General features: G+C 68.4%; 53 protein-coding genes and 2 tRNA genes (1 of these 55 only partly in view). 17 read left to right on the top strand and 38 right to left on the bottom strand.

The window, feature by feature from the left end; genetic code table 11:
* Positions 1–363 carry the 3' portion of a thioesterase family protein gene (locus S2M10_RS22150; RefSeq protein ID WP_168848030.1) on the top strand. The gene continues 60 nt to the left of window position 1, outside the view, so the window shows 363 of its 423 coding nt (coding positions 61–423); its start codon lies beyond the left edge, outside the window; its stop codon occupies positions 361–363.
* On the opposite strand, the gene S2M10_RS22145 is transcribed toward S2M10_RS22150, so the two are convergent.
* Together S2M10_RS22145 and S2M10_RS22140 are read right to left on the bottom strand one after the other, a co-directional pair.
* Positions 360–662 (bottom strand): hypothetical protein, encoded by a 303-nt coding sequence (locus S2M10_RS22145; protein WP_168848029.1) that lies wholly within the window; start codon positions 660–662, stop codon positions 360–362. The two genes, S2M10_RS22150 and S2M10_RS22145, sit on opposite strands and share 4 nt — an antisense overlap.
* A 68-nt stretch (positions 663–730) precedes the next feature.
* A complete protein-coding gene (locus tag S2M10_RS22140) occupies positions 731–1,216 on the bottom strand; it encodes a helix-turn-helix domain-containing protein (protein WP_168848028.1) in 486 nt (161 codons plus the stop codon).
* Between the two features lie 135 nt (positions 1,217–1,351).
* Here S2M10_RS22140 and S2M10_RS22135 point away from each other — a divergent pair, with 135 nt between their 5' ends.
* Together S2M10_RS22135 and S2M10_RS22130 are read left to right on the top strand one after the other, a co-directional pair.
* Entirely contained in the window at positions 1,352–3,439 is a 2,088-nt protein-coding gene (locus S2M10_RS22135) for a bifunctional (p)ppGpp synthetase/guanosine-3',5'-bis(diphosphate) 3'-pyrophosphohydrolase (RefSeq protein ID WP_168848027.1), read from the top strand.
* Between the two features lie 102 nt (positions 3,440–3,541).
* The gene (locus S2M10_RS22130) at positions 3,542–5,347 is read left to right on the top strand and encodes a DUF885 family protein (RefSeq protein ID WP_168848026.1); all 1,806 of its coding nucleotides are present in this window, start codon (positions 3,542–3,544) and stop codon (positions 5,345–5,347) included.
* A 265-nt stretch (positions 5,348–5,612) separates the two neighbouring features.
* Here the strand turns inward: S2M10_RS22130 and S2M10_RS22125 are convergent, their stop codons facing one another.
* Together S2M10_RS22125 and S2M10_RS22120 are read right to left on the bottom strand one after the other, a co-directional pair.
* Positions 5,613–6,596, bottom strand: coding sequence for a DUF6607 family protein (locus S2M10_RS22125; protein ID WP_168848025.1), 984 nt, complete (start codon positions 6,594–6,596; stop codon positions 5,613–5,615).
* A gap of 17 nt (positions 6,597–6,613) precedes the next feature.
* On the bottom strand, positions 6,614–8,815 hold the full coding sequence (locus S2M10_RS22120) for a TonB-dependent hemoglobin/transferrin/lactoferrin family receptor (protein ID WP_168848024.1): 2,202 nt from the start codon (positions 8,813–8,815) through the stop codon (positions 6,614–6,616).
* Positions 8,816–8,980: 165 nt separating this feature from the next.
* On the opposite strand from S2M10_RS22120, the gene S2M10_RS22115 reads away from it, so the two are divergent.
* Together S2M10_RS22115 and S2M10_RS22110 are read left to right on the top strand one after the other, a co-directional pair.
* Positions 8,981–10,297, top strand: a complete 1,317-nt coding sequence (locus tag S2M10_RS22115; protein ID WP_168848023.1) for an Nramp family divalent metal transporter — start codon at positions 8,981–8,983, stop codon at positions 10,295–10,297.
* A 49-nt stretch (positions 10,298–10,346) separates the two neighbouring features.
* A complete protein-coding gene (locus S2M10_RS22110; protein WP_168848022.1) occupies positions 10,347–11,372 on the top strand; it encodes a glycosyltransferase family 2 protein in 1,026 nt (341 codons plus the stop codon).
* 150 nt (positions 11,373–11,522) lie between these two features.
* Here the strand turns inward: S2M10_RS22110 and S2M10_RS22105 are convergent, their stop codons facing one another.
* Positions 11,523–12,254, bottom strand: a complete 732-nt coding sequence (locus S2M10_RS22105; RefSeq protein ID WP_168848021.1) for a class I SAM-dependent methyltransferase — start codon at positions 12,252–12,254, stop codon at positions 11,523–11,525.
* Between the two features lies 1 nt (position 12,255).
* Positions 12,256–12,675, bottom strand: coding sequence for a GtrA family protein (locus tag S2M10_RS22100; protein WP_348770659.1), 420 nt, complete (start codon positions 12,673–12,675; stop codon positions 12,256–12,258).
* Positions 12,676–12,736: 61 nt separating this feature from the next.
* Here S2M10_RS22100 and S2M10_RS22095 point away from each other — a divergent pair, with 61 nt between their 5' ends.
* From S2M10_RS22095 to S2M10_RS22085, 3 genes are read left to right on the top strand one after another with little or no spacing between them, the layout of a single operon-like run.
* On the top strand, positions 12,737–14,542 hold the full coding sequence (locus tag S2M10_RS22095; RefSeq protein ID WP_168848020.1) for an AcrB/AcrD/AcrF family protein: 1,806 nt from the start codon (positions 12,737–12,739) through the stop codon (positions 14,540–14,542).
* Positions 14,543–14,591: 49 nt separating this feature from the next.
* Positions 14,592–15,332 carry a 16S rRNA (uracil(1498)-N(3))-methyltransferase gene (locus S2M10_RS22090; protein WP_168848019.1) on the top strand — a complete coding sequence of 247 codons (741 nt, stop codon included), beginning with the start codon at positions 14,592–14,594 and terminating at the stop codon, positions 15,330–15,332.
* Positions 15,333–15,389: 57 nt separating this feature from the next.
* Positions 15,390–16,766, top strand: a complete 1,377-nt coding sequence (locus S2M10_RS22085; RefSeq protein WP_168848018.1) for a glutamate--cysteine ligase — start codon at positions 15,390–15,392, stop codon at positions 16,764–16,766.
* A 227-nt stretch (positions 16,767–16,993) separates the two neighbouring features.
* On the opposite strand, the gene S2M10_RS22080 is transcribed toward S2M10_RS22085, so the two are convergent.
* The 3 genes from S2M10_RS22080 to S2M10_RS22070 form a co-directional block, all read right to left on the bottom strand.
* Positions 16,994–17,551, bottom strand: a complete 558-nt coding sequence (locus S2M10_RS22080; RefSeq protein ID WP_168848017.1) for a hypothetical protein — start codon at positions 17,549–17,551, stop codon at positions 16,994–16,996.
* Positions 17,552–17,672: 121 nt separating this feature from the next.
* Positions 17,673–19,241, bottom strand: coding sequence for an aldehyde dehydrogenase (NADP(+)) (locus S2M10_RS22075; protein WP_168848016.1), 1,569 nt, complete (start codon positions 19,239–19,241; stop codon positions 17,673–17,675).
* A 152-nt stretch (positions 19,242–19,393) separates the two neighbouring features.
* Positions 19,394–19,486: transfer RNA gene (locus S2M10_RS22070), tRNA-Ser, on the bottom strand.
* Positions 19,487–19,647: 161 nt separating this feature from the next.
* Here S2M10_RS22070 and S2M10_RS22065 point away from each other — a divergent pair.
* On the top strand, positions 19,648–20,436 hold the full coding sequence (locus S2M10_RS22065; protein WP_168848015.1) for a DUF1134 domain-containing protein: 789 nt from the start codon (positions 19,648–19,650) through the stop codon (positions 20,434–20,436).
* A gap of 43 nt (positions 20,437–20,479) precedes the next feature.
* Here S2M10_RS22065 and S2M10_RS22060 read toward each other — a convergent pair whose 3' ends face one another.
* Complete coding sequence (locus S2M10_RS22060; RefSeq protein ID WP_168848014.1) at positions 20,480–21,805, bottom strand: dihydroorotase; 1,326 nt, start codon at positions 21,803–21,805, stop codon at positions 20,480–20,482.
* Between the two features lie 45 nt (positions 21,806–21,850).
* Between S2M10_RS22060 and S2M10_RS22055 the strand changes: the two genes are divergently transcribed.
* The gene (locus S2M10_RS22055) at positions 21,851–22,585 is read left to right on the top strand and encodes a folate-binding protein YgfZ (protein WP_168848013.1); all 735 of its coding nucleotides are present in this window, start codon (positions 21,851–21,853) and stop codon (positions 22,583–22,585) included.
* Positions 22,586–22,881: 296 nt separating this feature from the next.
* Here S2M10_RS22055 and S2M10_RS22050 read toward each other — a convergent pair whose 3' ends face one another.
* The 9 genes from S2M10_RS22050 to dapF form a co-directional block, all read right to left on the bottom strand.
* Positions 22,882–23,979 (bottom strand): OmpA family protein, encoded by a 1,098-nt coding sequence (locus S2M10_RS22050; RefSeq protein ID WP_168848012.1) that lies wholly within the window; start codon positions 23,977–23,979, stop codon positions 22,882–22,884.
* Positions 23,980–24,087: 108 nt separating this feature from the next.
* Entirely contained in the window at positions 24,088–24,591 is a 504-nt protein-coding gene (locus tag S2M10_RS22045) for a DUF2793 domain-containing protein (RefSeq protein ID WP_168848011.1), read from the bottom strand.
* Positions 24,588–26,753 carry a phage tail protein gene (locus tag S2M10_RS22040; protein WP_168848010.1) on the bottom strand — a complete coding sequence of 722 codons (2,166 nt, stop codon included), beginning with the start codon at positions 26,751–26,753 and terminating at the stop codon, positions 24,588–24,590. The genes S2M10_RS22045 and S2M10_RS22040 overlap by 4 nt, the downstream gene beginning before the upstream one ends.
* Positions 26,753–27,139 carry a C40 family peptidase gene (locus S2M10_RS22035; protein ID WP_168848009.1) on the bottom strand — a complete coding sequence of 129 codons (387 nt, stop codon included), beginning with the start codon at positions 27,137–27,139 and terminating at the stop codon, positions 26,753–26,755. Before S2M10_RS22035 ends, S2M10_RS22040 begins: the two co-directional genes overlap by 1 nt.
* Entirely contained in the window at positions 27,136–27,471 is a 336-nt protein-coding gene (locus S2M10_RS23045) for a phage portal protein (protein ID WP_282098078.1), read from the bottom strand. The genes S2M10_RS22035 and S2M10_RS23045 overlap by 4 nt, the downstream gene beginning before the upstream one ends.
* A 149-nt stretch (positions 27,472–27,620) precedes the next feature.
* On the bottom strand, positions 27,621–27,911 hold the full coding sequence (locus tag S2M10_RS22025; RefSeq protein ID WP_247650965.1) for a hypothetical protein: 291 nt from the start codon (positions 27,909–27,911) through the stop codon (positions 27,621–27,623).
* Between the two features lie 16 nt (positions 27,912–27,927).
* Positions 27,928–28,866, bottom strand: coding sequence for a terminase family protein (locus tag S2M10_RS22020; protein WP_348770658.1), 939 nt, complete (start codon positions 28,864–28,866; stop codon positions 27,928–27,930).
* Positions 28,863–29,354, bottom strand: a complete 492-nt coding sequence (locus S2M10_RS22015) for a hypothetical protein (protein ID WP_168848007.1) — start codon at positions 29,352–29,354, stop codon at positions 28,863–28,865. Before S2M10_RS22015 ends, S2M10_RS22020 begins: the two co-directional genes overlap by 4 nt.
* 583 nt (positions 29,355–29,937) lie before the next feature.
* Positions 29,938–30,885 (bottom strand): diaminopimelate epimerase, encoded by a 948-nt coding sequence (gene dapF, locus S2M10_RS22010; RefSeq protein ID WP_211091226.1) that lies wholly within the window; start codon positions 30,883–30,885, stop codon positions 29,938–29,940.
* Between the two features lie 177 nt (positions 30,886–31,062).
* Here dapF and S2M10_RS22005 point away from each other — a divergent pair, with 177 nt between their 5' ends.
* Positions 31,063–33,528, top strand: a complete 2,466-nt coding sequence (locus S2M10_RS22005; RefSeq protein ID WP_168848005.1) for a DUF2339 domain-containing protein — start codon at positions 31,063–31,065, stop codon at positions 33,526–33,528.
* On the opposite strand, the gene S2M10_RS22000 is transcribed toward S2M10_RS22005, so the two are convergent.
* Complete coding sequence (locus S2M10_RS22000) at positions 33,521–33,964, bottom strand: DUF6456 domain-containing protein (RefSeq protein ID WP_168848004.1); 444 nt, start codon at positions 33,962–33,964, stop codon at positions 33,521–33,523. The two genes, S2M10_RS22005 and S2M10_RS22000, sit on opposite strands and share 8 nt — an antisense overlap.
* Positions 33,965–34,052: 88 nt before the next feature.
* On the opposite strand from S2M10_RS22000, the gene S2M10_RS21995 reads away from it, so the two are divergent.
* Together S2M10_RS21995 and S2M10_RS21990 are read left to right on the top strand one after the other, a co-directional pair.
* Positions 34,053–34,616 (top strand): helix-turn-helix transcriptional regulator, encoded by a 564-nt coding sequence (locus tag S2M10_RS21995; RefSeq protein WP_168848003.1) that lies wholly within the window; start codon positions 34,053–34,055, stop codon positions 34,614–34,616.
* 69 nt (positions 34,617–34,685) lie between these two features.
* On the top strand, positions 34,686–35,054 hold the full coding sequence (locus tag S2M10_RS21990; RefSeq protein ID WP_168848002.1) for a hypothetical protein: 369 nt from the start codon (positions 34,686–34,688) through the stop codon (positions 35,052–35,054).
* 117 nt (positions 35,055–35,171) lie between these two features.
* Here S2M10_RS21990 and S2M10_RS21985 read toward each other — a convergent pair.
* From S2M10_RS21985 to S2M10_RS21950, 8 genes are all read right to left on the bottom strand, one after another.
* Positions 35,172–35,247: transfer RNA gene (locus S2M10_RS21985), tRNA-Val, on the bottom strand.
* Positions 35,248–35,308: 61 nt separating this feature from the next.
* Positions 35,309–36,253: a hypothetical protein gene (locus tag S2M10_RS21980; RefSeq protein ID WP_168848001.1), complete on the bottom strand. Its 945-nt coding sequence runs from the start codon at positions 36,251–36,253 to the stop codon at positions 35,309–35,311.
* A 138-nt stretch (positions 36,254–36,391) separates the two neighbouring features.
* Positions 36,392–37,267 carry a hypothetical protein gene (locus S2M10_RS21975; RefSeq protein WP_168848000.1) on the bottom strand — a complete coding sequence of 292 codons (876 nt, stop codon included), beginning with the start codon at positions 37,265–37,267 and terminating at the stop codon, positions 36,392–36,394.
* An 11-nt stretch (positions 37,268–37,278) separates the two neighbouring features.
* Complete coding sequence (locus S2M10_RS21970) at positions 37,279–38,739, bottom strand: NAD(P)(+) transhydrogenase (Re/Si-specific) subunit beta (protein WP_168847999.1); 1,461 nt, start codon at positions 38,737–38,739, stop codon at positions 37,279–37,281.
* Positions 38,740–38,741: 2 nt separating this feature from the next.
* The gene (locus tag S2M10_RS21965) at positions 38,742–39,035 is read right to left on the bottom strand and encodes a proton-translocating transhydrogenase family protein (protein WP_066726656.1); all 294 of its coding nucleotides are present in this window, start codon (positions 39,033–39,035) and stop codon (positions 38,742–38,744) included.
* A 3-nt stretch (positions 39,036–39,038) separates the two neighbouring features.
* The gene (locus S2M10_RS21960; protein ID WP_168847998.1) at positions 39,039–39,539 is read right to left on the bottom strand and encodes an endonuclease domain-containing protein; all 501 of its coding nucleotides are present in this window, start codon (positions 39,537–39,539) and stop codon (positions 39,039–39,041) included.
* Complete coding sequence (locus S2M10_RS21955; protein ID WP_168847997.1) at positions 39,536–40,657, bottom strand: NAD(P) transhydrogenase subunit alpha; 1,122 nt, start codon at positions 40,655–40,657, stop codon at positions 39,536–39,538. The genes S2M10_RS21960 and S2M10_RS21955 overlap by 4 nt, the downstream gene beginning before the upstream one ends.
* Before the next feature lies 1 nt (position 40,658).
* The gene (locus S2M10_RS21950; RefSeq protein ID WP_093297881.1) at positions 40,659–40,796 is read right to left on the bottom strand and encodes an aa3-type cytochrome c oxidase subunit IV; all 138 of its coding nucleotides are present in this window, start codon (positions 40,794–40,796) and stop codon (positions 40,659–40,661) included.
* 160 nt (positions 40,797–40,956) lie between these two features.
* Here S2M10_RS21950 and S2M10_RS21945 point away from each other — a divergent pair, with 160 nt between their 5' ends.
* Positions 40,957–42,384 carry a sigma-54 dependent transcriptional regulator gene (locus S2M10_RS21945; RefSeq protein ID WP_168847996.1) on the top strand — a complete coding sequence of 476 codons (1,428 nt, stop codon included), beginning with the start codon at positions 40,957–40,959 and terminating at the stop codon, positions 42,382–42,384.
* On the opposite strand, the gene folP is transcribed toward S2M10_RS21945, so the two are convergent.
* The 7 genes from folP to glmM form a co-directional block, all read right to left on the bottom strand.
* The gene (folP, locus tag S2M10_RS21940; protein WP_168847995.1) at positions 42,369–43,466 is read right to left on the bottom strand and encodes a dihydropteroate synthase; all 1,098 of its coding nucleotides are present in this window, start codon (positions 43,464–43,466) and stop codon (positions 42,369–42,371) included. The genes S2M10_RS21945 and folP overlap by 16 nt on opposite strands.
* 97 nt (positions 43,467–43,563) lie before the next feature.
* Positions 43,564–44,694 carry a site-specific DNA-methyltransferase gene (locus tag S2M10_RS21935; RefSeq protein ID WP_168847994.1) on the bottom strand — a complete coding sequence of 377 codons (1,131 nt, stop codon included), beginning with the start codon at positions 44,692–44,694 and terminating at the stop codon, positions 43,564–43,566.
* A 250-nt stretch (positions 44,695–44,944) separates the two neighbouring features.
* Positions 44,945–45,514, bottom strand: a complete 570-nt coding sequence (locus S2M10_RS21930; protein ID WP_168847993.1) for a hypothetical protein — start codon at positions 45,512–45,514, stop codon at positions 44,945–44,947.
* Between the two features lie 227 nt (positions 45,515–45,741).
* Complete coding sequence (locus tag S2M10_RS21925; RefSeq protein ID WP_168847992.1) at positions 45,742–46,368, bottom strand: ribonuclease HII; 627 nt, start codon at positions 46,366–46,368, stop codon at positions 45,742–45,744.
* Positions 46,361–47,521 carry a bifunctional hydroxymethylpyrimidine kinase/phosphomethylpyrimidine kinase gene (thiD, locus tag S2M10_RS21920; protein WP_168847991.1) on the bottom strand — a complete coding sequence of 387 codons (1,161 nt, stop codon included), beginning with the start codon at positions 47,519–47,521 and terminating at the stop codon, positions 46,361–46,363. The genes S2M10_RS21925 and thiD overlap by 8 nt, the downstream gene beginning before the upstream one ends.
* Positions 47,522–47,525: 4 nt before the next feature.
* Positions 47,526–47,750, bottom strand: a complete 225-nt coding sequence (locus tag S2M10_RS21915) for a DUF1272 domain-containing protein (RefSeq protein WP_168847990.1) — start codon at positions 47,748–47,750, stop codon at positions 47,526–47,528.
* The gene (gene glmM, locus S2M10_RS21910; protein ID WP_168847989.1) at positions 47,750–49,090 is read right to left on the bottom strand and encodes a phosphoglucosamine mutase; all 1,341 of its coding nucleotides are present in this window, start codon (positions 49,088–49,090) and stop codon (positions 47,750–47,752) included. The genes S2M10_RS21915 and glmM overlap by 1 nt, the downstream gene beginning before the upstream one ends.
* Positions 49,091–49,161: 71 nt before the next feature.
* Between glmM and S2M10_RS21905 the strand changes: the two genes are divergently transcribed.
* The gene (locus S2M10_RS21905; protein ID WP_168847988.1) at positions 49,162–50,409 is read left to right on the top strand and encodes a cation:dicarboxylase symporter family transporter; all 1,248 of its coding nucleotides are present in this window, start codon (positions 49,162–49,164) and stop codon (positions 50,407–50,409) included.
* Positions 50,410–50,570: 161 nt separating this feature from the next.
* On the opposite strand, the gene gorA is transcribed toward S2M10_RS21905, so the two are convergent.
* The 3 genes from gorA to pgi all read right to left on the bottom strand — a co-directional run bounded on the left by gorA (position 50,571) and on the right by pgi (position 53,805).
* The gene (gene gorA / locus S2M10_RS21900; protein WP_168847987.1) at positions 50,571–51,917 is read right to left on the bottom strand and encodes a glutathione-disulfide reductase; all 1,347 of its coding nucleotides are present in this window, start codon (positions 51,915–51,917) and stop codon (positions 50,571–50,573) included.
* A gap of 92 nt (positions 51,918–52,009) precedes the next feature.
* Complete coding sequence (locus S2M10_RS21895; protein WP_168847986.1) at positions 52,010–52,312, bottom strand: alkylphosphonate utilization protein; 303 nt, start codon at positions 52,310–52,312, stop codon at positions 52,010–52,012.
* On the bottom strand, positions 52,309–53,805 hold the full coding sequence (gene pgi, locus S2M10_RS21890; protein ID WP_168847985.1) for a glucose-6-phosphate isomerase: 1,497 nt from the start codon (positions 53,803–53,805) through the stop codon (positions 52,309–52,311). Before pgi ends, S2M10_RS21895 begins: the two co-directional genes overlap by 4 nt.
* 104 nt (positions 53,806–53,909) lie before the next feature.
* Here pgi and lepB point away from each other — a divergent pair, with 104 nt between their 5' ends.
* Both lepB and rnc read left to right on the top strand, forming a co-directional pair.
* Positions 53,910–54,773 (top strand): signal peptidase I, encoded by an 864-nt coding sequence (gene lepB, locus S2M10_RS21885; RefSeq protein ID WP_211091224.1) that lies wholly within the window; start codon positions 53,910–53,912, stop codon positions 54,771–54,773.
* A gap of 11 nt (positions 54,774–54,784) precedes the next feature.
* Positions 54,785–55,444, top strand: coding sequence for a ribonuclease III (rnc, locus tag S2M10_RS21880; protein ID WP_211091230.1), 660 nt, complete (start codon positions 54,785–54,787; stop codon positions 55,442–55,444).
* The last annotated feature ends 101 nt before the right edge of the window (positions 55,445–55,545 follow it).

Here is a 55,545-nt window from a genome sequence, read left to right as displayed (position 1 = left end):
GGGCAGAAGATCGTCTTCAACTCGCGCTATCTCGAATATGCCGATGTCGGGCTCACCGAATTCTGGCGCTGGGCGGATCTGGCCAGACTGGGCCCGGAATGGCTGGAGGCGGAATTCAACGTCGTCCGCGCGCAGGTCGAATATAAGGCGCCGTTCCGCTTGGACGATCTGGTCGAGGTGTTCGTCCGGGTCGAGCGGCTCGGCAACAGCAGCATGACGATGCGCGCCGATCTCTGCCACGCCGAAACCGGGGTGCTCCACGCCGAGGTGGAGCTGATCAGCGTCCATCTCGATCTGGACACGCGGCGCCCCAAGCCCATCCCGGACTCGGTCCGCGCCGCGTTGCTCGCGATCGGCGGCTAGACCACCACGTCGGCAAAGGCGCCGCCCTGGGCGCGGCCCAGCTTGCGCTTCATCTCGTCCTCGATCTCCTGGCGGATCGCCGCCTGTTTTTCGGGGGCGAGCTGGTCGAATTGTTGCTGGGTGAGGCTGTGGCGCTTGAGCACGGCCTCCTTGGTGCGCTCGGCCGGGCTCTTTCGCGCCTCGCGCAGAAAGGCTTCGGCGGTCTCGTCGACGGGGCTGCCAGCGCTGCCGCGGGTCGCAGCGCTGCCCGCCACGCCCTTCACCCCGTTGATGCCAACCGTCGAAATACCGAACGTCATGCGCAAATTTCCCTGATGCACAGGCGCATTATAGAAGCATTTACGCTTTCGGGAGCGAGGGCCGGCACTTACTCGGCGGCGCGGGCTTCTTCGGCATCCTCGTCAGGCAGCGCCCAGAGAAGGTCGCCCTTGCCCAGCACGCGGCCGTCCTGCGCCTGTACCGTCACCGGTGCGATCGGCTTGCGGTCCCGCGCGTCGACCAGGATCGGCGAGGCCGGCACGCCGGTTTCCCATCGCTCGCCCCATTGGCGCAGCGCCACCATCGTCGGCAGCAGCGCATGCCCCTTGTCGGTGAGGCGATATTCCACCTTGCGGCGATCGTCGGCACAGGGAACGCGGGCAAGGATACCATGCTCCACCAGCCGCGCGAGGCGATTGGCGAGGATGTTGCGGGCGATGCCCAGCTCGCTCTGAAATTCCTCGAAATGGCGGATGCCGTTGAACGCGCCGCGCAGGATCAGGAACGACCAGCGCTCGCCCATCGCCTCCAGCGCCGCCGGCAGGCTGCATTCCCGCGCCATCGCCCGCAGCGTTTCTCGAACGGCTCCACCCATGGCCGCACCCTATCGTAAAATCCGAAGGTGTAAAACCGGGTGCGGCGCCGAGTCGGAGCCACAAGGGTGCGCCGAAGTGCCCCCTATCCCTCAAATCGGTTGCAAAAACCGCGCCGGTCACGCCATCTAGGCGCTGTGCTGCGTCAGTATGAACTTGTAGACCGGGTCCTCTCCTACGACCCCGAAGCCGATGAGGCATTGCTCAACCGGGCCTATGTCTTCTCGGTCAACGCCCATGGCTCGCAGAAGCGCGCTTCCGGCGACCCCTATTTCAGCCACCCGATCGAGGTGGCCGGCATCCTTACCGACCTGCATCTCGACGACGAGACGATCGCGACGGCGATCCTCCACGACACGATCGAGGACACGGTGGCGACGCCGGAGGAGATCCAGCGGCTGTTCGGCGCCAATGTCGCCCGCATGGTGGACGGCGTCACCAAGCTCTCCAAGATCGAAGCGCAGACCGAAAGCGAGCGCGCCGCCGAGAATCTCCGCAAGTTCCTGCTGGCGATGTCCGACGACATTCGCGTGCTGCTGGTGAAGCTCGCCGATCGCCTGCACAACATGCGCACGCTCCACTTCATCAAGAAGGAGGAGAAGCGCCGCCGCATCGCCCGCGAGACGATGGACATCTATGCCCCGCTCGCCGAGCGTATCGGCATGTACGAGTTCATGAAGGAGATGCAGACGCTCGCCTTCCGCCAGCTCGAACCCGAAGCCTATGAATCGATTACCCGCCGGCTGGACAGCTTCCGTGTCGAAGGCGAGGACCGGGTGCTCAAGATCGCCTCGGGCCTCAAGCTGCTGCTCGGGCGCGGCGGCATCAACGCCGAGGTGACGGGGCGCGAAAAGCATCCCTATTCGATCTGGAAGAAGATGTCCGAGCGCCATGTCAGCCTCGAACAGCTTTCCGACATCATGGCGTTCCGCGCCATCGTCGACACCGAGGAGGAATGCTACCGCGCGCTCGGCGTGATCCACCGCCGCTGGCCGATGGTGCCGGGGCGGTTCAAGGATTACATCTCGACGCCGAAGCGCAACGGCTATCGCTCGCTCCACACCACGGTGATGCATGCCGGCGACACGCGCGTCGAAGTGCAGATCCGGACCCGCGACATGCATGCCCAGGCCGAGTTCGGCCTCGCCGCGCACTGGGCCTACAAGCAGAGCGCGGTCCGGCCCGACACCCAGGTCAGCTGGATCCGCGACCTGATCGAGATCCTCGAACATGCCGAGAGCCCGGAAGAACTGCTCGAGCACACGCGCATGGCGATGTACCAGGATCGCATCTTCGCCTTCACCCCCAAGGGCGAGCTGATCCAGCTGCCCAAGGGCGCGACCCCGATCGACTTCGCCTATGCGGTGCACACCGATCTCGGCGACCAGTCGGTCGGCGCCAAAGTCAACGGCAAGGTGGTGCCGCTGCGCACCGAGATCGAACAGGGCGATCAGGTTCAGATCCTGCGATCGAAGGCGCAGGAGCCGCAGCCCAACTGGCTCAACTTCGCGATCACCGGCAAGGCGCGCGCGGCGATCCGCCGGCACCTCCGCCACAAGGAGCGCGACGAGACGATCCGGCTGGGCCGCAAGCTCTACGAGGATATCGTCGCCCGCCTCCCTGCGCCCCCGGGCGAAGGGGCGCTGGGCGAGGCGCTGAAGCGACTGAAGCTGGCCGATCCGGAATCGCTGATGGAGGCGATCGCCCGCCGCAGCCTGACCGACCGGCAGGTCATGGAAGCGGTGATGCCCGGCTCGGCCAGCGGCGAGGACGACCAGCTGCCGCCGCAGCATCACGCCATCGACATCAAGGGCCTCACCCCGGGCGTTGCGTTCACCTACGCCGAGGATTGCTGCCCGGTGCCGGGCGACCGCATCCTCGGCGTGCGCCAGCCCGACCAGCCGATCGTCGTCCACCGCATCGACTGCCCGAGCCTCGCGACGGTGGAAGAGGCGGACTGGGTGGACCTCACCTGGGGCGACAAGGCCGATGGCGGCGTCGCCGAGATCGCGGTGACGCTGAAGAACGAACCGGGCGCGCTGGGCACGGTCGCGACGCTGATCGGCCAGCACAAGGCGAACATCCTCGGGCTGCGGCTCGACAATCGCGACACGACCTTCCACACCAACACGATCGACCTCGAAGTGCGCAACGCCGCGCACCTGATGAAGCTGCTCGCGGCGCTGCGCGCGGCAGATGCAGTGAGCTCCGCCGAGCGGGTCTGACGATGGTTCTTGCCCCCACCCTCCACGGGCGAGGGAGGGGGCTGGACCCCGCGCCATTCCGCGCTACCCTCCCCGCATCAGACCTATCGGAGGGGGAACACCGTGGACCGTCGACACTTCCTCGCAACGTCGAGCACCGCCGCGCTCGCCGCGCTGATCCCGGCCGCCGCGCGCGCGGCGGTGGCCGGCACCCGCGATGCCGAGATCAACGCCGTCTACAACCAGATCGTCGCCCAGCGCATCCAGCGCTCGCCGGAATTCGCCACCTCGCTCGGCTTCGACAAGGGCCCCAACGCGCCTCTCAAGCACAAGCTCAGCGACGGCAGCCCCGCCGCCAAGGCACGCAATCTTGCCGATACCAAGGCCGCGATCGCGAAGGTCGAGGCGTTCGACCCCGCGACGCTGTCCGAAGCCGCGCGGCTCGATCGCGAGGTCGTGCTGTATTCGCTGCGTAGCGCAACGGTGGCGCAGGACAGGTTCCAGATCGACTCGGTCGGCCGTCCCTTCCCGATCTTCCAGCAGGGCGGCGCCTATTTCTCGACGCCGGACTTCCTCAACACCAGCCACACCATCGTCACCCAGGATGATGCCGAGGCCTATCTCGATCGCCTCGATGCCCTTGCCGGCGTGCTCGACCAGGACACCGCCGATCAGAAGGCGGCGGCGGGTCGCGGGTTGGTCGCGCCTGGCTTTTGCCTCGAGCTCACCCTGGCCCAGATGGCCAAGCTGCGGCAGCCCGACCCGGCGGCGAACACGCTCACCCAGTCGCTCGTCCGCCGCGCGACGGCCAAGGGGCTCACCGGCGACTGGCAGGCCCGCGCCGCGACGATCGTCGGCGACAAGGTCTATCCCGCGCTCGATCGCCAAGTTGCGCTGATCCAGCAGCTGCACGCCAAGGGCCGTACCTCCGCCGGCCTGTGGGACGTGCCGCGCGGCGAGGAGATCTACGCCGCCGCGCTGGAGCAATGGACCACCACCAGCTTCACTCCCGATCAGGTCCACAAGATGGGCCAGGAACAGGTGGCGGAGATCAGCGCCCAGCTCGATGCGCTGCTCAAGGCGCAGGGCCTGACCCAGGGGAGCGTCGGCGAGCGGCTGTCCGCGCTCAACGCGCGCGCCGACCAGCTCTATCCGGGTACGGCGGAGGGCCGCACCGCGCTGATCGCGGGGCTCAACACCGGCGTGCAGGAAATCGCCGCGCTGCTCCCCAAGGCATTCCTCAACCCGAACAAGGCGCCGCTGGAGATCCGCGCGGTGCCGGTGGAGATCCAGGACGGCGCCTCGAACGGCTATTACACCCGCGCCGCGCTGGATGGCTCGCGCCCGGCGATCTACTGGATCAACCTCAAGAGCGTGCACGACTGGCCCAAATACAGTCTGCCCTCGCTGACCTTCCACGAAGGCCTGCCCGGCCACCATCTCCAGATCAGCACCGCGCAGGCGGCGGAAGGCCCGCTGATCCGCAAGTTCGGCTTCTTCAGCGCCTATACCGAAGGCTGGGCGCTCTACGCGGAGCAGCTTGCCGACGAGATCGGCGCCTATCATGGGGGCCTGGAGCGCGCCGGCTATCTCCAGTCCTTCCTGTTCCGCGCCGCGCGGCTGGTGGTGGATACCGGCATCCACACCAAGCAGTGGAGCCGCGAGCAGGCGACCGACTATCTGGTCGCCACCACCGGCTTCCCGCGCGCCCGCTCGCAGCGCGAGGTGGAGCGCTATTGCACCCAGCCCGGCCAGGCCTGTGCCTACAAGCTCGGCCACATCGCCTGGACGCGGGCGCGGGCCAATGCGCAGAAGATCGCGGGGCCGAAGTTCGACCTCAAGCAGTTCCACGAGGTGATCCGCCTCGGCGCGATGCCGCTCACCATGTTCGAACGGCTGGTCGAGGAGCGCGCCAAAGCGATGGCGTGAGGCGGGAGCTTCTCCCGGTTGGGCAGGGTAATCGCGTCGAACAAGATATCACGTCATCCCCGCGAAGGCGGGGATCCATTCGCGCTGCATTGGCGGCCCTTCCCCCAGCGCCGAGGGCAATGGATTCCCGCCTTCGCGGGAATGACGATCGTTGGGGGAGGGGCGCGGCCCTCTCGCCTCGACTGCAACACCCCCTGCCCTACGCGGAAAGATATAGTTCGCGCGCGGGCCGGTGGCCTTCGAACTCCCCGGCCCGCGCGCAGGATCAGGCGGCCCCGGTCGCCTGATCCATGAGCTTTTTGGCCAGCGCGATCGCCTCGGCCTCCTGCATCTTGCCGGCCTGCACCTCGTCGGCGATTTCGAGCAGCCGGCCGGCGACCACCGTGCCCGCCTGCGCCGCCTCGGTGATACGGATGCCGCCCTTGGCGTTCGCAATGCGATCCCATTCGGCGCGGATCGCCGCCCAATAGCCCTTGGTCGCGGCCCAATAGGCATCGGCCGCCTCCACGTCATAGCCGTCGAAGCGGGTATAGCTGTTGAGCACATATTCCTGGACGACCGGCTGCAGCGTGCCGTCGATCATCCCCATCTTGGTGTTGTCCTGCCAATGGACCCAGCCGTTCGGGGTCGGCTGGTGGCGGTTGATGCCGAGATAGCGGTCATAGACGGGCCCGCGCACCGCATCGCGCCGGGCGAGCGGCCGCCACGTCCAGTTGGAGCGCCAGCGGCGCACGCCGCCCTCGGTGGTCCATTGCCCCCAGCCGCCATAGCGCGGGCTGTCATCGACCTGGTAGACGGTCTGCGACCAGCGGCCGCGGCGCATCGGCTCGGGCACCGCTTCCCATTTCCATTCGTTCGGCCCTGCATAGACGAGCACGCGCGCGGGCTCATACTCCCAGTCCTGGCGCCAATGCTTGATCACCATGGTCTTGCCGCCCTGCTCCACCACCAGCAGGTGCTGGAGCATGATCTTGCGGCCGGTATCCTCGATCACCCGCACCACTTCATGCCCGCCGGAGATCGCGCGGTCGATCGGCGTATAGTCGGCGCGCCAGGCGGTCGCTTCCTGCATGTCGAAGCGGACCTTGAAGGTGCCCGCCATGGCGAGGATGTCGCGCCGGTCGGCCGCGAACGACGCCTGTTCCTCGGCGGCGCTGCGCGGCTTGACCGGTCCGTCCGCCGCGGCGGGAAGGGCCGGCAGCGTCGCCAGCAGGCTCAGGGCAAGCAGCCCGATATGTCGAAACGTCATGATGTCCCCTCCGATGCTCAGAAGCGGTAGCTGATCGAGACGCTGCCGTTGCGTCCCGGCTGGGTGTAGGCGTCGGTGATCGTCGAGCTGGCGGCGAGGCCGCGCACGTCGTTCCACCAGGCATATTTCTTGTCGAACAGGTTGAAGACGCCCGCGCGCAGCGTGAGACCGTCGGTCACCCGGAAGAAGGCGGTGGCGTCGACGATGGTGAAGGCGTCCGGGCGGAAGCAGGCGGCGGTGCACACGCCGCTGGTGGCGTTCGCCTCCTTGCGGGTGCTGTGCGTCACGATCAGCTGGCCGCCGAAGGCCCCGTCCGGCGCGCGATAGCCGAGCCCGCCGACGATCTTCGCCGGGTCGACGGTGGAGAGCGACGCCCTGGCGCCGTTCCGGATCACGTCGCCATCGGCATAGGCGAAGGCGAGATTGGCGCTGAAGCCGCGGTCGAGCTGCGCATCCACCCGCCCTTCGATGCCGTTCACCCGCGCCTCGTCGAGGTTGATGAACTGGTACACCGCCGGATTGGCGGGAGTGAACGCGCCGCCGACGACTTCCTGCGAGATGAAATTGTCGTAATCGGCATGGAAGCCGGTCAGCTGCACGCGCACCCCGCCGCCGCCGAAGCGGATGCCGCCCTCGACGCTGCGGCTGGTTTCCGGCCGCAGATTGGGATTGGGCTCCGAGCGATAGCCGAAGGCGAGGTTCTGGAAGAACTGGTTGACCTGGCTCGGCTCGGGCGCCTTGAAGCCCTGGGCATAGTTGGCGAACAGGCTCAGCCCGCTGCCCAGCGCCACCGTCGCACCGATCTTGGGCGAGACGCGCGAGCCGCTCTGGCTGGCCGAGTTGAACGCAGGCAGCGCGGCATCCTGCTTCGGATCGAGCGCATAATGATCGAAGCGCAGCGCCGGGAACAGCGTCACCGGGCCGAGGCTGATCTCGTCCGAGACGAACAGGCCCGCCAGCGTGAAGTCGGTGATCGGAAAGGCGCGGGTGGGATAGGTCTCGCCCGCCGGCGGCACGGTGCCGTCGCGGATACCCTCCTGCCGGGTGCGGCTGGCATCGGCGCCGATGATGAGCCGGTGGCGGAGCGCGCCCGTCTCATAGCCGAGCACGATCTCGCCCGATCCGCCGAACACGCGGTTGTCGAAGGTGTTCAGCCGGGTGCGATCGGCAAGGGTGACGCGATCCTCGGCGGAGAACTGGCTGTCCTCGGCCTGCTGCCAGTAGAGGCTCAGCCGGGTGCGCTGGATCGCGCCCTGGCCGGACCAGGTCCAGTCGAACGCCGCGCGCTTGCGCCTGGTCTTGTCGTTGGCGGTGGTGCCGGCGACGCTGGCGCTGACGCTGGTCAGCACGTTGCTGTCCATCCGGTTGTCGAGATATTCCCCGGTCAGCCGCAGCTTGTGCCCGGTGCCGGGTTCATAGACGATGCGGCCGAGCACCGCGTTGGAATCGCCGTCCTGCGGGTTGGGTTCGGTGCGCGCAGCGCCGACACCACCGACACGGCCCTTGTTGTCCAGCTCGGAAAAGTCGCGGCGGGTATAGGCAATCATCGCCGACCAGTCGCCCGACCTGCCCGCCAAGATGCCGGTCTCGCTCCATTCCTGGTCGGACGATTGGTAGCCCGCGCGCACCAGCCCGCCCACCGACTTGCCGCCGGTCAGGAAATCGGCCGGATCGGCGGTGGTGAAGCTGATCGCGCCGGCGAGACCGTCGCTGCCATAGAGCGCCGACGCTGGTCCGCGCAGGATCTCCACCGATTTGACCAGGCCGAGATCGACATAGTCGCCGCGCCCCACGCTCTGCGCGCCGAAGGTGAACCCGTCGGGCACGCGCACGCCGTCCACCTGGATCAGCACGCGGTTGCCGCCGATGCCGCGGACCACGAAGCCCTCATTGCCCGCGCGGCCCGTGGTGCCCGACGCCGCGCCGAAGCGCGCCGGCTGCCGGGGTACGCTGATGCCGGGCTCGAACCGCACCAGATCCTTGACGTCGCCCACCAGCTGGTCCGCCATCTTCTCGTCGGTCACCACTGTGACCGTCGCCGGCACCTTTTGCGTATCGGTGGCGAGCCGGGTCGCGGTGACGGTGATCGACGCGGGATCGGGCGCGGCATCCTCTCCGGCGGTGGCAGGCGTCTGCTGGACCTGCGCAACGGCGGGCGCGGCGGACAAATAGGCGAACAGGCTCGCCGCCCCGGCCAGGCGGACGATGGAATGGATCACGAAGGCTCCCCTTAATTGCGATTGCGAGTGCGTCGCATTCGCTATAGCTGCAAAGGCGATGCTGTCAAATCCGTTCCGTAACGATTTCGCGCCCTGCCCGTGGTTGCCGCGACGGGAACGGGGCGCCACAAGGACGGTTGCCTTTCCCGTGTCCGCGAGCCCGCCATGTTCCGACTGCCCCGCACTGCCACCGCCCCCTTCTGTCCTTCGGAGGTGCGCGGCACGGTGAGCATTCCCGCAAACCTGCCCCCGCTCGCCAAGCTGCTGCGTTATATGGGCCCAGGCCTGCTGGTCTCGGTCGGCTATATCGATCCCGGCAACTGGGCGACCGATATCGAGGCGGGCTCGCGCTACGGCTATGGCCTGCTGTTCATCATCCTCGCCTCCAGCGCCGCCGCGATGCTGCTGCAGTCGCTCTGCGCCCGGCTGGGCATTGCCACGGGCCGCGACCTCGCCCGGCTGGTGCGCGATCGCTATTCGCCGGGCGTGGCGAAGACGCTGTGGGTGTTCGCCGAACTCGCGATCATCGCCACCGATATCGCCGAAGTGCTGGGCAGCGCGCTCGCCTTCCAGCTGCTGCTCGGCATCCCGCTCTGGATCGGCGTGCTGATCACCGCGCTGGACGTGGTGATCGTGCTGAGCCTGAAGGGCCAGGGCTTCCGCCAGCTGGAGGCGATCATGCTCGGGCTGGTCGGCACCGTCGCCGCCTGCTTCGTGGTGCAGCTGTTCCTTTCGCCGCCGGACGGGGGCGCGGTGCTGGCGGGCATGGTGCCGGACGCCACCCGCCTCGCCGATCCCCATGCGCTCTATCTCGCGATCGGCATCCTCGGCGCGACGGTGATGCCGCACAATCTCTACCTGCACAGCTCGGTGGTGCAGACCCGCGTCTCGGGGCCCGACGAACCGGCCAAGCGCGAGGCGATGCGCTATGCCCAGTTCGACATCATCGCCGCATTGCTCGCCGCGACCTTCGTCAATGCCGCGATCCTGATCGTCGCCGGATCCGCCTTCCACGCGAACGGCAATACCGGCGTGCGCGAGATCGAGGATGCCTATCGCCTGCTCGAGCCCGCGACCGGCGCGGCGATCGCGGCGCCGCTGTTCGGCATCGCGCTGCTCGCCTCGGGCCAGAGCGCCACCTTCACCGGCACCATCGCGGGCCAGGTGATCCTGGAGGGATTCCTCGACCTCAAGATCCCCTGCTGGGTCCGCCGCGTGATCACGCGCGGGCTGGCGCTGATCCCGGCGCTGGTCGGCGTGCTGCTGCTCGGCGACGGCGCGGTCGGGCGGCTGCTGGTGCTGACCCAGGTGGTGTTGTCCGCCGGGCTGCCCTTCGCGATGGCGCCGCTGCTGCTGCTCAGCGCCGATCGCACGCTGATGGGGCGTTTCGCCGCGCCGGCTTGGTTGCAGGCGATCGGCTGGCTGCTGTTCGTCGCGATCAGCGGGGCCAATGTCTGGCTCGTTTCGAGCCTGTTCGCCTGACGCGCACCCGCTCGACGCGCAGTTCCGGCGGCGCTACAGAGCGGCGATCATGAACCGTCCCCAGCTTTCCGTCGTCGTCCCCTGCTACAACGAAGAAGCATGTCTCGACATGCTCCACGGCCGCGTCAGCGCCGCCGCGCGCGCGGCAGTCGGCGACTCCTACGAGATCGTTTTCGTCAATGACGGGTCGCGCGATCGCAGCTGGGAAGTGATGCAGCGCCTGTCCGCCGCCGACCCGCATCTCGTCGCGATCAACCTGTCGCGCAACCATGGCCACCAGCTCGCGCTCACCGCCGGGCTGGACCTGTGCGCCGGCGAACAGATCCTCATCATCGACGCCGATCTGCAGGACCCGCCCGAGCTGCTGACCGAGATGCGCGCGACCATGGCCGCGCAGGGCGCCGACGTGGTCTATGCCGTCCGCCGCAAGCGCGAGGGCGAGAGCCTGTTCAAGAAGGCGACCGCGGCGGTGTTCTACCGCATGCTCGATCGCATCACCGATACGCCGATCCCGCTCGACACCGGCGACTTCCGGCTGATGAGCCGGCGCGCGCTCGACGCGCTGCTGTCGCTGCCCGAACAGGCGCGGTTCATCCGCGGCATGGTCGCCTGGATCGGCTTCCGACAGGTGCCCTTCGTCTATGATCGGGCCGAGCGGCATGCGGGCGAGACCAAATATCCGCTGGGCAAGATGATCCGCTTCGCGCTCGACGCGATCACCGGCTTCTCGACCGCGCCGCTGCGCTTCGCCAGCCATGTCGGGCTGCTGCTGACGGCGGCCTCGGTGCTGCTGATCCTCTACATCCTGATCGCCTGGGCTATGGGCCATGCGATCCAGGGCTGGACCTCGACGATGCTGGTCGTCGTGGTGATCGGCGCGGTGCAGATGTTCGTGCTGGGGATGATCGGCGAGTATCTCGGCCGGCTCTATGTCGAATCGAAGCGGCGGCCGCTGTACCTGATCGCCGATGTCACCGGGCCGGCGCAGGCGCATGCCTCGCTGGGCTACCGCCAGCAGGACTCGGGGACGATCAGCGTGTCGCCACAGGCGCGGCACAACGACGCGGCGGAGTAGCCCCGGCTACCCCCTCACCCTCCCATCGCTGCGCGATGGGCCCCTCCCTCTCCCAAAGGGAGAGCGGTTAAAGTCTGCCTCCCTTTGGAAGAGGGAGGGAGCCGCGAAGCGGCGGAAGGGTGAGGGTGCCCCACCCTTCCCGCATCGCCCTCACCCCTTCGGCTCGGCGATCACGATGATCGACAGCCCCGGCGGCATCGGCAGCCGGCCCAGCAGATGCCGCTCCAGCCCGAAGATCGTCTCGAACGTCTTGTTGAGCACGGCCGGCGGCGGCGAATCGTCGCTGTCGTCCTTGCCCATCAGCTTGCCGGCAAAGCGCGCCGCCACCGCGACCGGGAACAGCAGCGAGTTGAACCAGCGCAGCTTGCGCCACTTCAGCCCCGCGTTCTCCAGCGACGCGAGCAGCGTGCGCTTCGAGTAGCGCCGCTTGTGGTGGTTCACCACGTCGTGCGCGCTCCACATCCACTGGTGCGCGGGCACCGTGATCAGGATCTTGCCGCCGGGCTTGAGCACGCCGGCCATCGCCTTGAGCGCGGCCACATCGTCCTCGATATGCTCGACCACGTCGAGCACCGCGACCAGATCATAGCTGGCCGGTTCGACCCCCGTCAGTTCGGGCAGCGGCGAGGCACCGACCGGCTTGCCCAGCCGCGCGCTGGCGATATCCCGGGCCGCCGGATCGATCTCGATCGCATCCACGTCCCCGAACGCGCCGAGCATCGGCAGATTGTGCCCGGTGCCGCAGCCGATCTCGAGGATCCTGGCGTCCTTCGGCACCGCGCCGTAGCGGGCGAGATAGTCGGCGAGGATGTCGCGGCGGGCGCGGTACCACCAATGGGTGGAATCATGCGCCGCCATGCGGTCGTAGACGATGCGATCCATGTCAGCCGAAAACCCACAAGCGATTAAGTGCGAAGGTGGCGAAAGGCGTGACGAACACCGCCGGCACCAGCGGCCACCAGGTGGGGCCATGGACCCAGGGGCCGGTCAGCACCCAGGTGAAGGCGGCGTTCATCAGCATGCCCGCCGATTGCACGACGAAGAACTTGAATTTCAGCGCCGAATTCTCCTCGGCGCCATGCCCCTGGAAGCTCCAGCGGCTGTGGAAGACATAACCGAATACCACCGCCACCAGAAAGCCGGCCACCGAGGCCAGCACCGGCCAGATCACATAGGTGGCGAGCGGCCAGTAGACGGCCGCGTATACCACGGTCGAGAGCCCGCCGACGATCACGAACCGGATCAGCTGCCCCAGCACACCGCTGGCGCGCAATGCTTCCACTCTCTGAAGTACCGCCGTCACTCTTGCTTGCCCTTGGACCCTGCCCCGCCCTAATGCGCGGCAGCATCTGAGGAAAGCGATTTTGACGCCCAACCACGCCCGGCTTTTCCGCCTTCGAGACGAATTCGACCGCAACTGGGTGGTGTGGACGCTGTTCGCCTGGGTCTGCGTAGCGGTGTGGTTCATCGCGCAGCGCCAGGGCAACATCTACTGGCTGACGCTGGGCGACACCGACGACAATATGCGGCTGATGCAGGTCCGCGCGCTGCTCGCCGGCCAGGGCTGGTACGATCTGCGCCAGTATCGGATGGACCCGGCGCTGGGCGGGTTCGACATCCACTGGTCGCGCATCGTCGACCTGCCGATCGCCGGGCTGATCCTGCTGCTCAAGCCCTTTGTCGGCATGGCGACCGCGGAGAAATGGGCGTGCGGCGTGGCACCGCTGCTCCCGCTGTCGGTCACCATGGTCGGCCTCTCGCTCACCGTGCGCCGCCTCGTCGCGACCCTCGCCTGGCCGATCGCACTCGTGCTGCTGGTGACCGTGTGCACGACGACGCTGCCGATGTACGCGCCGCTGCGGATCGACCATCATGGCTGGCAGCTCGCCGCGCTGGCGATCACGGTCGCCGGCATTGCCGATCCCAGAGGTGCACGCGGCGGCGCGACGGTCGGGCTGGGGAGCGCCTTCTCGCTCTCGATCGGGCTGGAGCTGCTGCCCTTCTGCGCGATGGCGGGCGCGCTCCTCGGCTTGCGCTGGATATGGGATGCCGCCGAGCGCCCCCGGCTGATGGTCTATGGCCTTACCTTGGGCGGCGGCTCGGCGATCGGCTTCGTCGTCTTCGCGTCCAATGCCAACCAGGCGATGCGCTGCGATGCGCTGACGCCCGTCTGGCTGAGCGTGCTGGTCGCGGCAGGCGCGCTGCTCGTGGCGCTGACGCTGGCCAACCCCGCGTCGCGCTGGGTGCGGCTGGCGCTGGCGGTGGTCGCCGGCGGGATGATCGTCGCGGGCTTCGTACACTTTTTCCCGCAATGCCTCGGCCGCCCCGAACAGGTGTCCGACGAGCTCTACAAGACGTGGCTGTCGAACGTGCGCGAAGCGCGACCGATCTATCGTCACCCCGCCACCACCGCGGTGCCCGTGGCGATCGTCGCCGGTCTGGGCCTGCTCGGTGCGCTGCTGGCGATATGGGCCGCGCGGCGCAGCCCCAGGCTGGTCGGCTGGGTAGCGATCGCGCTGTTCACCGCCTTCGCCGCCGCGATGCTGCTGTGGCAGATGCGTGCGGCGCCGGGCGCGCAGCTGCTCGCCGTGCCCGGCATCACCGCGCTGATCTGGATCCTGGTGCCGCTGCTCGTCCGGCGCGGGCCGCTGTGGCTGCGGATCGGCGTGGCGGTGCTCGCCTTTGCCGGCGTCGGCATCGCCGCCAGCGGCGTCAAGATGCCCTGGGCGAACAAGGCTGCGGGGAAGGCCGGCAGCGACAAGGTGCGCCAGGCCAACATCGCCTGCACCCGGACCTCGCAACTGCGCACGCTCGATGCGATCCCCGCCGCGACGATGTTCACCCAGGTCGATCTCGGGCCCCGGCTGATCGTGGTGACCCATCACAATGCGGTGGCCGGCCCCTATCACCGCAACGGTCAGGCGATCCTCGACGTCCACCATGCCTTTACCGGCCCGGCCGACGGCTTCCGCCCGATCGCCGCGCGCCACAAGGCCAGCTATCTGCTGCTCTGCCCCAACATGGCCGAGACCACCGTGTATCGCTCGCATAACCCCGCCGGCTTCTACGCGCAGCTCGCCAAGGGGCAGGTGCCGGACTGGCTGGAGCCGGTGGAGCTTCCCGAGGGCTCGCCCTACAAATTGTGGAAGATCCGCTACCAGGGTCAGTGACCCGCCGGGTGGATGGACGGAAGGGCCATGGCGCGGCTACAGCAGCCCCATGCCCGCAACCCCCGCCTGGCCGCCGCAATCCGCCCCTCGCCTGTTCGTTCAGGGTCCGCTCGAACCGGGCATGCGCCGGATCGACGGCCCCCAGGCGCATTATCTGGGGTCGGTGATGCGGCTGAAGCCGGGCGAGGCGGTGAAGCTGTTCGACGGCACCAGCGGCGAATGGCTGGGCATCGCCCGCGATGTCGGCAAGCGCGACCTGACGCTGGAGATTACCGAGCAGCTCCGCCCGCATGAGGCCGTGCCCGACCTGTGGCTCTGCGCCGCGCCGATCAAGAAGGGCCGGATCGACTGGGTAGCCGAAAAAGCGTGTGAACTAGGCGTCGCCCGCCTCGTCCCCGTGCTCACCCGCCGCACCGTGATCGACCGGCTCAACCTCGATCGCCTGCGTGCCCACATGATCGAGGCCGCCGAGCAATGCGGCCGCACCGCCCTGCCCGAGCTGGTCGAGCCGGTGAAGCTCCCCGCCCTGCTCCGCGACTGGCCGGCGGAGCGCGCGCTGTTCTTCGCCGACGAGACCGGCGGCATGCCCGCGCTGGAGGCGATGCGCGCCCATCCCGGCCCCGCCGCAATCCTGGTCGGGCCGGAGGGCGGCTTCGACGCCGAGGAACGCGAATCGATCCGCGCCGTTCCGCAAGCCATCGGCATCGCGCTCGGCCCCCGCATCCTGCGCGCCGAGACCGCGGCGGCGGCGGCGGTGAGCCTGTGGATGGGGGCCGCGGGGGACTGGTAACCGAACGGTACAATAATCCGCTGGCGTGGTTTCGTCGGCATCGCTAAGGGCGCGAAAATGAGCACCAAGACCGTTTCGACCAAGACCGCGGCGGTCATCGAGGATCGCGCCCAGCTGGTGGAATATTTCGCGCATGGCGAGAAGCCGGCCGAGCGCTGGCGCATCGGCACCGAGCATGAGAAGTTCGTCTACTGGATGGACGGCAGCCACCGCGCGCCGAGCTATGAAGAGCGCGGCGGCATCCACGCGCTGCTGATCGGCCTCACCGAATTCGGCTGGAAGCCGATCTATGAGGGCGAGCACGTCATCGCCCTGTCGGGCCCGGACGGCGCGATCAGCCTGGAGCCCGCCGGCCAGTTCGAGCTGTCCGGCGCGCCGCTCGAAAACCTGCACGACACCTGCGCCGAAACCGGCCGCCACCTCAAGCAGGTGAAGGCCGTGGGCGACCGGCTGGGCATCGGCTTTCTCGGCATGGGCATGTGGCCGGACAAGACCCGCGCCGAGCTGCCGATCATGCCCAAGGGCCGCTACGAGATCATGCTGCGCCACATGCCGCTCGTGGGGAGCCTCGGGCTCGACATGATGCTGCGCACCTGCACGATCCAGGTGAACCTGGACTATGCCAGCGAAGCCGACATGGCGAAGAAGTTCCGCGTCGGCCTTGCGCTCCAGCCGCTGGCGACCGCGCTGTTCGCCAATTCGCCCTTCACCGAGGGCAAGCCCAACGGCTATCTCTCCTATCGCAGCCATATCTGGTCGGACACCGATCCGGCGCGCACCGGCATGCTGCCCTTCGTGTTCGAGGACGGCTTCGGCTATGAGCGCTATGCCGATTACGCCCTCGATGTGCCGATGTACTTCGTCTACCGCGACGGCAAATATATCGACGCGGCGGGCCTCAGCTTCCGCGACTTCCTGAAGGGCGAGCTGTCGGTCCTGCCGGGCGAGCTGCCGACGATGGACGACTGGGCCGACCATCTCTCCACCGCCTTCCCCGAAGTGCGGATGAAGCAGTTCCTGGAGATGCGCGGTGCCGATGGCGGCCGCTGGGGCCGGATCTGCGCGCTGCCGGCCTTGTGGGTGGGCCTGCTCTACGATTCGGGCGCGCTCGATGCCGCCTGGGATCTGGTGAAGGGCTGGTCGATGGAAGGCCGCGAGGCGCTGCGCAGCGCGGTGCCCAAGCTGGCGTTGGATGCGCCGCTGCCGGGTGGCGGCAAGCTGGCGGACATCGCCGGCGAAGTGCTGGAGATCGCCGGCGCGGGGCTCAAGGCGCGCGGCCGGCTCAATGGCTCGGGCGATAATGAATCCGGCTTCCTCGACCCGCTGCGCGAGATCGTGCGCACCGGCAAGGTGCCCGCGCAGGTGCTGCTCGATCGCTACCATGGCGACTGGCAGGGGGATATTACGCGGGTGTATGGCGAGGCGAAGTTCTGAATCGACCGATCCTCCCCTGCCAGGGCAGGGCTATCGCATATGGAATTTTGAGGCCGCGCTCACCCGAAAATACACTGTCATTCCCGCGAAGGCGGGAATCCATTCGCTGTAGCGCTGGGGAAAAGAACCTCGATTTCAGCGCCAATGGATCCCCGCCTTCGCGGGGATGACGGGGTATTCTAGGCAGATGCGATAGCCCTGCCGTTCCCGGGGGCGAATTGAGAGCTTTAGCGCTCCCAGCTCTTCAGCTTGCTTACAGCGTCGTCGTACAATGCTTCAAGCGACGGTATCTGGCTGTCCCGCAGATGGATGGACAAAACGAGATCGTCGTACGGCAGCACGGCGGTGCACAGGCCGTTCCCCCTGTCTGCGAGCGCGGAACAATTCACCGGCGTAGGCGACACGTTGCTACCCTTAGGGGGCAGTTCGTACCGCCAAAACACACCATCGCGAACCTTCCGCAGTTCTACACCCCTCCAGGCAGGCATCGTCGCAGCGCAGATCGTACCGTTTACGAGCGCCTCCGAACCAGCGGCGCGCGAGCAAATCAACTGCTTGCTCTCGACGCCAATCAGAACGCGAGCGGGCAAGCTTGCTTCGGGATTGAGATAAAAGGAAAATCCATCTCCGGGTCCAGGGAGTGGAAGAAAAAACGGCGTCGAACTATCGGAAATGTCGTTCACAGTCGGAACGGCGAAGACGTGACCGTTCAATTTGCGCGTTCCTTGAGAAAAGAACGCAAGCCACCCAGCAATGCATATAGCGACGACTGCCAGCGATTTCATGGCGCCCTGCTACGTCAGAAGCTTTGCCAACTCAATGCACGCGGTCGTTAGGAGCTTCCGTCACCTGAGCAACCCAGTCCCCCTCCCGCTTGCGGGAGGGGGATTTAGAGAAGCGAAACCCTCAAACCGTCGGCTTGCCGTCCACGCGCGCGGGCACACCCGCACCGTCGTGCAGTTCCGCCGGGAGCAGGGCTTCCGGCAGGTCCTGGTACGACACCGGCCGCACGAAGCGATCGATCGCCAGCGTACCGACCGAGGTGCTGCGGCCGTCCGAGGTCGAGGGGAACGGCCCGCCATGGACCATCGCGTCGGTCACTTCGACGCCGGTCGGCCAGCCATTGGCGAGGATGCGGCCGGCCAGCCGCTCCAGCGCCGGCAGCAGCTCCTGCGCAACGGCGACATCGCCCTCGTCCATGTGCAGCGTGGTGGTCAGCTGGCCTTCGATCAGCGACACCACCTGCTTCAGTTCCGCCACATCGGCGCAGCGCACCAGCAGCGAGGTCGCGCCGAAGATTTCCTCGGCATGGCTGGGATCGGCGATGAAATCGGCACCCTTCATCGTGAACAGCGCCGCACGACCGCAGGTCGGGCCCTGCGCTTCGACGCCCTGCGCGATCTGCTGCACGGTGGGAACGCCGGCCAGCTTGGCCACGCCGCTCTCATAGGCCTTGTGGATGCCCGGCGTCAGCATCACCTGCGCCGGCGCGCCCAGCATGGCTTCGCTGGCGGCCGCCAGGAAACGCTCGAGCGCCGGGCTTTCCAGCGCCAGGACGAGACCCGGATTGGTGCAGAACTGGCCCGCGCCCATCGTCACCGAGGCGACATAGCCCTTGCCCAGCGCCTCGGCGCGGGCTTCCAGCGCCGCCGGCAGCAGGAAGACGGGGTTGATGCTGCTCATCTCGGCATAGACGGGGATCGGCACCGGGCGGCTCTGCGCGATGCGGACCAGCGCCAGGCCACCGCCGCGCGAGCCGGTGAAGCCCACCGCCTTGATGCGCGGATCGCTGACCAGCGCGCTGCCCAGCTCGTTGGCGGTGCCGGCGACCATCGAGAACACGCCTTCCGGCATGCCGGTCTTCTCCGCCGCGCGCTGGATCGCAGTTGCAACCAGCTCGGCCGTGCCCGGGTGCGCCGGATGGCCCTTCACCACCACCGGGCAGCCGGCGGCGAGCGCCGAGGCGGTGTCGCCGCCCGCGGTCGAGAAGGCGAGTGGGAAGTTCGATGCGCCGAACACCGCGACCGGGCCCAGCGGCACCATGCGCAGGCGCAGGTCGGGCTTGGGCAGCGGCGCGCGATCGGGGATCGCATGGTCGATGCGGACGCGCAGATAATCGCCCAGGCGCAGTTCCTTGGCGAACAGGCGCAGCTGGCCGGCGGTGCGGCCGCGCTCGCCCTGCAGGCGCGCCTGGGGCAGGCCGCTTTCCTGCATCGCGCGCTCGATCAGTTCGTCGCCCAGCGCCTCGATCTCCTCGGCGATGGCTTCGAGGAACTTGGCGCGCTCTTCGCGCGACAGGCTCGAATAGGGCAGGAACGCGGCCTCGGCGGCGGCGCAGGCGGCGTCGACGTCTTCCAGCGTCGCCGTGCTGAAGCTGGGTTCGATCTCGCTGCCGGTCGCGGCGGCAACGGCGCGGAAGCCGGCGTCGCGGGCGACGCGCTTCGATGCGATGAACAATTCTCCGGTCAGCGCCATGATGAGCTCTCTCTCCGATCGACGAGGATGATTCTGAAACTGGGGCGTTAGCGGTAACAAGCCGCCTGCGCGACTTAGGGGCCGCGCGGGCGCGGTTCAACCACGGAGTGGCGAACGCGTCAATTGTCGGAGTAGCCGCAGCGGCGACAAGATGGCGGAGACGGAGGGATTCGAACCCTCGGTACGAGTAATCCCCGTACGGCGGTTTAGCAAACCGCTGGTTTCAGCCACTCACCCACGTCTCCGGATGCGCCGAGGTCGAGCCCTATAACGAGCCCTTCGCCCGCAATCAACGGGGATAACCACATGGACGTGAAATCGAGTCGATCGGGCGCCCATTCATTGCCGCGACAGCCCCGCGCCCCTAGGGTAGCGGCCGCCTAACAGCAGGGTTCGGGAAATTTTGATGATGCGATCGGGTTGGTTCACGCTTCTGGCAATCGCCGTTACCGGGCTGGGCAGCCTTCCCGCCGCCGCCCAGATGACGACGATCGACCCCAATACCGCGATCGATTCGGACCTGAAGTCGCCACAGCAGCAACAGCCGCAGCAGAGCGCGCCCCCGCCCGCGACCACCCAGATGCAGGAATCCTATCCGCCGGCGGACACCGCCCCGCCCCCGGCCGACAGCGCGCCGCCGCCGGCCCAGACCCCGCCCGCAAGCCCAGCTGCCACCGACCCGGCCGCGACCACCGCGCGCCAGGCGGCGACCGACACGTTCGAGCAGGACGATCTGCTCGCCGCCGCCGAAGGCACCTTCGGCAAGGGCGCCTCGGGCCTCGCCAAGCTGCTCGAGGACATTCTGAAGGACCAAGGCAAGCCCAACGCCTATATCGCCGGCAGCGAGGCCTCGGGTGCGATCGGCGTCGGCCTGCGCTACGGCAAGGGCCAGATGTTCCACAAGGTGGAGGGGCAGCGCCCGATCTACTGGACCGGACCGTCGATCGGCTTCGACCTCGGCGGCGACGCCAACAAGGTCTTCGTGCTGGTCTACAATCTCTATGACAGCCAGGAGATCTACAAGCGCTTCCCGCAGGGCGAGAGCCATGCCTATCTCGTCGGCGGCTTTTCGGCCTCGTATCTGCGCCGCGGCGATATCGTGCTGATCCCGGTGCGGCTGGGCGTCGGCTGGCGGCTGGGCGTCAATGCGGGGTACATGAAGTTCAGCGAAAAGCAGCGCTGGCTGCCCTTCTGATCGGGTGCGGGGCGGGGCCGCATCGGCAGCCCCGCCCCGGCCCTCAACCGAACTCGACCGCCTCGAACTTCACCGGCTCGCCGATCGCCTGGTTGGCGAGCTGGCCTTCCCACATTACCCGGTTGCCGCGGATGATCGTACCGACCGGGCGGCCGGTCAGTTCCATGCCCGTGAACGGCGACCAGCCGCAGCGCGAGGCGAGCCAGGCCTCGTCCACCGTCCAGCGCGCCTTGAGGTCGACCACGGTGAAGTCGGCGTCGTAGCCGGGCACGATCCGGCCCTTGCCGACCAGCCCGAAGATACGCTGCGGGCCCGCGCTGGTCAGGTCGATCAGGCGCTGCAGCGTCAGCCGGCCTTCGGCGACATGGTTGAGCATCAGCGGCAGCAGCGTCTGCACGCCGGGCATGCCGCTGGGGCTGTCCGGATAGGCCTTGGCCTTTTCCTCGGCGGTGTGCGGCGCATGGTCCGAGCCGAGCACGTCGGGCACGCCCTGGCGCAGCCAGTGCCACAGCCCGTCGCGATGCGCGCCCGATCGGATCGGCGGGTTCATCTGCGCATAGGTGCCGATCCGCGGATAGGCCTCCTCGCCGGCCAGCGTCAGGTGCTGGGGCGTGACTTCGCAGGTCGCGATGTCCTTGTTCTGCCCGAGCAGCTCCAGCTCGGCTGGCGTGGTCACGTGGAGGACGTGGATCCGCCGCCGCGCCGCGCGCGCCAGCCGCAGGATGCGCCGCGTCGCCAAAATCGCACTCTCGTCGTCGCGCCACACGGGATGCGACGACGGATCGCCCGCAACCCGCTCGCCGAGCCGCTCCTGCATGCGGAACTCGTCCTCCGCATGTATCGCCACCCGCCGGTGTCCCGAGGCGAGCACCCGCGCCAGGTTCGCATCATCGGACACCAGCAGGTCGCCGGTCGAGGCGCCCATGAAGATCTTGACGCCCGCGGTGCCCGGCAGCCGCTCCAGCTCGGCCAGATGCTCGGCATTGTGGTTGGTCGCGCCGACATAGAAGGCATGGTCGCACCACATGCGGTGGTGCGCGCGCTGCAGCTTGTCGGCCACCGCCGCTTCGCTGTCGGTGTTGGGCTTGGTGTTCGGCATCTCGAACACCGCGGTCACCCCGCCCAGCACCGCCGAGCGGCTGCCGCTTTCCAGGTCTTCCTTATATTCGAGCCCCGGCTCGCGGAAATGCACCTGGCTGTCGATCACGCCCGGCAGCACGTCGAGCCCGGTGCAGTCGATCGTCTCGCCCGCGTCGCCTACCGCGCCGATCGCGACGATCCTGCCGCCCGAGACGCCGACATCCACCTCCGCCGGTCCGCTCGGGAGATGCACGCGGCCGCCGCGCAGCTTGAGTTCGACATTCGCCATGGCTTGCCTCTTTCGTCAGCGTTTGCCGCGTCCTACCTGTTCGGCATGGACGATACCAGCACCTGGCTCGACGATCGCGCGCTGCTGCGCCTTACCGGCGACGATGTTCGCGGCTTCCTGCAGGGGCTGCTGCCGCAGGACATGGCCAGCGTAACGGCCGAAACGCCGCAATGGGCGGGGCTGCTCACGCCGCAGGGCAAGGCGCTGTTCGATTTCCTCCTATGGGCGGACGGCGACGCGATCCTGATCGACTGCGAGGCCAGCGCGCGCGACGCCCTTGCGAAGCGGCTGACCATGTACCGCTTGCGTCGGGCGATCGCGATCGAGCCGATCGAGGGCGGCGTCCACTGGTCTCCCGCGCCGCGTGCGGGCGCGGTTCCCGATCCGCGGCTGGCAGACCTCGGCTATCGCTGGCTCGGCGATGCAGCGGGCGCAAGCGCAGCGCATCCCTGGCGCGCGCATCGCCTGTCGCTGGGGGTCACCGAAGGCATCGACGAGCTCGGCAGCGACAAGACGTTGTGGCTGGAATGCAATGCCGAGGAATTGCACGGCGTCAGCTACACCAAGGGTTGCTATGTCGGGCAGGAGAACACCGCGCGGATGCACTATCGCGCCAAGGTCAACCGCCGGCTGGTCGTGGCGCCGCTCGGCGAAGCGGGCGATCGCACCCGCGCCGTCTATCCCGAGTTGGGCAGGATGGTCGAACTGCGCCGCGTCGAAGCGCTAGGCGATGCACTGGTGCCGGAATGGCTGGCAGCGGCGCTGGCGGCCGAGGCTTGAACCAACGCCATCCCAGCCTTTGCTGTAGGCTGTCGCAGTTGAAGCTCGGATAGCGCCAGCCAGGAAACCACCGTCCTTCCCGCGGAGGCGGAATCCATTTGCCAGGACGCTGGGCGAAAGAACCGACGCTTCAGCGCCAATGGATCCCCGCCTTCGCGGGGAGGACGACCTATTCCAGCGAACAGCCCCGCCGCTTGCGGGGAGATGCCGCCGTGACCGCACCACATAAAAAGAAAGGGAGACCGGTTGCCCGGTCTCCCCTCTTTTCACGTCCATCCCTTGCGGGAAGGCGGCAATTACATGCCCGAACCCGGACCGTAGGTGATTTCCACGCGACGGTTCTGGAGCTCGCGAACGCCATCGGCGGTCGGAACGCGCGGGTTGCTCTCGCCGAAGCCCTGAGCCGACATCGCGGCGTCGGGGATACCCTTGCCACCCATGTAGCTGCGGACCGTGTCGGCGCGACGCTGCGACAGACCAACGTTGTAGCTCGCCGAACCCGAACGGTCGGTGTAGCCGGCGATGACAACCTTGGTGTTGCTGCAATCGGCATAGTTGCTGATCGCATTGTCCAGGATGCTCGCTGCTTCCGGCGTGATGTCCGACTTGTTCCAGTCGAAGAACACGATGTACGGCCCAGGCGTGCAGACCTTGGCTTCCGGCGCCGGGGGCGGCGGCGGCGGCGGCGGAGCGACGGGCTCTTCCGGCGCGCCGAAGTTGTAGGTCAGGCCGACGAGCAGGCTGTGCGAGCGATAGCGACCCTTCCACTGGTTGCCACCGATATCGACCAGCTTGACGTCCGGCGCGTTGAAGAAGCGATACTTCAGCGACACGTCGACCTTGTCGTTGATCGGCGCGCGAACGCCGGCCAGCGCCTGCCATGCGAACACGGTGTCGGAGTCGTTCAGGACATCCGCGGCACCGGCCATGCGAAGACGGTTCTTGATCCGGGCGACACCCGCACCGCCGCCGACGAAGCCCTGCAGGCCGTTGTCGTCACCGAAGTCGAGCAGGCCGTTGACCATGAAGGACAGCGCCGAGGTGCTGCCGCTGGCCTCTTCGTAGCTGCCCGCAGCGGTCGTGCCGGTCGCGCCGTTGGCGAACAGGATCGCCGTCGGGATCGACGAACGAGCGCTGTCCACACGCGAGCGACGATAGCTTACTTCGGCTTCCGCGCGGAACGGACCGAAGTCATACCCGATTTCGCCACCGACATCATAGCCGGCGTGGTTGTTCTGCGTCACAGCATCCTGGCTGGCGCCGACGTCGAAGTGAATGTCCTCGACGAGCATCGCGCCGCCTTCAACACCCACATACCACGCGTCGTCGCGGGCAAAGGCGGGCGTGCTGAGCGCGGTCGTGGCGAGCGCCAAAGTGACGGCAAGCTTCCGCATCATAATCCCCTTTCATGGTCGTCCATACGGACAGGCCAAACTCACTACTCAAACCAAAGTTTCGGCGCAAGCGCACAAAACTGCGGACTGTTGCACAAACGTCACATGTTAACTGGCTTCGATCAGCCCGTGTAGGCGCAACGTTTGCACGACCGCAGAGATCGCCCTTCTCGCCTCTGCGTCAACCGTCATGCCACCTGTCGGTTCCGCGATATTCGTAGCACGTGGTCCAACTATTTGCTTTCCCTCGATAAAAACTCGTCCATAGGTCCGTCCCTGCACCCACGCCCCGCCAGTGTGCACCGCGAAGGCCTGGTCGGCGGCCACCCATATCTGCATGCCCTCGCCGGCCATGAGGAATCGCCAGCCGCCCTCGGTCCAGCCGGCCAGCTTGCCGGCATGTCCGGCCCAGTCCCCCTGCGGCGCGGCGCCGACGATCCAGCATTGGCCGATCGCCGGTGCCGCGGGCGGCACGTCCGCCATCGCCGCCACCACCGCTGCCTGCACGGCAATGTCGAGCACGGCCAGGGCCTCGTTGTGGAACATCTCCTTCTGCGACTGTCCCGGCTCGAGGAGCGGCAGCGACAGGCGCGGCGTGGGCGAAGCGGTCATCGATCATCTCCAAGACGGGGAAGGGCAAGCACTGCGGGCGGCGACAGGCCGTGCGTTCCGATCTGCCGGACGCTCAGCGTCAGCGGCGTTGCGCGATCGGCGGCGGACAGCAGCAGGCCCGCCGTTTCGAGCGTTACGGTGCGGCTGGCCCCGATCCCGCGGATCTCCACCTGATAGCGCTCGCTCTCCTCGCCGAGCGGGACGTCGACGCCGTCGCGCCACACCCAGCCGCTTCGGCTGCGGCGCACCCAGAGCAGCTGCGTTTCGTCGCCGGCGCGGATCGCGCGCAGCTGGGCCGGCGCGGGCGGGAGCAGCGAAATGCCGTTCGCGATGGCAAGCACCGACGCCGGATCGACGGGGTCCGCCGCCCCCTGCGCGAGCAGCGCGACGCTTTCCCCGATCGCCGGGCGTGAATCGAGCGCCTTCAGCGTGTCGCGCGTGACCAGCACGAACCGGTCGCCCGGCTGCTGGGTACCGATCGCCGCCTCGGTTCCGCGGCGGCCGCGCCACAGCTGCGATAGCCGCCAGCGCGCCTCGCCCAGATGTTCGGCACGCCCGAATTGCAGCAGTTCGTCACCAAGCATCGCCAGGTTCGCGCCCGCGTCGAGCGCCGCCATATCGGCGTTGGCGAGGAGCATGTCGGGGCGGGCCAGCTCGATTTCGGCATGGTACCGCCGATCGATCAGGGCGGCACGCGCCGGCAGGGGCGGCACGCGCACGATCCCCAGGGTCGCCGGGAAGGCGGTCTCCCCCGCCGGCATCCAGCTCGCCCCGCCGTCCAGGCTCGCCAGCAGCGCGGCCCGCCGCCAGCCGGGTTCCGATCCGGTTGCGGCCACCACCATATTGGGCGCTGTCGACGGCACCTCGTCCAGCGGCGGAAGCTCGAAGGGCAGCAGGATCGTGGTGCCGCGGCGCAGATCCGGCGCCGAGACCGCCCGTCCCGCGCTCGCCGCGAGGGCGATCGGTGCCTCCGCGATCGGCACGCAGTCGAGCTTCACGACCATGTTCTCGAGCGACCAGCGATCCACCCGCCACTGCCCGGACGCGCCGTCGATCGTGATTCTGTCGCCCGGCGCCAGCGTCAGCGCCTCCCAGCCTAGCGTCAGCGTCCGCCGTTCGCGGGCAAGGTCGGTGCGCGCGAGTGCGCCCGCCGCCATAGCCTTTGCGGCGCTCGCATCCAGCACCGCGGGCAGATCGATCCGCGTCTCCCGCGTGCCGGTGCCGGGCCGCGATGCCTGCTGCACGCCGGCCTGATAGTCGCGCGCCGGATCATAATAGCCGATGCTCAGCCGTCGCGGCGCGCCGTCGGCCGCAGCGATCGCGCGCACGCCGCGACCGGCCGGGCGCGCATTCGCGCCGACGCCGCCGTCGGACATCGCCCGCACGGCGCCCGGTCCCGCCTGCAGCCGCACCCCGGCACCGTCACTGCGGACCCACGCACCGCTCGCCGCGCACAGCGCCTCCAATGTGGTGCGGGTCGCCTCCTGCGCCGAAAAGCCGGCCAGCGGCGTGTCCAGCCCGTCCGCGACGATGCCGCCCACCGCCGCCGCCACGGCACCGGCCGTCACCGGCGCGGCATCGGCGATGACCTCGAAGCTGAGCTGCGGGATACGGTTGCCGAAGCTGGCCAGTTCCAGGTCCTCGAACACCACATAGGCGGTGCCGCGATGCGCCGGCGCCCGGCCGGCGCCCTCGATCGCGGCGATCAGCGGATCGATCGGCTGATCCTCCTGCCCGGTATGGAGCCGAAAGCCGGTGCGCACCTTGAAGTCGCCCTGGGCGCCGCGCAGCAGCTGCCCGTCCGCCCAGATCCGCCCCACATCGCGAATGGGGCGCGTCGACAGGGCGACGGCGAACGAGGCGGTATAGCTGTAGGAGGTGGTCGAAGGCTGGCCCTTGCCCCCGCCCTCGGTCGCGCGATGCTCGATCAGGTCGGTCGCCCAGATCACGCAGCCGGCGACCCGGATGGTACCGAACAGTCGGGGAATGGTCGCGCCGTAGCTCGACGTCTGCACGCGCAGGTCCGCCAGCCGTGCGCCTTCGCGCGGCCCCTGCCGGAACAGCAGCTGGTGGTCGATGGCGTTGCCGATCAACCCGCCCAGGCCCGCGCCGAAGGGCCCGCCGATCAGCCCGCCCGCCACGGTCAGCACCACGGTCGCCATCAGTCGTCCTCCTGCTTGCGCCAGCTGCTCAGTACCGGCCAGGGAATGGGTCCGGGTCGCTCGACCACCCGCCGCGCCACCGCGTCGGCATGGATGATCCCCTGCGCGCAGCGGATCGCCAGATGCAGCTGCCCGGGCCCGCTGCGACACAGCAGCAGATCGCCCGGCGCCGCGTCGGCGACTTCCGCCAGCCCCGCCGCGCGCAGCTGCGACGCCACGGCCGCCGCGTCGCCGGTGCGCAGCCGGTAGCCGTCGGGCGCGGCGCACCGCAGCGCGAGCGCCGCGAGCCCGACACAGTCGAGGCCCTGCCGCACGTCGCGCCCATGCAACCGGAACGGCGTTCCGACCGCCGCCCGCGCTGCCGCCACGATCATCGTGCCGCTCATGCGCCCGGATACCTAGTGAGCAGGTCGGTGCCCGGCAGAAAGGGCTCGCCGCGAAAATTGACCGCGTTGCCGATCTGCACCCCGGCAGCGGGGGGAGCGTCCAGCGTGAGGCTTCCGCCCGGAAACCAGGCGGCCAGGCCCTTGGCGAGCCCGCCGAGCAGATGCTCCGCCATCGGCAGGATCGCCTGGCGCCACAGGGCGCGATTGGCCTCGCGGTAATTGGCGTAGGCGGCGTCGCCGGGCAGCCCGAGCAGCATCGGCGGCACCCCGAAGGCCAGCGCGATCTCGCGCGCCGCCGTTGCCTTCAGTCCGCCAATGGCTTCCGCCACCATCCGCACGGCGCGTTGCGCCACCGGGTTCTGGCAATAGCCTTCGCGCAGCTGCACTTCGTAGCTGCGCGGCCAGTCGCCGCAGCTCCCCCAGCCGCCGCGCGCCAGCGCCGGCCGCTGCCCCTCGCGCGTGGCCTTCCGCCCGAACCACTTCATCGCGCCAGCTCCGCCGCGCTCAGCCGCCCGTCCCCATCCAGGTCGCGCGCCCAATAGGCGGCGGTGAGGCTCAGCCGCATGCCTTCCCAGAAGCCGCCGGTCAGCCGGTCGGGCGGGAAGGCACGTTCGACCATTGCCTGCACCTCGGCGGCATCGAGCCTGCCGTCGCCGTCGCGATCGTTCACCGCCACCGCCACGCCGGCGCCGACCGCGATCCCGGTCTGCGCATCCAGCGCGCACGCGCCCGTCAGCAGGGCGAGCAGCCCTGCAGCCATGCAGTTTCGCATTGAGGTTCTCCTGTTCTCAAGATCCTCCCCGGCACGGGGAGGGGGACCGCGCGGCGCTGCCGCGGGGTGGATGGGGGCCGCCAAACCGGACTCGCGCGTGGAGAGCCCCCTCCACCATTCGCGGGCGCGAATGGCCCACCACCCGCACCAGCGGCACCTCCACCGCACGGCGCTGGCGCTCGATCAGCGCGCGCGGCCACAGCGCGCCCGCCACATCGTCGATCATCTCGCCGTCCAGTTCCTGCCGCCCCAGCCGCGTGCCGGCATATTCGGCCACCATCGCCTCGACGAAGCTGCGCGGCAGATGGATATTGTCACGCGTCCGCCCCCGGGTCTCGTGCAGGTCCGGCGGGGGGATCGCCATCACCCGCCGCATCAGCTTCACCGGCCGCGGTGTCGTCGTCACCACCACCCGCGGCTTCTCGCCGCGACGCATCCCCAGCATCAGATTGTCCCAGGCCGCATCGGCGGTCCCCGCCGACCATTTCGCCAGCTCGTCCGCCCAGGCGAAGTCGTGCTCCGGTCCGCGCAGCTTCTCCGGCGCCTCCGCAGAATAGACCAACGCCCGCGCGCCCGACGCGAAGACCAGCTCGCCCGCCGTCGCGCGCCAGTCGAGCGCCTCGCCCTCCCGGCCCAGCGCGAGCAGCCCGGACGGGCCCTCCACCATCACCCGCCGCGCATCCTCGATCGTCGCGCCGACCAGGGCGATCCGCGCGCCGGGCACGTCGCGTGCCATCTGGCTCACCCATTCGGCACCCGCCCGCGTCTTGCCGAAGCCGCGCCCTGCGCGGATCAGCCACACGCGCCAACCGGTATCGGGCCAGAACTGGCCATCATGCGCCCAGCGCTCCCACCATTCGTTGAACACGCGCAGCTCGCTGTCGGACATGCGCTCCAGCATCCGGTCGCGCTCCTTGCGCGGCAGCAGCGCGAGCCGTTCCAGCGGATCGCTCATTTGCCCTGCTCCGCCTTGAGCCGCTTCTCCAGCGCATCCAGCCGCTTGGCCAGCGCCGCCTTCGCCTCCTCCCGGCTGATGCGGTGGATCTCGCCGCCCAGACGCTTGCGCTTGCCCTCCACCGTCGGCCGGTGCGCGCGCAACAGGTTGAGCGCCAGCTCGGGATCCAGCGGATCCTCCGGCCTGTCACCGCCGCCGAATTCCACATCGTTCACGCCGGCACCGGCGCGGCGCAGCAGCCGCTCCTCCAGCCGGTCATAGCCCATCAGCAGCGCCTGGCGCCAAAGCTCGGCGAACTCCGGATCCCGCCGGCGAAGATGGTAGACGCTCGACCGCGACATCGCCGCCTCGGCGCAGGCGATGTTGACGTTGCAGGTCACCGCCAGCGTGTCGAGGAAGGTCTGTCGCTTCTGACTTGTCCATCCGGAGGCCTTCACCCGCTGCATCTGCCGCCGCCGCTGGTTGCCCGCCGAAATCGTCAGTCCCACCCGCTCTCTCCCGAAAACGCGAACGGGCCGCAGCACCAACGTGCCCGGCCCGTTCGGCAGAGCCGCCCTCAGCGACTCGCAATTCTTCAGCGTTCCTGTTTTGTGCCACAACAGCGTGACGATGTCAAGAGGATTTAGCCTATTTGGTACATTCCAAATAAAGCGCACCGGACTGCTTCATCCGCCTATGCTGCTGCGGCCCAGCTCTATCCTTAGCTCGTTATGCCGACGTCCGACTTTGGGTGAGAAGCTGTCGTGAGGCTGGCCAAACTTCTGAGCCGATTGGCACGTCGGTTTTGTCTATTCCCTTCAGTAGGCAGGTCCACCGGCGATCCTTCGGCGGAGGCGTTTGAAACACCTCGACCATTCTCAGCACGGCAGAAATAGTCGAGCCGTCTGGCCGATGGAGGGAAACCGGACCTTCCGGCCGCGCCGGGCCATCGGCTACCGACGGACCCGGAACGACGATCAGGCCACCCCAACCCGGGATATCGAACACGTCTTCCACGATTATGATGGGGCGCATGCGCGCAAATTTACGCGGCCGGCGAACGTCCGCAAGTGGGCGGAGGCCCCCGCCCGCTTAGCCCCCCAGCCCAGAGACCATCGCCTCCCACGCGGCGCGCTCCGCGTCGCGATCGCGCAGCGTCTCCACCGCGCCCAGCGTACCGGCAGCGAAATCCACCTCCACCGCCCGCTCGGCCTCGAACGTCGCGTTGCCGCTGAGCATCACCCGCCGGTCCGCCTCGGCCTGGCCGCGCACCATGCCGCCGCGGTTGAACACCTCGATCGGCGTGCCGAAGGGCACGCGGCCGGTGAGTGCCGCGCTCAGTACCGAGGCGGCCATGGCGCTGCCGCAGCTGTCGGTCAGCCCCACGCCCCGCTCGAAGGTGCGCACGAACAGGCGGGTCGGACCACGGACCTCGACGAACGACACGTTGGCGCGCGCCGGCAGCAGCGCCGGGCGACGTTCGCACCATTCCCCAAGTGCCACCAGTTCGGCCTCGTCGACCTGCTCGACAAAGGCCACCAGATGCGGGTTGGGCATCGCCACCGCCGTGAAGGAGCGGGGGTTCGGCAGGCCCTCGACCGGCGCATCGAGCACCTGTCCGGGCGCGCCGACCAGGCCGACATCGGCGGCAAGGGTCGAATTGGGGCCGACCAGCGTGCGGATCGTCGTCACCCCCGGCGCGATCGCCGGATCGCGCGCGACGCTGGCGGAACTCGTCTTCAGCTTCACCTGCGCGGCGTCGAGCCCCAGCAGGTCGAAGCCGAGCCGCGCGGTGCAGCGCAGGCCGTTGAGGCAGGTCTCGGCTTCCGATCCGTCCGAATTCCACATCCGCATGCCGAAGGCATGGGCGTCGTCGCCCGGCACCAGCGCCAGCAGACCGTCGCCGCCCACCGGACCGGCGCGATCGGCGAGCAGGCGGGCGAGCGTCGCCCATTCCGGCTCCGTCAAGGTGCACTCGCGGGCGTCGATCAGCGGGAAGTCGTTCCCCGAACCATGGCACTGGGTGAAGGCGATGCGCATGTCGCCCATCTAGGGAAGCGGCAGCGACTTGGCTATGCCCCGCGCCGCCGGGTCGCGGGGATCGGCCGCGCCCGGCCGGCGCATCTTCCCCCCGGACGCGCACGGCATGGCGGATTTTCCCGCAGCGTACGCGGCTCTTGCGCGACACGGCCGCCCGAACGTGCAAGGTTCGCCGCGATGATCGGCTTCGCTTTCCTGTTGCTCGCCTGCGCTGTCGCTGCGGTGTTCGTTCTGCTCAAGCGTCGCATCGACCGGCTGGAGCGAGCGTTGCAGGCGCTGTCGGCGCGTGTCGCCCAGGTCGATCCGCGCGCGGCGCCGCCAGCGCCACCACCCGCTGCGATCGTCCGCACCGTTGCCGAAGCCGCATCGGCCGAACCGCTGGAATCGATGCCCGCGCCGGCGCCGCAGCCCGCCCCCCGCACACGCCCGGCCCTGCCCAAGCTCAGCTTCGAAACGCTGGTCGGCGGGCGATTGCCGATCTGGATCGGCGGCGTGGCGCTGGTACTCGCCGGATTTTTCCTCGTCCGATACTCGATCGAGCAAGGCCTGCTGGGGCCCGCCGCGCGCACGGGCATCGCCGCGCTGTTCGGCCTTGTTCTCGTCGCCGCCAGCGAAGGCGCGCGCCGTCTGCCCGCGACACGCGACGATGCGCGGCTGGGGCAGGCGCTCGCCGGCGCCGGCATCGCCAGCCTCTACGGCACGCTCTACATGGCGGCGGCGCTCTACCATCTGATCGCCCCCCTCACCGCCTTCGTTTCGGTGGTGCTGGTGACGCTCGGCGCGATGGGGCTGGCGCTGCGCCACGGGCCGCCTACCGCGATCATGGCGCTCGCCGGCGGGTTCCTTGCGCCGCTCGTCGCCGGATTCGACGCGGCGGGCATCGCACCGCTGCTCGTCTATCTCGGGCTGTTCGTCGCCGCCTTGTTCGGCCTCGCGGTACATCGCCGCTGGGGCTGGCTGGCGCTGGCGGCGAGCGTCGCCGGGCTTGCCTGGACCCAGTTCCTGATCGCCGTGCTCGACGGTCGCGGCAGCCTGTCCGCCATCGGCCTCTACACCATGCTCTTGGCCGGCGGCGCGAGCGCGGCGCTCCCCGCCGCCGGACTTCGCAACCGATGGCTGCGCCTCGCCCCGCTGCTCGCCGGGTTGCTGCAACTGGTGGCGATTGCGCCCGGGCTCGATTTCGGCCCGCTTGCCTGGAGCTTCTACCTCGTGCTCGCCGCCGCCACGCTGCTCCTTGCCTGGCGGGATCCGGTGTATCTGCCGGGCGCACTCGCCAGTGCGATGCTGCTGCTCGCGCTGGAGGCGCTGGCGCTGGCATCGCCGCATTCCGGCGCAACCCCGGGGGCGGCGATCGTGGCGACGATGCTGTTCGCCGGCGTCGGCCAGTGGCTATGGGCGCGAGGGCGTGGCTGGGTGGCGATCGCGCTGCTCGGCGCCGCCGGACCCGTGCTGGTCGCGCATGCCCTGTCGCGCGCATTGCTGCCGGCGGCGGGATGGGGGCTGATCGAAGCAGTCGCGGCAATGGCCTGCGCGCGGCTCGCCTGGCAGCTGCGCCGCGAGGGTGATGCCGCCCTTACCGCCGCCACCCTTGCTGCGGCGCTGCCCGGCGCCGTCGCGCTCGCGCAGGTCGTGCCGCAGGGCTGGCTGGCAGTGCCATTGGCGGCGGCGCTCGGCGGCTTGGCGCTCTGGGCGCGGCAGGTGCGCGCACCGGCGTTGTTCGTCCTGCCGTTGCTGCCGCTGCTCGCCGCGCTGGTCGCCGCCGCCGTGCCGCTGGGCGCCTTGCTCGCCACCATCGCCGCGGCGCTATCCGGCGATCGGCTGCCCTATGCGGCGCTGCCCCCCGTCGTCGATCTGCTGCGGACCATCGCTTTGCCGATCGCGGCGGCAATTGCCTTCCTCGCCGATCCCCGCGCGTTCGGCCGCGCCCGCCGCGCCGCCGCCATCCTTGCCGGCACGGGCGGCGTGCTGCTGCTCTATACGCTCGCCAAGCAGCCCCTCGCCATCGCCACGCCCGAGCGTTTCCTCGCCTGGGGCTTCCTGGAGCGCGCGCTGCTCACCCAGGCCGCGCTCGCCGCCGGTTGGGCCCTGTTCCGCGCCGGTCGCCTCCCGATGCTGGCGCGCGCACTGTTTCTCCTCGGCATCGCCCGGCTGGTCTGGTTCGACCTTGCCCTGCTCAACCCGGCGCTCGTCGCCCAATGGGCCGGCCCGCTGCTCGCCCTGCACCTCGCGCTTGCCGCGGGCTGGTGCTGGACGCTGCCCCGGTTGCGCGTGCCGGCAGCCTTGCTCAGCGTTGCGGCGGCGCTCGCCGCGGTCCGCTGGCTGACCCATGGCATGCTTCTCACCGGCGCGATCGGCAGCGTGGAAAATGGCGGCTATTCCGCCATTCTCCTTGTCCTGGCGCTCGCCTGGCTGTGGCGCGGCATCGCCGCCGGCGCGCACGACCTGCGCCTCGCCGGGCTGGGGCTGCTCACGCTGACCACCTGCAAGGTCTTCCTGATCGACGCCGCCGCGCTCGACGGGTTGCTGCGCATTCTTTCGTTCCTCGCGCTCGGCGTGGCGTTGATCGCGATCGGCTGGGCCTATGGCCGGTTCCTCGCCAAGCCCAAGGTCGATCCCGCCGCCGCGCCGCCGCCGGTCACCTGAGCTGATAGTGATCCGCCACCCGGTCCAGCGCCAGGCACAGCACCAGCTTGCCCGCGCGGGCCGGCCAGCCCAGCCCCTTCTCCGCGGCGCTCAGCCCCTCGCCCGCGCACACCACCCGCCAGAGAATATCCGAAAGCCCGCCGCCGACCGCCGCCACCGCCGCATCGAACCGCCGCTTCGCCGCGATCTGCGCCAGCGTGGGATCCAGCGGTTCGGGGGTGGCACGGCGCCCGCCCTCGCGCGGGGCCTGGTCCCAGCGCATCGTCACGCGCGGCCCCAGCGCGGCCATCTCATAATCGCCGCGCAACCGCTCGCCCGCCTCATATTGGCGCGCGTCGACATGGCCGCGCGCCCGCAGCCAGTCGAGCGGCGACTCCGCTGCATTGACCGTCACGCAGCGCCCGCGCCCCGCCGGCCGCTCCACCAGTTCGCGCATCTTCGATCTCCTTTTGTTCCGCCTCACCCTCTTGCCACGGCGGCGCATCTGTAGGAAACCACAAAACCGATCTGGTTAGGAGCAGCCCATGATCACCGCCATCCGCGAGGTCCGACGCGCCAAGGGGCTGACGCTCGACGACGTTGCCCGCCGCTGCAGCCCGCCCACCACGGCGCAGACGATCGGCCGGCTCGAAACCGGCACGCGCACGGTATCCGTTGCCTGGCTCAACCGGATCGCCGCCGCGCTCGAGGTCGACGCGGCCGATCTCGTGCAGCTGCCCGATCGCCCGGACATCCCCGTCGCCGCACTGCTGGCGGCGGACGGCGCCCATGCCCCGCGCCGCACAGCGACCCTGGTGCCGCCGCGGCCCGAAGCGGGCACCGTCGCGGTGGTGGTCGAGGCGAGCGTCGGCGAGTATCGCGCCGGCGACGCAATCTGGTGCGAACGGCTTCCCCCCGCCGAATTCGGTCGCGCGCTCAATCGCGACGTGCTGGTGCCGCGCCCTGCCGGCCGCTTCCTGTTCGGCCGCCTGATCGGCCGCGACGGCAACCGGCTGCAATTGCTGCCGCCCGGGGCCGGCGGCCGCCAGCAGGTGGTGACCGATCCCGCCTGGATCGCCGTCGCGATGCAGCTGGTCCGCGCGCTATAGGCATTGTTACGCCCTTGCCCGCTGCGGCAGTTGCGCGCAAAATGCTGCGCAACAGGAGGGAAGATTACCATGAAGAAGCTCGCTCTCATCGCATCCGCAGCGGTCCTCGCGGCAGCCGGCCCGGCGCTGGCGGATGACTGGGATTTCATGCTCACCAACAACACCGGCAAGCTCATCACCAAGGTCGAGATCGCCCCCGCCGGCAGCGGCAGCTGGGTCGACAACAAGGTCGATGCGGAGCTGAACAAGGACGGCAAGGTCAAGGCCGGCGGCAAGACCACGATTCACTTCGAAAAGGCGGCCAGCGCGTGCAAGTTCGACGTGCGCGGCACGTTCGAGGACAAGACCACCGCCGTGTGGCCGAACATCAATCTGTGCGACAACAGCTATGTCACCGTCGCCTTCACCGGCGACAAGCCGAGCTTCAAGGCCAATTGAGGTCCGCGCCGGGTGGCCCAGCGCCGCCCGGCCTTCCGTACCTGGGAGCGCCGCGCACCCGCGATATGCCCATCCGCGGCGCGGCCGGCCAAAGAGCGACGGAGGCTGAGCGGGAAATGGTGGGCGGTGACGGGCTCGAACCGCCGACCCTCTCGGTGTAAACGAGATGCTCTACCAACTGAGCTAACCGCCCGCGCGTCGCCTCGGCGACCGCGTTGCATGCCGATGCCAAAGCTGCGCGCCGAGGGCAAGCCTCAAACGAGATTCAATCCCGCCCGCTTCACCGCGCCGATATAGCGATCCATGCCGCGCCGCGCCGTATCGCTCAGCGCGATATAGGCCCGGCGCCGGTCGTTCGGATCGGCCTTGCGATCGAACAGCCCGGCTTCGTTCAGCGTCCCGATCCAGCGCAGCGCCGTCGTCGGCGGCACCGCCGCGGCGATACACAGGCTGGAGACCGAGATCTGGCGGTGCTCCAGCTCGGCCGCATAGAGGTCGAGCAGCATGTCCCACGCCGGATCGGCAAACAGGTCGCCTTCGAAGAATTCCGCCCGCATCCGTCGCGCGCGGATGACCCGGCGAATCTCGGCGGCGTCCGTCTCCACCGAGTCGCTTTCCGATCGGAAGGCGAGCGCCTCGGTCCGCATGGTCGCGGGACGGCCCGGCAACTCGCTGCGGGTAAGCCGGGTGAGCGAATCCGCGATCCGCGCCACCTCCTCCTGGAAGCGCCGCATGCGCAGGGCTTCCTGGTCGCGCATGCCGTCATGCAGCCGCGATACCGGCGCGCGCCGCGCCGTCAGCGCCGCGCCCAGCCGATCGGCATCGCTCGGCGCGCATTGCACCACCGCGGTGGCGGGCAGCAATCCCGTCGCGATGTCGAGCTGTGCCGGCGTCACGGTCGCGATCAGCGAAACCCCGCGCGCCTCTGCCATCGCGCCGAGCCGCGCCAGCAGCGGCTCGAGCAGCGGCGATTCGATGCCCTCCGCCTCCAGAAGCAGCAGCTGCGCACCGTCGATCAGCGACTCGTTCTGCATCGCGGTCTCGGCATCTACGGCTTGTCGCGCGCGCAGGCCCGCGAACGACGCGGTCCGCACCGCCGCGTCCCGGCCCGCGGCGGTGCCCGCCACGATCTGCGCGACATCAACAGCAATGTCATACGCAATGTCCTGGAGCCCCCCGGCCCCCATCGCTTCATACATGTCCGCCCCCATGGTTCGACATCTGTTCCCCGAAGATGCCGTGTCGCTCCGAAATGGCGGAGTCTGTCTTACTCCAATTCGGAGGAATTTGGCAGCGCGTTCGCGGAGTCTCTCCAGAGTGGAGTCAATAGACCGGAACTAACCGCGCCGGCGCCGCAAATCCTCGATCTGGCCATCCTTCAATCCCAGCATGGTTCTCGCCGCGCTGGCAAGCGTCGCGGTTGCGAGAACGAAGCTCAAGGCCGTCAGCGCGAGCATGGCCGATACCAGGATCAGCTGCGACGCCGCCGGCAAGTTCTTGGCGGCGACGACGATCATCAGCAGGGTTTCCGCCAGCGCACGGCCGTTGATGCCGGCCTGCACCAGCGTGGTCAGCACGGGCAGGAAGAAGACCGCCAGCAGCGCGAGGCCTGCCAGCGCCAGCAGCAGCGCCAGCGCCGCGAAGGCGCCGAAGATCGACCAGAAATGGCCGCGCGACTGCGCCCAGGCCTCGTCCACGGTGATCGCCTCGTAGAGATAGGTCAGCGGCAGGGCGATCGAAAGCCGCACCTGCACGAACACCAGGGCCGCCAGCTCCGCCAGCACCAGTCCGGCGGCGATCCAGTGCGCCGCGGCGACGGGCAGCACCAGGCTGGACAGCGACAGCAGGAAACCGTTGGTCAGGGTCAGCAGGAAGGCCAGCACCATGCTCGCGATCGTCAGCATGGCGAGCAGGGCGAACACCCGCGCTTCATTGGCGCCCAGCCGCAAATAGCAGGCGCCGCGCTTATAGGGGTGGAGCGTGGCGCGTGTCGCGGCCGTGATCAGCACCGCGACCAGCGCGATCGCCAGGCCCTGGCTGAGCACCCCGGCGCCGATCGCGCCCGCGATGCTCCCGGGATCGGCGGGCGCAACCAGGATTCGCAGCAGGCCGATCGCGAAGACGCCGACAAGGTAGAGGATCGACCAGACCAGCACCGAGACCGGATGCTGCCGCAACAGGCGGAACGCGCCGCCCAGAATCGATCCAACCACCCAACAACCCCTCAATCCAGCGACTTGACGATTTCCTCCACCGCCTTTTTCGCATCGGCCAGCAGCATCATCGTATTATCGCGGTAGAACACCTCGTTGTCCACGCCGGCATAGCCCACGCCGCCCATGCTCCGCTTGATGAACAGCACAGTCTTGGCCTTTTCCACGTCGAGGATCGGCATGCCGTAGATCGGCGAGGACTTGTCGGTCTTGGCCGCCGGGTTGGTCACGTCATTGGCGCCGATGACGAAGGCGACATCCGTCTGGGCGAATTCGGAGTTGATGTCCTCCAGCTCGAACACCTCGTCATAGGGGACGTTGGCCTCGGCGAGCAGCACGTTCATATGCCCCGGCATGCGGCCGGCGACCGGGTGGATCGCGTATTTCACCCGCACGCCGTGCGCCTTCAGCTTGTCGGCCATCTCGCGCAGCACGTGCTGCGCCTGCGCCACCGCCATGCCGTAGCCGGGAACGATGATCACCTGCTCGGCCTGGCTCATCAGGAACGCCGCGTCCTCGGCCGAACCGCGCTTCCAGGGCCGGTCGACCGCCGCCGCGCCGCTCGCGCCGCCGCCGGAATCGCCGCCGAACCCGCCCGCGATCACGCTGAGGAAGCTGCGGTTCATCGCGCGGCACATGATGTAGCTGAGGATCGCGCCCGAGCTGCCGACCAGGGCGCCGGTGATGATCATCGCGGAGTTGTGCAGCGTGAAGCCCATCGCCGCCGCCGCCCAGCCCGAATAGCTGTTCAGCATCGACACGACCACCGGCATGTCCGCGCCGCCGATCGGAATGATCAGCAGGAAGCCGATGACGAAGCTCAGCACCGTGATCGTCCAGAACACCCAGGGCGCCTGGTCCTGCACGAAATAGCCGATCAGGCCCAGGATCGCGGCGAGCAGGCCGAGATTGATGACGTGGCGCGCGGGCAGCAGGATCGGTTTCCCGCCCATATTGCCGTTGAGCTTGAGGAACGCGATCACCGATCCCGAGAAGGTGATCGCACCGATCGCGACCCCCAGCCCCATTTCGATGCGGCTTACCGGGTGGATCGATTCGAACGGCGCACCGATCAGCGGGATCACGAGATCGGCAATGCCGAACGCCGCGGGGTTGAGGAACGCCGCGCAGGCGACCAGCACCGCGGCCAGGCCGACCAGCGAATGGAAGGCGGCGACCAGCTGCGGCATCGCCGTCATCGGGATGCGCCGGGCAGTGACGACGCCGATCACCGCGCCGATCAGGATCGCGGCGAGGATCTCTCCCGCGACCAGCGGATCGACGGCGAAGCCCGATGCTGCACCCTTGCTGTGCGGAAAATGCGTGGCCAGCGTGGTGACGACCGCGATCGTCATGCCGATCATGCCCAGCCGGTTGCCCCGCTGGCTGGTGGCGGGGCTGGACAGTCCGCGCAGCGCGAGGATGAAGCAGACGCCTGCGACCAGATAGGCGAGCGGTGCGATGCTCTCCATGCTCAGCGAACCTTCTTCTTGTACATCGCAAGCATCCGCGCGGTCACGGCAAAGCCCCCGAAGATGTTGATGCTGGCCAGCACCACCGCAAGCAGCCCCAGCCATTTGGCCGTCTCGCCCGCGCTGCCGACGCTGCCCGCCGCGCTGGCGATCAGCGCGCCGACGATGATGACGGAGGAAATGGCGTTGGTCACCGCCATCAGCGGCGTGTGCAGGGCCGGCGTCACCGACCAGACGACATAATAGCCGACGAAGCACGCCAGCACGAAGACCGACAGGATCGAGATGAAGTCCATGATCTACTCCTGATCCGTGCGCGGTTGCACGGAAAGATCCTCCCCGGAACGGGGAGGGGGACCAGCCGCAGGCTGGTGGAGGGGAAGCCCGGCAAGGGACGCAATCGAGGAAGCTACTGCGTCCGCGTCCTGCAAGATTTCCGCCGCACTGATACGCACAACTCGATAGCCGTTGTCGGCCCGAAGCCGATCCTTGCGGCGGTCATGCGCAATCCTTGCGGGAGCAGCGTGCACCTGACCGTCCACTTCAATCACCAGCCGCAAGGCGGCGACGTGGAAATCCACGACATAGGGGCCGACCGGATGCTGGTTGCGTGCCCGAGTCCCCAGCGCATTGCGGCGCAAACGCTGCCACAACAGCACTTCCGGCAGACTGAGCTTCCTTCGCTGCCGCCGCGCTAGTGCGACTTCGGGCCGGATCGCCCGCTTCGCCCCCCCTCCACCGCGCTGCGCGCGGTCCCCCTCCCCGTGCCGGGGAGGATCGGGGAGCGCCCCCGGCGTCATTGCAACAGCCTCTCGTGCACCACCTTGCCGCCCTGCGTCACCCGCACGGCGGTGCCGATCTCCGCGTCGAGCACGGGCTTGCCCGCCTCCTTGTCCCAAAATGCCGAAAGGAAGTTGAACAGGTTGCGCGCGAACAGCGCCGAGCTGTCCGCAGCGAGCCGACTCGGCACGTTGCGATGGCCGACGACTCGCACGCCGTGGCGCTCCACGATCTCGCCCGGCACCGAGCCCTCGACATTGCCGCCCTGCTCCACCGCCAGGTCGACGATCACGCTGCCCGGCCGCATCGTCGCGATCTGCGCGTCGCTGATCAGCCGGGGCGCGGCGCGGCCGGGGATCAGCGCCGTCGTGATCACGATGTCCTGCTTGGCGATATGTGCCGAAACCAGCTCGGCCTGCGCGGCCTTGTAGGCGTCGCTCATCTCGGTGGCATAGCCGCCCGAGCCCTCTCCTTCGATCCCGGCGACATTCTCGACGAAGATCGGCTTGGCGCCGAGCGACAGGATCTGCTCCTTGGTCGCCGAGCGGACGTCGGTGGCGGAGACCTGCGCGCCCAGCCGGCGCGCGGTGGCGATCGCCTGGAGCCCGGCGACGCCCACGCCCATCACGAACAGCTTGGCCGCGCTCACCGTGCCCGCTGCGGTCATCATCATCGGGAAGGCGCGATCATATTCGGCGGCCGCATCCAGCACCGCCTTGTAGCCGGCGAGGTTCGACTGCGACGACAGGATGTCCATCGATTGGGCGCGGGTGATGCGCGGCATGAACTCCATCGCCAGCGCTTCCAGTCCCAGTGCCGCATAGCGGTCGAGTCGCGCCCGCTCGCCGAACGGGTTGAGCCCGGCGACCAGCCAGGCCCCCGGCTTCAGGCCCGCCAGGCTGTCGGGATCGGGGCCCTGGACGGCCAGCACGATGTCGGCATCGGCCAGCACCTCGCTGCGCGTGCCCGTGGTCGCGCCCGCGTCGCGATAGGCCGGATCGGCGTAGGAAGCGGCAAGTCCCGCGCCCGTCTCCACCGCCACCGAAGCCTTCAAATTCATGAATTTCTTGACGGTCTCGGGCGTAGCCGCGACACGTCGTTCGGCAGTCGCCGCTTCCTTGAGTACCGCGATCTTCACGTCAGCGGGCGATCAGGAAGACGACGAACGCCGCGATGAGGAAGACCGCCACCGTGCCCCACTTCATCAATGCAGTGAAACCGTTGAAGGTCTCGACATGCGACTGGATCTCGCCGGCGTTTTCACCTGTTTCAGCCATTGATGCGCTCCTCTCCTAGGTGCTCGATGTCTTATACCGCTGCTTCGGCCACCCTCAACCCCGCCGCCCAAAGAACTGTTTCGGCCCTGCTTAAGCCGAACTTTACGCATCTGGTCTAACCGATGCGGCTCGAAACGGGACATTTGGGACTGGAGTCGGCATGACGCGCAACGGGCAACGTCTTCTGTTGCTGATCGATTCGGAACCGGCACAGCGGCGCTTGGTCGCCGCGATCGCCTCGCGCCGCGGCTGGCGAACGATCTTCGCCGACGATGCCGAAGGCGCGCTCGCCACGCTGGGAACGCCGGACGGTCTGGCGGTAGACGCGATCCTGCTCGACCATCCCGCCTCGGATGCCGATGCTGCGATTCTGATCGCCGAACTGCGCGCGCGCCGCCCGCACATGCCGATTCTGGTGCTCGCCGCGAACGGTTCGGTTGCGGCCGCCGTCGGCGCGATGCGTGCGGGCGCCAGCGACTTCCTGGTGAAGCCGATCGCCTCCGAGCGGCTGCTCGCCGCACTGGAAAGCGCGATGGGCGGCAGCAGCGCCGGCGAACTCCGCCCGCTCACCGAGAAGCTCACCGCCAATCTCGGCTTCGCGGAGATCGTCGGTTCCGCGCCGCAATTCCGCGCCGCATTGGCCGTCGCCGCCAAAGCAGCCCGAGCCCGTGTACCGGTGCTCATCGAAGGCGAGAGCGGCGTCGGCAAACATGTCGTGGCCGAAGCCATCCACAACGCCTCGCCGCGCGCCCGCAAGGAACTCATCTGCGTCAATTGCGGCTCGATCCCCGCCAACCAGGTCGAATCGGAGCTGTTCGGCCATGAGGAAGGCGCCTTCACCGGGGCGTTCGAGCGCAAGGTCGGCCGCCTCCAGGATGCCGACGGCAGCACCATCTTCCTCGACGAAGTGAGCGAGATGCCGCTCGAGGCGCAGGTCAAGTTGCTGCGTATGCTGCAGACCGGCGAGATCCAGCCGCTCGGCGCACGCCATCCGCGCGAAGTCGATGTGCGGGTGGTCGCGGCCAGCAATGTGCCGCTGCTCGCCGAGGTGGAAGCGGGGCGTTTCCGCGAGGACCTGTATTACCGGCTCAACGTCGTCCAGGTAACGATCCCGCCTCTGCGCGAGCGCGCCGGCGATATCCCTGCGCTGGTCCGCCACCTGCTCGCGCGGATCGCCGAGCAGCCCGGCCTGCGCGAGCTCGGCATCACCGAGGACGCGCTGCAGCTGCTCACCGCCTACGACTGGCCGGGCAATGTCCGCCAGCTGCAGAACGCGTTGTTTCGCGCAGCGGTTCTCTGCGACGAAGAGGGGCTGACACGCGAGGACTTCCCGCAGATCGCCCAGATCGCGCAGGGCAAGCCGATGGCGTCGGGTCCGGTCGCCAACCAGTCGGGCATGGGCGGCATCACCCTGTTCCGCCCGGACGGCAACCTGCGCCCGCTCGACGAGATCGAGGCGGACGTGATCCGGCTGGCGATCGGTCATTATCGGGGCCGGATGACCGAAGTCGCCCGTCGCCTCGGCATCGGCCGCTCGACGCTATACCGCAAGCTCGGCGAATTGGGGATCGATCAGACCGCGGCGTGAGGCGCGGTGAGCGCAGCATCCTGCATGCCGCGCCACACCCGCAGCGCCTGGACGCTTTCGAACACGTCGTGGACGCGCAGCAGCTGCACGCCCAGCGCGGCGCCCTTGAGCGCGAGGGCCAGCGATCCACCGAGGCGTTGCTCCGCGGGAGCCTCGTTGGACAGCGCGCCGACGATCCGTTTGCGGCTGGCGCCGAGCAGGATCGGGCAGCCAAGGCCATGGAACAGCGCCAGTCCGTTCATCAGCGCGAGATTGTCCGCCAGCGTCTTGCCGAAGCCGATTCCGGGATCGATCACGATCTTGGCGCGGTCGAGGCCCGCCGCGACCGCGGCTTCGACGCGCGCCTCGAGCCAGTCATAGACCTCGATCAGCACGTCGCGATAGGCGCCCCTCCCCTTGGCGCCGTGCTTGGGATCGGCGGCGTGCATCAGCACCACCGGGCAGCCGGCACGCGCCACCACCTCCAGCGCGCGATCGTCATAAAGCAGCGCCGACACGTCGTTGACGACATGCGCGCCCGCCGCGAGCGCGGCCTCCATCACTGCGGCCTTGCGGGTATCGATCGAAATCGCGGCGCCGCTCGCCGCCAGTCGCTCAATCACCGGCACGACGCGGGCGATCTCGTCTCCCTCCCACACCGTTTGCGCACCCGGGCGGGTAGACTCGCCGCCCACATCGAGAATCGCCGCGCCCGCAATGCTCATGTCGACGCCCGCTTGCGCAGCGGCAGCGGCGTCGCCGAGATGCTTGCCACCGTCGGAAAAACTGTCTGGCGTCATGTTGAGGATCGCCATGACCTGCGGCTGGTCGAAGCGCAGCGTACGCTGCCCGAGGGCCAGCGGCGGGCGGGTTGCGGTGATGCGCGCGGCCAGGGGGGCCAGGCGCGGATCGGCCTCGGCTTCGGCGATTGACACGACGCGCTGGAGAACCCGCTTCTCCTTCTCCACCGCGATCAGCTCGAAGCCGGAGAACCAGAGCAATCCGCCGGCCAGCCGCGCGACCTCGCCATCGCGGCCGACGGGGGTGTCGACGAACTGGATCGGGCGGAGATACAGGCGGGCGGCGGCGGGGAGATCGAGCATCGCGCCGTGCTACCGGGAGGATGCCGCTGAGGAAAGCGCTACCCTGTTCCTCCGCCTGCCCCTCCCGTAAGCGGGAGGGCGGATGGATGGGAAGGGCTTAAGGCTGTGTCGCGAGCAGGTAGGTCTGGCGCAGCGCATCGATCGGTTTGAGGCCGCCCTCGTCCTCGTAATGCCAGAAGGTCCAGCCGTTACAGCTCGGCGCCCCCTGCAGCGTCGCGCCCAGCTTGTGAATCGATCCCGCCTGCCCATCGCAGCTGAGCGAGCCGTCCGCACCCACCGTGGCCCGCCAGCGCGCTTTGTGGTCGCTGAGCACGGTGCCGGGCGCGAGATAGCCATTCTCGATCAGCTGGCCGAAGGCGACACGCGGCGCAGCCTTCGGGGCCTGCATCGTCTGCAGCGCGCTCTCGTCGAGCGGCAGGGCTGCCGCGATGCGCTCCAGCGCGGCTTCCACGTACACGCCCTCGCGATCGATGCCGATCCAGCGGCGGCCGAGACGCTTCGCCACCGCGCCCGTCGTACCCGTGCCGAAGAAGGGATCGAGCACCACGTCGCCCGGCTTGGTGCAGGATAGCAGCACGCGGTACAGCAGCGCCTCGGGCTTCTGCGTCGGATGGACCTTGGTACCGTTCTTCTTCAGCCGCTCCTGCCCGCTGCAGATCGGAAATTCCCAATCGCTGCGCATCTGCAGTTCGTCGTTGAGCGTCTTCATCGAGCGATAGTTGAAGGTGTAGCGCGACTTCTCGCCCTTCGATGCCCAGATCAGCGTCTCGTGCGCGTTGGTGAACCGCGTGCCCTTGAAGTTGGGCATCGGATTGGCCTTGCGCCAGATGATGTCGTTGAGGATCCAGAAACCGAGGTCCTGGATCGCCGAACCCACCTTGAAGATGTTGTGATAGCTGCCGATCACCCAGATCGTGCCGTCGTCCTTCAGGATGCGGCGCGCCTGCGCCAGCCACTCGCGGGTGAACTTGTCATAGGCGGCGAGGCTGTCGAACTTGTCCCACTCGTCGGTCACCGCGTCGACATGGCTGCCGTCGGGACGGTTGAGGTCGCCGCCCAGTTGCAGGTTGTAGGGCGGATCGGCGAAGATCATGTCGATCGACTTGTCGGGCAGCCCGCGCATCGCCTCGATGCAATCCTGGCGCAGGATCGTGTCCAGCGGCAGCACGGCCGGCGCCTGCTTCGCGACGCGCGCACCTGCCCGTTTGACCTTCTCCAGCACGCCCATGAATCATTGCCCCTTCGCCCAAAAGGCATCCCTATTCGGGGCCGAGCGACTCCTCCGTCAAGAGGGGGGATCGCCGGGTGGTGACCCGAAGCAGGTGCTTGGCGGCGCGGAACATTTCGGCACCCGCCATATCTTGAGTCAAGAAGTTATCCACAGGCCCAAGCGCTGGTGGGTGTGGCCGAAAAGACTCAGTTTCAATCCTGTGAAAATTTTCCCCGCCTGTGGATAAGCTGGAACGTTCCGCAAACGGTTAGCCGATGGCAATGGCCTCACCACCGCGCGCGACACTCGCCGCCAGCCGAGCGCGGGCTTGGGTGAAAAGCCCCATTTCATACAGCGCCTGCGCTTCGCGCCCAAACCATTCGGCCTCGCCGCCGAATCGGATGCGCGCCGCGACGCACAGCGCTACGCGGACCTCCCAGGAGGTGCCCGTCGCCTGGACGGCTGCCCGCACCGCCTTGCGGCTGGCACGCGTCCCCAGCATGTCGGAGGGCAGCCGCGTTCTGAGCGCACGGTGCCGCCACGGCGCGATCTCGCCGAGATCGGCATAGTCGCTCGCGAGCGCGGGATCGCGCAGCGTCTCGAGGAAGGCGACGTGCAGCGGATGGGTGGGGTCGGTCAGCGCGCGGTCGTCGTCGAAACGGAAGCGGATCGCGCCCAGCCCGCGCGATTCGGCATAGCGCACCATCGCGGCCATCTCGTGGAAGCTCGCCGGGCCGATGATCGCCTCGCGGAGCAGTTCGGCCAGCACCGGGTCGTAGCGCGTCGCTGGCTGAAACCCACCGGTCGATCCCCGTATCATGCTGCCCAGATATGCCATGCCCACGCCTCCCGCTGCTATCCCAACATCATAGGACGGCGGCGCGGACTGCGGGCGCACTAGGCAAAATTTGCCGGGTTTGAGGATGGTCCCAGCCGCGCCACGCCGTCATCCCGGCGGAAGCCGGGATCCATTTGGGTCTACGGCAGGGCTCCTGCGGACACCGAGTGGCGAATGGATTCCGGCTTTCGCCGGAATAACGATGGGTAGGGTCAGGCCGCGCGGCGCTATTCCGCCGCGATCGGTCCGAAGTCGAGGTGCGCCTGCGCGACCGGAGCGAAGCTGCGCCGATGGTGCGGCGTCGGGCCCAATGCCCGCAGCGCCTCCTGGTGGGCCTTGCCGCCATAGCCCTTGTTCGATGCCCAGCCATAGCCCGGGAATTGCGCGTCCAGCTCCACCATCATGCAGTCGCGGCGATGCTTGGCGACAATGGAGGCAGCGGCGATCGACAGGCACAGCGCGTCGCCGCTGACCACCGCCTCGCTGCGATGGTGCCATTTCGGGCAGCGATTGCCGTCGACCAGCACGAAGGCCGGCGGAGCGCCCAGCGACTCCACCGCGCGCGTCATCGCCAGCATCGTCGCCCAGAGGATGTTGAGCCGGTCGATCTCCTCGACGCTGGCGATCCCCACCCCCACCCTGGCGCAGGCGAGCAGTTCCTCGCACAGCTTCGCGCGCTTGGCCGCGGTCAGCGCCTTGGAATCGTTGATGCCTTCGGGGATGCACTTCGGGTCCAGCACCACCGCGGCGGCGACCACGGGGCCCGCGAGCGGGCCGCGCCCGGCTTCGTCCACGCCGGCGACCGGGCCGGCATGGAGCTGGAAATATCGTGTCTCGTAGGAAAGGTCAGGCATCGTCCTCGATCCGCCATGGCGGAAAGCGGCGCATCTCGCCAGCCTGATAGAGACGAACCGCATTGCCGGCGGGGTCGCGCAGCCGCGCCTCGCGCCAACCCCATTTCTCGTCCTTGGGCTCCTGCTCGAAACGGAAGCCCTGTTGCTGGAGATAGGCGACGGTCACGTCGAGATCGCCGCATTCGAAATAGACGACCGGCGCGGTATAGGCCTCGTCGGTCGCGATTGAGAAGGTCGCGCCGCCCTCTGTCTCGAACCGGGCATAGCGGGGCGAGGCGCGCACTATCTGGCGCAGTCCGAGCAGCCGGTAGAAGCGTTCACTCGCCGCCAGGTCCTGCGCGGGCACCGTCACCTGGTTCAGCATCGGCTCGAAGAAGCTCATGTTGAGGTCGAGCCGCACCGCCTGCTGCGCCATCGGCCCATGGCCGCGCCCCAGCCCCTCGGCCTCCCGCATCGCGATCCGCACGAAGCGCCGCGCCCGGCTCACCGCCTCGGGAAGGTCCCATTCGGCGGCGAGACCGCAGGCGATGGCGGAGGCGAGCGTACAGCCGGTACCATGGGTATTCTCGGTATCGATTTTGGGGTCGCGCCATTCGATCTGCGGCGGGTCCTCGGGATCGGCCGAATAGAGGGTGTCGATCACCTCGGGCCCTTCCCCGTGCCCGCCCTTGACCAGCACCGCGCAGCCGTGCGCCGCGACGATCTCCTGCGGATCGCGGCCGAGCACCTCCAGCTCCGGCAGATTCGGTGTCACCACCGTGGCGCGGTCCATCAGCCGCTCGAACGCTGCCACCGTCGCCTCGTCGGCGAGCCGCGCGCCGCTGGTTGCGACCATGACGGGATCGAACACCACCGGCACGCCCGGCAGTTCGGTCAGCCGCTCGGCCACCGCCAGCGCGGTGCGGGCGGAGCCGATCATGCCGATCTTCACTGCATCCACGCCGATGTCGCGCACAACCGAATCGATTTGCGCCGATACCATCTCGGTCGGCACCGGATGCACCGCCTGCACGCCCATCGTATTTTGCGCGGTGATCGCGGTAATCGCGGTCATCGCGTGGCCACCCAGCATGGTCACGGTCTTGATGTCCGCCTGTATCCCGGCACCGCCGCCGGAATCCGAGCCAGCGATGATCAGCACGCGTGCGCCCATGGCCTTACCTCTTGTGCTTGCGCTCGGTGGAAGCGGGATGGCGTTTCAGCGCACTGCCGACCCGCGCCGGGCGATCGAGCAGTTCGCCGCCGCAATTGGGACAACGCTCGTCCATGTCGTCGGCGCACTCGGCGCAGAAGGTACATTCGAACGAGCAGATGAAGGCGCCGCCGGCATCGGCGGGCAGGTCTGTGCCGCAACGCTCGCAATCGGGCCGCATCTCCAGCATCAGGCGGCCGCCGCGCGCACGGCGTCGCAGATTCGGTCGACCACCACTTCCACCTGCGCCTTGTCGTCGCCCTCGGCCATCACCCGGATCACCGGCTCCGTGCCCGAGGCGCGGATCACCAGCCGGCCGCGGCCCTTCAGCTCGGCCTCGGCAGCGGCGATCACGTCCTTGACCCGTTCATCTTCCAGCGGCTTGCCACCGGCGAAGCGGACGTTCTTGAGCAGCTGCGGCAACGGCTCGAAGCGGTGCAGCACCTCGCTCGCCGGCGCGCCAGCGCGCACGATCTCGGCCAGCACCTGCAGCGCCGCGACCAGCCCGTCGCCGGTGGTCGCATAGTCGGAGAGGATGATGTGCCCGCTCTGCTCGCCGCCGACATTGTAGCCGGAGCCGCGCATCTTCTCGAGCACATAGCGATCGCCCACCTTGGTGCGCACGAGCCCCAGGCCCTGCGCGGCGAGGTGCCGCTCCAGCCCCAGATTGGACATGACGGTGGCGACCAGCCCGCCCCCGGCGAGCTTGCCCTGCCGCGCCCAGCCGGTGGCGATCAGCGCCATCAGCTGGTCGCCGTCGATCACCGTGCCGGTCTCGTCGACGACGATGAGGCGATCCGCGTCGCCGTCCAGCGCGATGCCCAGCGCCGCGCCCGAGCCGACCACCGTCTCGCTCAGCACCTGCGGCGCGGTCGAGCCGACACCGTCGTTGATGTTCTTGCCGTTGGGCGAAACACCGATCGTCACCACCTCGGCACCCAGCTCCCAAAGCGCCGAGGGCGCTACCTGGTACGCCGCGCCATTGGCGCAATCGACCACCACCTTGAGGCCGTCCAGCGTCAGGTCCGACGGGAAGGTGGACTTGGCGAAGTGGATATAGCGGCCGCGCGCGTCCTCGACGCGGCGGGCGCGGCCGATGTCGGCGGACGGCGCCAGCGCCACGTCGCCGTCGATCAGCGCCTCGATCGCTTCCTCATCGGCGTCGGAGAGCTTGAACCCGTCCGGACCGAACAGCTTGATGCCGTTGTCGAAATAGGGGTTGTGGCTGGCCGAGATCATCACCCCCAGATCGGCGCGCATCGAATGGGTGAGCATCGCCACCGCCGGGGTCGGCATCGGGCCGACCAGCACCACGTCCATCCCGACGCTGGTGAAGCCCGCGACCATCGCGTTTTCCAGCATATAGCCGGAAAGCCGGGTATCCTTGCCGATCACCACCCGGTGGCGGTGATCGCCGCGGCGGAAATGCGCGCCGGCGGCCATGCCCACCTTCATCGCCATCGCGGCGGTCATCGGGGAGAGGTTGGTGGCGCCGCGGATGCCATCGGTACCGAAATATTTTCTTGCCATGCGGTTCGTTCTCGCGCCCTTGTCGCGTTGTGTGCGTGCTGTGATAGCGACGAAAACTGCAAAGGGCGAGCATGTCGCAACCTACCCGTATTCTTCTTTCCCTCCTCACCGGGCTCGCGGCAGGCGCCGCGCTGGCGGCCTTTTCGCCGCAAGGGGGGCTGACCGCCGCTGCTTGGGCGCAGCCGATCGGGCAGGCCTGGCTCAACGCGCTGCAGATGACGATCGTGCCGCTGGTCGTGGCGCTGCTGGTCACCGGCGTCACAGCGACCGCCGAGGCGGCCGCCGCGGGACGGCTCGCCGGACGCGCTATCGCGCTCTACGTGACGCTGCTGTTCTGCTCGGCACTGCTGGCGGCGCTGCTGACGCCGCTGTTCCTGCAGATTGCGCCGCTGCCCCAGGAATCCGCCGCGAGCCTGCGCGCGGCGCTGAGCGGCGCCGAGAAGATCGGGCCGGTGCCGCCGCTCGGCGAGTTCCTGGCGGCGATCATCCCCGCCAACATCGTCAAGGCCGCAGCCGAGAACGCCTTCCTGTCGCTGATCATCTTCGCTCTCGTCTTCGCCTTTGCGATCACCCGCGTCGCCGCCGAGTCGCGCGCGCTGCTCACCAACTTCTTCGTCGCGGTACGCGACGTGATGCTGGTGGTGATCGACTGGGTGCTGTGGATCGGCCCCGTCGGCGTGTTCGCGCTGGCGCTGGTCGTGGGCGCCAAGGCGGGCACCGGCGCGTTCGGCGCGCTGCTCCACTATATCCTGATCGTCGCCAGCGTCGGCGGCGTGATCACGCTATTCGCCTATCCCGCCGCTGTGGTCGGCGGCCGCATCGGCCTTGTCCGCATGTTCCGCGCGGCACTGCCCAGCCAGGCGGTGGCGATCAGCACCCAGTCGTCGCTCGCCACGCTGCCGGTGATGATCGAGGGCGCTGAGGAGGTGGGCGTGCCCGTTGCCGTCTCGGGCGTCACCCTGCCGCTGGCGGTGGCGATCTTCCGCTCGACCGGCCCTGCGATGAACTTCGCGGTGGCGATCTACATTGCCGAATGGTTCGGCGTGCCGCTGCATCCCGCGACGCTGCTGGTCGGGGCCGTGGTCGCCACGCTGACCTCGCTCGGATCGGTCAGCCTGCCCGGCACGGTGAGCTATGTCAGCGCGATCTCGCCGGTCGCGGCGACCATCGGCGCGCCGATCACCCCGCTGGGACTGCTGGTCGCGGTGGAAACGCTGCCGGACATCATGCGCACGGTAGGCAACGTCACCTGGGATCTGGCGACGACGATCTGGCTGTCCCGCAAGACCGGGGCACCGGTGGCAGCACCGGCCGAATAGCGGGCATTCTTGGCGCCGGAATTGATTGGATACCAACCGATTGGCCGGAGCGAGCGCAGGGGCGGTAGCGTAACGTCCGCAACCGGCGCGAGAGCAGCCGCATCGCCGATCCTGCGATGCCGAGCGCGGCTGCCACGGAGGGCAACCGCACCTGCAGCCGATTATTTGAGCAGCACCAGCTCCTCGGCCATCGTCGGGTGCAGCGCCACGGTCGCGTCGAATGCCGCCTTGGTCAGCCCCGCCTTCACCGCCACCGCGGCGGCCTGGAGGATTTCCGGCGCATCCGGACCGATCATGTGCAGTCCCACCACCCGGCCGGTCACGCCGTCGCAGATCATCTTGTACAGCGCGCGTTCGTGACGGCCGGCAAGCACGTTCTTCATCGCACGGAAGTCCGAGGTGTAGACCTTCACCGAGCCGAGCTTGTTGCGTGCCTCGCCCTCGGTCATGCCGACCGAGGCGATCGGTGGATGGCTGAACACCGCGCTCGGGATGCAGTGATAATCAACCTGGTGTGGCTTGCCACCGAACAGCGTGTCGGCAAAGGCCTGTCCCTCGCGGATCGCTACCGGGGTCAGCTGCACCCGGTTGGTCACGTCCCCCACCGCATAGATGCTGTCGACCGTGCTGCGGTTGTCCGCATCCACTTTCACCGCGCCCTTGTCGTCGAGCTGGACGCCGACCTGCTCCAGCCCCAGCCCCCGGGTGTTGGGCACGCGCCCGGTGGCGAACAGCACACAGTCCACCTCGATCGGGTCGTGGCCGCTCATCGACACCAGCAGACTACCGTCGGCCTGCTTCTCGATCTTCTCGAACTCGGCGAAGAAGCGGAACTCGATGCCCTTGGTCATCGAGATCTGGAGCAGCCGGTCGCGGACCTGCGCGTCATAGCCGCGCAGGATTACGTCGCTGCGGTTGACCAGGGTAACCTTCGAGCCGAACTCGTTGAAGATGCCGGCAAACTCATTGGCGATATAGCCGCCGCCGGCGATCAGCACGCGCCTGGGCAGCGTCTCCAGGTGGAAGACCTCGTTGGAGGTGATGCCATGCTCGCTGCCGGGAAAACTCGGCACATGCGGATGCGCGCCGGTAGCGATCAGGATGGTCTTGGCGCTGACCGCCTTGCCGCTCGCCAGCGTCACCGCGTGCGGCCCGGTGACGGTCGCGCGCTCGTGGAGGATGGTGACGCCGTTATTCTCCAGCCCCTGGGTATAGAGGCCGTTGAGGCGGTCGACATCGGCGAGGACATTGTCGCGCAGCGTCGGCCAATCGAAGCGGCAATCGGGCACGTCCCAGCCGAAACGGCGCGCGTCCTTGAGGTCCTCGGCGAAATGCGCGCCGAAAATGAGGAGCTTTTTGGGCACGCAGCCGCGGATCACGCAGGTGCCGCCGACGCGATACTCCTCGGCCACCGCGACCTTGGCGCCGTACGCCGCCGACATCCGCGAGGCGCGCGTGCCGCCGGAGCCCGCACCGATCACGAACAGGTCGAAGTCATAGTCGGACATGGGTCACTCCGGGGGTATGCCGGCGAGAAGGGCCGGAACAGGGTCGAGAGGAAGATAGGGCGGCGGGAGCGAAAACAAGGGCTCTGCCCGTCTCACCGCTTACGGACGAACTCCGCGCGCAGCACCAGGCCCTTGATGCCGTCGAACTTGCAGTCGATTTCCTGCGCGTCGCCGGTCAGGCGGATGGACTTGATCAGCGTGCCGCGCTTCAGCGTCTGGCCGGCGCCCTTCACGGTCAGATCCTTGATCAGCGTCACCTGGTCGCCGTCCTGCAGCAGGTTGCCGACCGAATCGCGCACTTCTACCGTATCTGCCGCTTCGGCCTTGGCCGCGGCCTCGGCGGCGGGGATCCACTCCCCGCTCGCCTCGTCAAAGACATATTCGTCGTCGCTCATGCGCCGAACGCCCGCTGGATCAGGTCGTTGGTGGAGGGGTCGAAATCCAGTCCGCCCTTGTCCGCCGCCTTGGCCATTTCCTTGCCCAGCTCGACGCCGAACTGGTCGAACGGGTTGATGCCGAGCAGCATCGCGTTCACGAACACGCGGTGTTCGTAAAAGGCGATCAGCGCGCCCAGTGTACGCGGTTCGAGGCTGTCGAGCAGCAGCGTCGACGAGGGGCGATCGCCCGGATAGCTGCGTGCAGGGTCTTCATGCCCCTTGCCTGCCATCAGCGCCGCGCCCTGCGCGAACATGTTGAGCAGCAGCTGGCGGTGATGTTCCGGCGCCAGGGCGTCGCCCGCTTCGATCACGCCGACGAATTCGAGCGGCACGAGGTGCGTGCCCTGGTGGAGCAGCTGGAACACGGCATGCTGGGCATCGGTGCCGACTCCACCCCAGGTGATCGCCGCGGTCGGGTAGGTCACCACTTCGCCCTCGGCGGTGACCCGCTTGCCGTTTGATTCCATCTCCAGCTGCTGGAGATAGCTCGGCAGCAGCTTCAGCCGTTCGTCATAGGCGAAGGTGGCTCGCGTCTCGCAGCCGCGGGCCTGACTGTAATAAAGGTCCGCGAACGCCGCGAGCGCCGGGGCGTTCTGCGCAAGATCGGTCAGGCGGAAGTGGCGGTCCATCTCGGCCGCCCCTTCCAGCAGTTCCTCGAACGCGTCCCAGCCCAGCGCCAGCGCCGCCGGGAAGCCGATCGACGACCAGAGCGAATAGCGCCCGCCGACGCTTTCGAAGAAGGGCAGCACCCGCGTCTCGTCGACGCCCCATTCCACCGCCTTGTCGGGCGAGGCGGTCAGCGCCACCACCTGGCCGTAGGGATCCCCGACCCCGCCCTCGGCCATCCAGGCGAGCGCGCTCTGGGCATTGAGCATCGTCTCGGTGGTGGTGAAGGTCTTGCTGGCGATGACGAGCAGCGTCGCCTGCGGATCGAAGACATCCATCGCGTTTTCCAGCGCCACGCCGTCGACATTGGAGACGATCGCCACGTCGTACCGGTCCATGTCGCGGCCCAGCGCGTCGACCAGCAGGTCCGGGCCCAGCGCAGAGCCGCCGATGCCGATGTGGAGGATATGGCGGATCGGCCCCAGCGCCTCGGCCTCGATCGCGTCGATCAGCGCGCGCATCCGCGCATGCTGCGAACGCGCACGGGCGACGCTGTCCGGCGCGCCTTCATAACGCTCGGCGGTATGCTCGGCGGCGCGGCCCTCGGTCACGTTGACCACCTCGCCCGCGAACAGCGCGTCGCGCTTGGCCGCGAAGTCCATCTGCTGCGCCAGCGCCGCGAACGCCGACACCGTCTCGGGCGTCAGGTGCGTCTTGGACCAGTCGAAATGGATGCCGGCGACATCGACGCTCAGCCGCGACAGCCGATCGGCATCGGCAGCGAAGAGATCGGGGAGCTTGGCGGCGGGGAGGGATTGGATCGACGTCCAGTCGGGCAAGGCCATGTTCATCTCCTTGGTGGCACGCCTCCCCTATCGTCCCGCACCGGCCCATTCCAGCCTCATTCCGCCGCTTGACCTCCCCGCCGCGCCCTAGCAGAGCAGTGCCCATGGAAACGCCCGCCTCCACCGAACCCGGCGCATCGCGCGCCAATCCCGCGCAAGTGCCTGCCGCCAAGCCGGAAAAGCCCAAGTCGGAGTGGCGCGACCTTGCCACCTTCCTGCTCAAGCTGGCGCTGATCGTGTTCGTGGTGCGCAGCTTCATCTTCTCGCCGTTCAGCATCCCCAGCGAATCCATGCTGCCGCGACTGCTGATCGGCGACTATCTGTTCATCACCAAGTGGAACTATGGCTATTCCAGGCACTCGCTGCCGTGGAGCGTGCCGCTGATCCCGGGCAGGATCTTCCCCGGTACGCCGGCGCGTGGCGACGTGGTGGTGTTCAAGGCGCCGAACCATAATGGCGAGGACTGGATCAAGCGCGTCATCGGCCTGCCGGGCGACACGATCGAGATGGTGGGTGGCCAAGTGATCCTCAACGGCAAGCCTGTGCCCAAGCAGCGCATCGCCGATTTCGTGCTGCCGATCACGCCGAACTTCACCCATTGCCCCACGCAGTTCCAGACCGCCGACGCCAAGGGCGCGCCGATCTGCCGCATCCCGCAGTTCCGCGAGACGCTGCCGAACGGCAAGCAGTACAACGTGCTCGACCAGGACAATCTCCCGCAGGACAACACCCAGGTGTTTACCGTCCCCGCCGGCCATGTCTTCCTGATGGGTGACAACCGCGACAATTCCACCGACAGCCGCTTCCAGCAGCCGCCCTATGGCTCGGGCATCGGCTTCGTGCCGATCGAAAACATCGAGGGCAAGGCCGTGGTGAACTTCTGGTCGACCGACGGCGGCGCCAATTGGCTGCTCCCCTGGACCTGGTTCACCGCGGCGCGGTGGAGCCGGATCGGAGAAGGCTTCTGAGCGTGCCCGATCTGGGCGGCTGGGTCGAGAAGACCTTCGGCCGTCCCGCCAAGGACCTGCCCGCCTTCCAGCGGGCGTTGACTCATGGCAGCCAGGCCGCCGGCAACTACCAGCGGCTGGAATTCCTCGGCGACCGGGTGCTCGGCCTGGTGGTTGCCGAATGGCTGTTCGAGCGGTTTCCGGAAGAGCCCGAGGGCGCGCTCTCCCGCCGGCTGAACTCGCTGGTGACCGGCCCGGTCTGCGCCGATGTCGCGCGCGAACTGGGCGTGGTGCCGCATCTCCGCCTCGGCAAGCAGGCGCGCGACGATGGCGCCGCGGACAGCGACAATGTACTGGGCGACGTGATGGAGGCGCTGATCGGCGCCTGGTATCGCGAGGCCGGGCTCGATGCGGCGCGCGCCTTCGTGCGCAAGGCCTGGGGCAATCGGATCGACGAACACGCCAAGGCGCCCAAGCACCCCAAGTCGGCGCTCCAGGAATGGGCCGCCGCACGCAACCGCCGGCCGCCCGAATATGAGATCGTCGACCGCTCCGGCCCCAACCACGCGCCGCGCTTCACGGTGAAGGTGTCGATCGGCAAGCTCGCCGAAGCAAGTGCCGAGGGCAGCAACAAGCAGGAAGCCGAAACCGCCGCGGCGGCAGCGCTGTTGGCCAAGCTGAGCTCGTCCTAAGCCTAATAAGCCCCTCCTCCTTGGAGGAGGGGTTGGGGTGGAGGGATTCCAGAACGTGCGTTGGTCTCGGTGAGACACAGCCCCGCCCCAACCCCTCCCCC

This window comes from Sphingomonas sp. S2M10 (assembly GCF_012650175.1).
In the GTDB taxonomy this organism is placed as follows: Bacteria; Pseudomonadota; Alphaproteobacteria; order Sphingomonadales; family Sphingomonadaceae; genus Sphingomonas.
The sequence above is the reverse complement of the archived record's forward strand: the minus strand, read 5'-3'. Positions and strand labels throughout refer to the sequence as shown.

What these genes read in the sequence shown, in the direction of transcription:
- S2M10_RS21915 (WP_168847990.1), bottom strand. Translation starts at nt 47,750, where the DNA reads ATGCTGGAGATGCGGCCCGATTGCGAGCGTTGCGGCACAGACCTGCCC.
- S2M10_RS21965 (WP_066726656.1), bottom strand. Translation starts at nt 39,035, where the DNA reads ATGGACTTCATCTCGATCCTGTCGGTCTTCGTGCTGGCGTGCTTCGTC.
- S2M10_RS21935 (WP_168847994.1), bottom strand. Translation starts at nt 44,694, where the DNA reads ATGGGCGTGCTGGAGAAGGTCAAACGGGCAGGTGCGCGCGTCGCGAAG.
- folP (WP_168847995.1), bottom strand. Translation starts at nt 43,466, where the DNA reads ATGCTCGATCTCCCCGCCGCCGCCCGCCTGTATCTCCGCCCGATCCAG.
- glmM (WP_168847989.1), bottom strand. Translation starts at nt 49,090, where the DNA reads ATGGCAAGAAAATATTTCGGTACCGATGGCATCCGCGGCGCCACCAAC.
- S2M10_RS21930 (WP_168847993.1), bottom strand. Translation starts at nt 45,514, where the DNA reads ATGGCATATCTGGGCAGCATGATACGGGGATCGACCGGTGGGTTTCAG.
- S2M10_RS22065 (WP_168848015.1), top strand. Translation starts at nt 19,648, where the DNA reads ATGATGCGATCGGGTTGGTTCACGCTTCTGGCAATCGCCGTTACCGGG.
- S2M10_RS21950 (WP_093297881.1), bottom strand. Translation starts at nt 40,796, where the DNA reads ATGGCTGAAACAGGTGAAAACGCCGGCGAGATCCAGTCGCATGTCGAG.
- S2M10_RS22035 (WP_168848009.1), bottom strand. Translation starts at nt 27,139, where the DNA reads ATGAGCGGCACGATGATCGTGGCGGCAGCGCGGGCGGCGGTCGGAACG.
- S2M10_RS21970 (WP_168847999.1), bottom strand. Translation starts at nt 38,739, where the DNA reads ATGGAGAGCATCGCACCGCTCGCCTATCTGGTCGCAGGCGTCTGCTTC.
- S2M10_RS22125 (WP_168848025.1), bottom strand. Translation starts at nt 6,596, where the DNA reads ATGACGTTTCGACATATCGGGCTGCTTGCCCTGAGCCTGCTGGCGACG.
- S2M10_RS21995 (WP_168848003.1), top strand. Translation starts at nt 34,053, where the DNA reads ATGATCACCGCCATCCGCGAGGTCCGACGCGCCAAGGGGCTGACGCTC.
- S2M10_RS21905 (WP_168847988.1), top strand. Translation starts at nt 49,162, where the DNA reads ATGTCGCAACCTACCCGTATTCTTCTTTCCCTCCTCACCGGGCTCGCG.
- S2M10_RS22080 (WP_168848017.1), bottom strand. Translation starts at nt 17,551, where the DNA reads ATGAAATCGCTGGCAGTCGTCGCTATATGCATTGCTGGGTGGCTTGCG.
- S2M10_RS22045 (WP_168848011.1), bottom strand. Translation starts at nt 24,591, where the DNA reads ATGACCGCTTCGCCCACGCCGCGCCTGTCGCTGCCGCTCCTCGAGCCG.
- S2M10_RS22145 (WP_168848029.1), bottom strand. Translation starts at nt 662, where the DNA reads ATGACGTTCGGTATTTCGACGGTTGGCATCAACGGGGTGAAGGGCGTG.
- S2M10_RS21960 (WP_168847998.1), bottom strand. Translation starts at nt 39,539, where the DNA reads ATGACGCCGGGGGCGCTCCCCGATCCTCCCCGGCACGGGGAGGGGGAC.
- S2M10_RS21925 (WP_168847992.1), bottom strand. Translation starts at nt 46,368, where the DNA reads ATGCCTGACCTTTCCTACGAGACACGATATTTCCAGCTCCATGCCGGC.
- S2M10_RS21990 (WP_168848002.1), top strand. Translation starts at nt 34,686, where the DNA reads ATGAAGAAGCTCGCTCTCATCGCATCCGCAGCGGTCCTCGCGGCAGCC.
- dapF (WP_211091226.1), bottom strand. Translation starts at nt 30,885, where the DNA reads ATGCGCATCGCCTTCACCCAGTGCCATGGTTCGGGGAACGACTTCCCG.
- S2M10_RS22105 (WP_168848021.1), bottom strand. Translation starts at nt 12,254, where the DNA reads ATGGATCGCATCGTCTACGACCGCATGGCGGCGCATGATTCCACCCAT.
- S2M10_RS21980 (WP_168848001.1), bottom strand. Translation starts at nt 36,253, where the DNA reads ATGTATGAAGCGATGGGGGCCGGGGGGCTCCAGGACATTGCGTATGAC.
- S2M10_RS22055 (WP_168848013.1), top strand. Translation starts at nt 21,851, where the DNA reads ATGGACGATACCAGCACCTGGCTCGACGATCGCGCGCTGCTGCGCCTT.
- S2M10_RS22075 (WP_168848016.1), bottom strand. Translation starts at nt 19,241, where the DNA reads ATGGCGCTGACCGGAGAATTGTTCATCGCATCGAAGCGCGTCGCCCGC.
- S2M10_RS22025 (WP_247650965.1), bottom strand. Translation starts at nt 27,911, where the DNA reads ATGCGAAACTGCATGGCTGCAGGGCTGCTCGCCCTGCTGACGGGCGCG.
- S2M10_RS22090 (WP_168848019.1), top strand. Translation starts at nt 14,592, where the DNA reads ATGCCCGCAACCCCCGCCTGGCCGCCGCAATCCGCCCCTCGCCTGTTC.
- S2M10_RS22140 (WP_168848028.1), bottom strand. Translation starts at nt 1,216, where the DNA reads ATGGGTGGAGCCGTTCGAGAAACGCTGCGGGCGATGGCGCGGGAATGC.
- lepB (WP_211091224.1), top strand. Translation starts at nt 53,910, where the DNA reads ATGGAAACGCCCGCCTCCACCGAACCCGGCGCATCGCGCGCCAATCCC.
- S2M10_RS21895 (WP_168847986.1), bottom strand. Translation starts at nt 52,312, where the DNA reads ATGAGCGACGACGAATATGTCTTTGACGAGGCGAGCGGGGAGTGGATC.
- S2M10_RS23045 (WP_282098078.1), bottom strand. Translation starts at nt 27,471, where the DNA reads ATGGTGGCGGAAGCCATTGGCGGACTGAAGGCAACGGCGGCGCGCGAG.
- pgi (WP_168847985.1), bottom strand. Translation starts at nt 53,805, where the DNA reads ATGGCCTTGCCCGACTGGACGTCGATCCAATCCCTCCCCGCCGCCAAG.
- S2M10_RS22110 (WP_168848022.1), top strand. Translation starts at nt 10,347, where the DNA reads ATGAACCGTCCCCAGCTTTCCGTCGTCGTCCCCTGCTACAACGAAGAA.
- S2M10_RS22115 (WP_168848023.1), top strand. Translation starts at nt 8,981, where the DNA reads ATGTTCCGACTGCCCCGCACTGCCACCGCCCCCTTCTGTCCTTCGGAG.
- S2M10_RS22000 (WP_168848004.1), bottom strand. Translation starts at nt 33,964, where the DNA reads ATGCGCGAACTGGTGGAGCGGCCGGCGGGGCGCGGGCGCTGCGTGACG.
- gorA (WP_168847987.1), bottom strand. Translation starts at nt 51,917, where the DNA reads ATGTCCGACTATGACTTCGACCTGTTCGTGATCGGTGCGGGCTCCGGC.
- S2M10_RS22085 (WP_168848018.1), top strand. Translation starts at nt 15,390, where the DNA reads ATGAGCACCAAGACCGTTTCGACCAAGACCGCGGCGGTCATCGAGGAT.
- S2M10_RS22050 (WP_168848012.1), bottom strand. Translation starts at nt 23,979, where the DNA reads ATGCGGAAGCTTGCCGTCACTTTGGCGCTCGCCACGACCGCGCTCAGC.
- thiD (WP_168847991.1), bottom strand. Translation starts at nt 47,521, where the DNA reads ATGGGCGCACGCGTGCTGATCATCGCTGGCTCGGATTCCGGCGGCGGT.
- S2M10_RS22005 (WP_168848005.1), top strand. Translation starts at nt 31,063, where the DNA reads ATGATCGGCTTCGCTTTCCTGTTGCTCGCCTGCGCTGTCGCTGCGGTG.
- S2M10_RS21945 (WP_168847996.1), top strand. Translation starts at nt 40,957, where the DNA reads ATGACGCGCAACGGGCAACGTCTTCTGTTGCTGATCGATTCGGAACCG.
- S2M10_RS22060 (WP_168848014.1), bottom strand. Translation starts at nt 21,805, where the DNA reads ATGGCGAATGTCGAACTCAAGCTGCGCGGCGGCCGCGTGCATCTCCCG.
- S2M10_RS22040 (WP_168848010.1), bottom strand. Translation starts at nt 26,753, where the DNA reads ATGGCGACCGTGGTGCTGACCGTGGCGGGCGGGCTGATCGGCGGGCCC.
- S2M10_RS22020 (WP_348770658.1), bottom strand. Translation starts at nt 28,866, where the DNA reads ATGAGCGATCCGCTGGAACGGCTCGCGCTGCTGCCGCGCAAGGAGCGC.